This is a genomic window from Bacteroides sp. (assembly GCF_030151085.1).
Lineage (GTDB): Bacteria > Bacteroidota > Bacteroidia > Bacteroidales > Bacteroidaceae > Bacteroides.
On record NZ_JASLER010000040.1, the window covers coordinates 1 to 57,671 of the forward strand.

Here is a 57,671-nt window from a genome sequence, read left to right on the forward strand (position 1 = left end):
AACTTAATAATATCCTTAAATTTAATTTGTATCGGTAGTTTACATATTAAATAATTAATAATAACCTCAAAATAACTACCCGGGCGCCGATAACACACCGCCCCACTTCCCAATGATAGTCTTTATATTGTTAACTTTAAAACTATTCTTTATTTCAAGATATTCCGATAGTAGCTTTCTACATCGCTCCACCTATAAAAGGGGAATATGTCAGTCTGCACCGGAATATGCACTTCGTGTTCATTGTGCATAATCTTCACCAGAATATCGTCTGAACTGCCTTTCTCATTGCGGAAGAAAGCTATCTGTACATTGGCAGCCATAGGTACTATTTTGAAGTCGCTCCACACCTTATATACTTCGGCAGGGTCGCTGACGGCTACATTGCAATTTTCTATTTGCATCAAGGCAACCAAAGGTATTACATTGCCATCGTGTCCGAAACGGAGTGTGGCAGCAATTCCTCCTTTTTGAATAGCCTCATCGGCACTATCCAGTATATTCTGTAACAATGATTTAGCATTGTTTGCAACAATTCCCTTCCCATCAGCATGGTTGGCATTACCCACATAGAAACGGTAATTGATGCACTGCCACAAATCGAAGAGTTCCTGCGGCTCAAAGAGATCGTAGAAGGAGACTTTCGTCTCTACATCCTGCATATCGCTGGCTATCCAGTACATACCCCACATGACTTCCTTCGGATTTACGTTCTTCAAGATGAATTGCTTATCCTTGAATAAAGAAGTAATCATGCGATCGGGATTGGTATGGGCTTCTTCAAACTTACGATATTCCTCTGCCCACGGACCATCGTGAGAAGAAGTGAAACGATTGGATTCGTCCGTATGATAATTCAGATAATCCATATACTTCTGACTAGCTTCATAAGAGATGCGCAGGTTAGGGTTCAGTTCTTTCAACCGGTCGCCGAAGGCTACCATACTCATGGCACAGCGCAGCACTATGGTAGAACGGGCAGAGATAGTGGGATTTCCTTTGAAGGCTTCGGGATATGCAGCATACATTCTTTCGGCTATCCCCCGATGCTGACGCACACCCAGCGGAGTGAGATCTCCTCCATGCCCTTCGACTTCTTCCCATACCTTTAACAAGCGTTGGTAAGCATCTTCTCCCTGCTGTGTAAGCGCTCCCTGGCGAAGTGCATCTTCAAAGAGATCAATGAGCCATTTATAATCACGATCCCCAAGTAAGTAACGGGAACCGTGGCGTCCGTAGTGGCTTACATAAAACGGTTTATATCCTTTAGGAGCCTTGGTCTGAGGAACAAAGTCCAGTGGATATGCCCAATATACACCTCCGGTCTTCTCAATGGTAGCAAACATTTCTTCTTTAGATGTCTGTGCCCCAAGAGGTACACAGCACATCCACATTACACAAAACAATAGGATTGGTTTCAGTCTCATATATAGTTGATTTAGTTGTTCTTGAATCTCTTTCTTCCCAACGGGCGTCAAACGATCATTTATATCCATCATTCTGCTTCAATGCAGGATTGTTAGTCAATTCACTTTCCGGTATCGGGAAGAGCTTGTATTTATCATCCACATCACTTCCCAGACGGGCGCCATTCTTCCAGTCCCAGTTGTAGTCTTTGGTAAACTTGCCGAAACGGATAAGGTCGGTGCGTCTGACAAGTTCCGATGCCAGTTCCTTCTGACGTTCACTCAGGATAAAATCCAGTGAAAGGTCTTTGAGGCTGATATCGCCCGTAACATCGGAACGGACACCACTCTTGGCATATTTACCGGACATGTAGGCTCTTTCACGGATTTCGTTCACATATCCCAAAGCTTCTTCTTTGGTACCGGCTGCTCCGCGAAGAATAGCCTCGGCAGCCATCAGATAGGCATCGCCTGTGCGGAACAAAGGGAAGTCAATGGAAGTATAGGCATCACCCGAAGCACTAAGTTTATCATCCTTCGTTACATTTCTCCATTTGATGTAACCAAAACCGTAAGAGAATGTATTGGTCATATTCTGACTGGCATCCCAAGTTTCCTTTACCTGACCGGGAAGGGCTGACATAAACTGGGCACGCTTGTCTTTCTTGCCGTTACCCCAAGTGTCTTTCACGTCAAACAATACGTCATCCGCATCAAAAGCATCGACCAGTGAAACCTTGGCACGTACATTACCCCAACCTCTGGAACCAACACCCGTTTGGTAAAGTTCGTCCATCGGGCCATTAACAAAAGCTTTCACGTAGAAGTTTGTTCCTGCCGAACTTTGTGCTCGAAGCCCGTCTTGCACCAAAGGCCAGATGATTTCCTTACAAGTATTGTTGTCTGCCAGAAAGATTTCACGGTAATCGGTAGCAAGCGGATAATGCCCGTCGGTGATTACCTTCTTGGCATAGGTATAGGCACTCTGATATTTGTCTTCGCCAGTCCAAGACTGTGCATTCAGGTACATACGTGCCAGGAGGAACCAGTCGGCTACACGGTCTATACGTCCGTATTCGTTTTCGCCCGGAGCTTTCAGTTCGTTCTCAATAGCCAGCAATTCGCCCTCGGCAAATTCAAAGACTTGTTTGCGAGTGTATTGTACAGGGATTTCTTTCACACCTGTATGCTCGTCAACGTAGGGCACGCCACCAAACATATCACAAAGCATGGAGTAGCAATAAGCACGTATCAGACGGGCTTCAGCTCTGTAGTTTATGTAATCGTCTTTCATTTCGTTCCAAAGACCACGGTCTTGCAATTTGCCTTCGGTACATTCACGTAACAACTCATTACAGTAGGCAATACTCATATAGAGGCGTTGGTATGTCCAGGTTACGACAGAAGCATTGGAAGCATCCCACTGAAGGTTCAGGCACTTGCGCAGTCCGTTGGAAGAAGAAGGCATCAGAAAATTATCCGTAGGCATTTCTTGCAGATAGAACAATAGACGTACGTAACCCGAATACCCTTCGTTGGCACCTTCCAGGTCACCGTTACCACCATCGCCTCCTTGTTGACCGGTTAGGATGAGCGAGGCATAACACTTTGCCAACACGCCTGTGTAACCGTCCTTGGTCTTATATACTTGTTCGTTTACTAATTGGTTGTTGTCCAATGGCATGGTATCCAAGTCGCCCAGACAGGAGACAAGAAACGTGCCCAAAAAAAGCAGGATGAATGAATAGGTTATTATCTTTTTCATATCATTTGTATTTTTAATCCGTTAGAAATTCAAGTTAGCACTTATTGAAAATACGCGTGGGCGTGGATATACCTCCTTATCGATACCGCTGTAGAGTTCCGGGTCGATACCTGAATAGCTGGTAAAGGTAGCTACGTTCTGCACGCCGAAAGTCAGACGCAGGGAGCTTGATTTATCCCATAGCTTCGGGAAAGTATAACCCAAAGAGAGATTATCAAGACGGAAGAAGTTTCCTTTTTCCAGGAAGTAATCGGAATAGAGCTGCTGGTTCTGGAAACCTGCATCACGTGTCTTGCGCAGGATATTCGAGAAGTTGCCCTGATCGCTGTAGACAGATTGGATGTATTGGTCGGCAGCCACATAGTTATAAACGTAGTTTCCGAATGCTCCATGTCCGCTGATGGCGAAATCCCAGTTCTTGTAGCTCAACTGGGTGTTGAAGCCCAGATAAGATTTGGGAAGTGCACTCTTATGGGTGGCATACTTCGTTTCAGTAGCCGAGACAGAACCGTCGGGTTGTACGTATTTGCCTTCTATCGCTTTGCCATTGTCATCATAAGCCTGTTTTGCCAGGTAGAAAGTATAGGGACGCTGACCTACCATGAATACCTGCACCGTCTTTCCCGTACCCGAGATGGCTCCTGTCTGCACAAAGTTGGCATCGGAATCAATCACATTCAGCTTGGTAATCTTAGAATCGTTCCAAGTGTAGTTCATGCCTACTGTCCACTTCCAGTTCTGGGTATGCACAGGCACTGTATTGATAGAGAACTCAACACCTTTATTATCCATCTCGCCGATATTCGTAGTAAGAACAGAGGAGTAATTAGTTCCTGAAATAACTGGAATAGTATTCAGCAAATCTTTGGTATGACGCTGGTAATAATCAATAGAACCGTAGATGCGGTTGTTAAGGAAGCCATAATCCAAACCGATATTATAGGTTTCAGTCGTTTCCCACTTGATATCAGAGTCGTAGCCATTAGGACGGTAGGTATTGTACCATTTATCCCCAAACTGATAGCAAGCTTCGGGATAAGATACGGTAAAGGTCGTCATGTACGGATAGTCGTTCAAGATATCCTGCTGACCGGTTTGCCCGTAACTCAGTCTCAGTTTCAAATCAGACAGAACTTCAGAATCCCTGAGGAATGCTTCCTGACTAATCTTCCAGCCTAAAGCCACAGAAGGGAACAATCCCCAACGATTACCCTTCGCAAAACGGGAAGATGCATCCGAGCGGAGCGTGGCTGTTACCATGTAGCGATTGTCATAAGAGTAATTCAAACGGCCGTAGAATGAGAGCAGATAATATTCCGATTCATAATGATTGGGTGAGAACAGTTCTTTTCCTTCGGGAGAAAGTGTAGTAGCATCGAATTTCTTCCAGAAGTGCTGCCATCCATATCCCCCCATCGCACTGAAGTTGTGTTTTTCATTGAATACATGAGAATAATTAGCATACATATCCAACAGGTAATTCCGCTTGTTCTGCTTGGAATCATATACAAGTCCTGTACCATCTTTCATATTAGAGGTGTACATCATACCTGCCAGTTGGGGAACCTTCTTCGAATATTCGCTTTTCAAGACATCATAACCCAAATTTACATTCAGTTGCAAGTCTTCCAGATGATGCACCTTATAGTTGAAGGCGGCATTGCCGATGGAACGGGTTACTTTATTACTGTTGTCCTGTAAGTCGAGTTGTGCGACGGGATTATCTGTCTGGATAGCCATCGGTGAGTTGCCGTTCATCCAAATGAAGTAACCCAAACCGGGATCAGTAGCAGCAGTGGCACTTCCTGTCTTTACGGGACGTGTAGGGTCGTAACGCATAGCATTGCCCACAACGCTTCCATCTACTTTCCGGTTATTTTCGTAAGATACCTTCAGGTTCAAATCTACTGTAAGATGTTTATCGAAAAACTTCGGTGAAGCACCTCCGTTGAAGGTATATCTTTCATAGTTATTCGTACGGATAATACCGTTCTGGTTAGTATATCCTACAGAAAAGCGGTAAGGAGTATTCTGCTTGATTTTGCCTGAAACAGAGAAGTTATGTTCCTGTCCGAAAGCCGTGCGATAAATCTCGTCCTGCCAGTCGGTAGATGCATCACCTAATTTAATAGTACCCGGTATACCGGACACGGTAGGAACGAACTGGCGAAACTCATTAGCCGAAAGAATATCCAATGTTTCGGTAACAGTACTTACCGAGAGATTAGTAGAATAATTGAAACGCAACCTAGCATCGTCCCCCTTCTTGGTAGTAATTACAATCACACCATTCGAGGCACGCGAACCATAAATGGCCGTAGCCGAAGCATCCTTCAATACTGTAAATGTTTCTATATCATTAGGATTGATACCACCTATTACATTGCTGCCACCTTCGATAGTAGAGTTATCTACCGGCACGCCGTCAATAACAATCAACGGGTCATTAGATGCCGAAAGTGAAGCGCCGCTACGAATACGTATCGTAGAACCTGCACCCGGAGCACCGGAACTGGTCACTACATTCACTCCCGGTACTTTACCCACTAAAGCATCCTGGGCAGTAGTACGCAGTCCCTTATTGAAATCATCAGGCTTGATGGCAGTTACCGAACCGGTTGCATCGGATTTCTTCACACTACCGTAACCAATCACTACTACATCATCCAGCATTTCACTATCTTCTTCCATCACTATCTTCATGCCGGAAGTTACTGTCATCTCCACATCTTTATAACCTATATACTTAATAAGCAGAACAGCCTTAGGACTCGAAACTGTGATTGAGAAATTACCATCTACATCACTAATAGTACCGTTTGTTGTTCCTTTTTCGAGGATATTCGCACCGATAACAGGCAACTTCTCCCTATCCAGGATATTACCACGTATAATTGTCTTCTGTGCAGAAACACCTACACTGAGAATCAAAGCGAACAGCACTAGTACATACCGCCACTTACTTCCAAAAGTTTCCGGTTTTTTCTTGTTTTTCATAATGGTTTTAAATTAGTTAATATAAACGTAAAAGGATGTCATACGAGAGACATAGTACATCCAATAAATTCAAGGTCAACTGTTCCGTGTAGTACGAGAATCAGAATGAGAGCAAAATTAGTTTTAAGGGGTCCATAAGACAAGTATACTAAATGAAAAAGTAAGCAGATTAAGAGGAGAAAGGAAAGTAATCTATTATTTATCAAACCTTTACTTAAAAGTAAAAGAATGCAGAAAGTAAGAGCAAAGGAAGTAATTTATTGCCTTCACTGTTTAATTTTCAAGTTGCGAAGCAACGGATGAGTATTGATAGTTCAGGATTTAGAATTCATATTTATAATTAGAGACTCTGCACCTGCACCGCCAAGTCTTTGCCCGGAACAATCGCTTTGTTCCGCATCTTCATCCGGTAATTATATACGGTTTGGAGGGAATAATGGAGGAAGTTGGCAATCTTTGTATTATCGTTTATTCCTAAACGGATAAGGGCATAGATACGTAGTTCTGGAGTGAGCAACTCTCCTTCTTTTACTTGCACCTGCTCTTCTTCTCTGAGCAGTATATTAAATGACTCTACAAAGTCGGGAAAGATGGAGAGAAAGATAGTGTCGAACTTGCTGATAAATAGCTTGAAGTCATCTGAAGTAGAAGACTGGTTGCGAAGTTTTTTGGAAATATCGGCCATAGAACCTGTATTTGCAATCTTCAATAAAGCTTTCCGGTCGTTCTCCTGTTTATAGATGTACTCGGAACAGATATTGAATAATAGTCCGATATATTCTTCTTTGATATGGTTAGATACCTTAATCTCCTCATTCATTCGCGTCAGGTTTCCGGTCATGTCTTGCAGACGTTGATTCTGTTCTACCAACGACTGTTTTATCCTCAACAGTTTCATATTCTTTTTACGGATAAAGAAGAAAACGGCAATCAAAGTAATTACAAGTATGGATAAAACAAGGAGGAAAAAGAACACTTTGTTTTCATCTGCTTTAACACGTGCATCATTAGCGGCATTGATTATGGGCAGATATTCTGCAATATCAATAAAACGATACCGGGCTTTACCAAAGTTCACATCCTCAAGTGAACAAGAAATATAGTTATAAGCCCGTGCAATATCCCCTTCCTGAAAAAGTAGTATCGCCAAGCGTTGCAAAGACATATAAACCTTCTTGGCATTGGCTATATCGGTTATTGAAGCAAGAATAAGATAATGCTTCGCTTGCAGTGTGTCTTGTTTCCCCAAATACAATTCAGCCAAAAGATACTCCATCCGGGCTTTATCAGGATTATCTTCCGTACTTTGCTCGTAATAATTCTTTAGAAGACCGATAGCCTCATCCCACTTGCCGGACATGCTCAGCCTACCGCATTTATTTGTGATATAGCTGGAAGAATGTGGTTCACTGATAATAACCAGTGTATCTTTATAAGCTTTTATCTGTTGTTGGAAGTATTGTTTTCGGGAAGAATCTATTTCATTATTATAACAGGACAGATAAGTGGTATGATACAAATAGTAGAAGTAAGTATCTGACTTAATAGTCTCTGTACGCTTTATTGTGCCAAGTAAAATTAATGCATTCTCAGGTTTACCCATCTTATTCATGATATCAGCTATGTTCATGATTCCTTGGTTAACAAGCTCTTGATCATGCATATTCTCTGCTAACTGCAACCTTTCCTTTGATATTATCAAAGCCGTATCAATACGGAATGAACGATATTTGACAAATAAATCACCTAGAATATCAAACTTGTGTTTATCATCCTCAGCATAGCTCAATAACCGACGCAGCTCTAATATTTCTTTTTCTACTTTATGCTGATAAATTTCACGTTGCCCAATCATTTTATCCAATCTTTGAAGTAGGGCGGCATCGTTCATCTTGTCCACAGCCATCATACCGGAACAAATACGAAAAAGGAGGAGGATAAGGGCAAAGTATCTGAGCATTGATTCAAAAGTTATAAACTCGAAAGCAAAGATAATGCATACTAACTAGACTTAGAGGGCAATCTCATCAAATTTTCAATAATCTTTTGAAGTAATCTATATTCAATAGTGTCCGCTCCTTAACTTATAAAAGATTAAGTTCACTTTTTTGTGAATTCAAGTAGAAAGCTATATGTTTGCAACATAATACGATAATGATATGCTTGTTATAATTAAAGAAACATACTTGCAGGATGAGCCGATTATTACCGTATGTAATATTATTGATTTGTCAAACCATTATAAATAATAGCCGTTATGATTACAATAAAAGGTGTTGACCCCAAAATGATTGCTAATAATCTGACTCCATTCGAACCAACACATCCGGGCGAAATTATAAAGGATGAAATAGAATACCGTGGCATATCGCAAAAGAAATTGGCGGAACAAATGGGCATCTCCCCGACACTACTCAACGAAATACTTAATGCAAAGCGTGCAGTTTCTACACAATACGCCCTTCTATTTGAAGCTGCACTTGGTATTGATGCTGAGATTTGGATTCGTATGCAAGCTCGGTATGATATGCAAGTGGCCAAATCGGACAAGTCATTTCTTGAAAGACTTGCCAATATCAGAAAGATTGCGGCAGTATTATGAGAAAGGAATTACACGTTCATAACGGACAGGTTTTGAGTTAAATGACAATTTGCTTATCAGCTAATTGGCCGATAAGCAAGTTTAATTAATTGTTCGGCAGATTGATATAGATATCTTTCTACAATAACTCCCGGATAGTCTTATTAAATACCGGATGAACTACATCAGCAGCAATCTCTACTAACGGACGCATTACAAAATCGCGCTCTTGCATGAGTGGATGAGGTAGCTTGAGTTCGGGTGTATCCAGAATCAGATTGCCATAAAGGAGCAGGTCGATATCTATCACACGATCATTATATATACCGTTGACAGACTTATAAGTACGCCCCATTTCACGCTCAATTTCTTGCGTGATTCGTAATATTTCGAAAGGAGACTGAAATGCCTCTACACAAAGGGCTGCATTAAGGAATACATTATCCGAAGAAAAACCCCACGGGGCAGTAGTATAAAAAGCGGATAGGGAAATAACTTTCCCTATCCGCTCTTCTATTTTTTGTATAGCGGTATGGAGATTCTGCTCCTTATCGCCCAAGTTAGTCCCAAGTCCTAAGAAAAGAGAATTCATTTCTTACTTATCTGTAATCAACATCGCATCACCATACGTACCGAAGCGATAATCCTCTTTCAACGCAATGTCGTATGCATTCATTACCTGATCGTAACCACCGAAAGCGGCAACAATCATCAACAAGGTAGAAAGCGGCATGTGGAAGTTAGATATCATAGCATTGGCAACAGTAAAGTCATACGGTGGGAAGATAAACTTATTCGTCCAACCTTGGTATTCCTTCAGGTGACCGTCTGTACTGACTGTGCTCTCAATAGCACGCATTACAGTAGTACCTACCGCACAGACTTGTTTGTTGAAGTCTTTGGCACGGTTCACTACCTTTACAGCTTCTTCGCTTACGAGCATCTGCTCAGAGTCAGTTTTATGTTTGGTAAGGTCTTCTACATCAATATCACGGAAGTTACCTAAGCCGGCATGCAAAGTGATGTATGCAAAGTCAATTCCTTTGATCTCCATACGCTTCAGCAATTCTCGGCTGAAGTGCAGGCTGGCGGTAGGAGCAGTTACAGCACCTTCGTTACGAGCAAAGATAGACTGGAAACGTTCTGAATCCTCCGGTTCAACGGGACGGTTGATAATGCTATGTGGTAGCGGAGTTTCTCCTAATGCATAGAGTGCCTTCTTGAACTCATCATGCGGTCCGTCATAGAGGAAACGCAGGGTACGACCACGCGAAGTAGTGTTATCAATTACTTCGGCTACCATAGAATCGTCATCACCAAAATAGAGTTTATTGCCAATACGAATCTTACGGGCAGGATCTACCAATACATCCCAAAGGCGAAGTTCCTCATTCAACTCACGCAACAAGAATACTTCGATACGGGCACCGGTCTTTTCCTTGTTGCCATACAGGCGGGCAGGGAATACCTTAGTGTCATTGAAGATAAATACATCCTTATCATCGAAGTATTCCAAGACATCCTTAAACATCCGGTGTTCGATTTCGCCTGTCTTTCTGTGAAGCACCAGCAGGCGCGACTCATCTCTATACTTCGTGGGGTGCAAAGCTATCTTCTCTTCAGGAAGCTTGAATTTAAATTGCGACAGTTTCATAATTAGTTATGAGTTATAAGTTATACGTTATTTGTTTCTACCTCTTGCGCATCTATCCACTCTTTAAAATCAAGCGGATCGAGGCAATCTTCTATGCGGACATCACCCACACGAGTACGCTCCAAAGCTGTAAGGTGACCTCCACTATTCAAAGCCTCACCAATATCACGAGCCAAAGCGCGGATGTATGTACCTTTGCTGCATACTACACGGACTTTGATTTCGGGCAAATTGCATTCCAGCAACTCAATCTCGTCAATAACCAGCAGCTTCGGTTTCAATTCCACCTCTTCTCCCTTGCGGGCGAGGTCGTATGCACGCTTGCCATTTACCATGCAAGCTGAAAAAGCAGGCGGTATTTGTTGAATCTCGCCGATAAACTTTTTCAAAGTCTCTTCTACCAACTCACGAGTGATATGCTCTGTGGGATAGGTAGCGTCTATTTCATGTTCCAAATCGTATGACGGAGTGGTTGCACCCAACTGAATGGTAGCAATATACTCTTTCGTATGATACTGAAATTCTTCAATTCGTTTAGTAGCTTTGCCTGTACATACAATCATCACACCTGTAGCAAGCGGATCGAGTGTACCGGCATGACCTACCTTCAATTTTTTCTCATTTATCCGCCGGCAGATGTGGTAACGTGCATGTCCCACAACCTTAAACGATGTCCAGTGCAGCGGTTTATTGAAATATAAAACTTCTCCCTCTTTGAAATTCATCATCACATTACCTCCAGATTATGGCCTGTCAGTAATAAGATCAAAATCAGCCCGCCAACAATGATACGATACCAACCAAATGCTTTGAAACCATACTTCGTCACAAAACTGATAAAGAACTTGATAGCAAGCAGAGCTACTACAAAAGCAACCACATTACCAATAATCAAAGCAGGCATATTGTTCATGATAATCTCCGATCCACCATCCAAAAAGAGCTTCAGCATCTTATAAGCTGTAGCCGCAAACATGGTCGGAACAGCCAAAAAGAACGAAAACTCAGCTGCCGTCTTGCGAGTCAACTTCTGTGACATACCACCTACAATAGTTGCCATGGAACGTGATACTCCCGGTATCATAGCTATACATTGAAACAAGCCGATATTGAAAGCCTTCTTCTCTGTCAAGACTGTATCTTCACTTCCTTTCGAAAAGATTTTATCGCAAAACAGCATGAATATACCGCCAATGACAAGCATTACAGCAACTACCGTTACACTCTCCAACATTTCATCAATCTTATCGCTAAACAAGAAACCCAATATGGCCGCAGGGATAAATGCTACCAAGAGTTTCCAGTAGAAGTCGAACTTATGCAAAAAGCACTTCAAAGGAGAAGCCCCTTCCGGTGCCGGAGTATGATTCAATTTAAAGAAACGTTTCCAGTACAGGCAAACCACCGAAAGGATGGCGCCAAACTGAATAATCACCGTAAATGCCTTCACAAACTCCGTGCTCTCTACACCTAGTATATTTTGTGCTATAATCATGTGCCCGGTAGAAGAAACCGGTAAAAACTCCGTCAAACCTTCAACGATAGCAATAATAATCACTTCAAGAGTACTCAAATCTCCCATAATTACTCGTTAACCTCCTTTTTTGTTTTGGGTTTACGCAACACAGCGTATATCATAAACACAAAGCCCAAGAGACAAACTACAGGAGCTACTTTAATGCGTCTCACACTGAAGATATCCGGTTCAAAATGCGTTGCCGTAGACACCGGTCCGGTCATCAGAAGAAAACCGATAATTACCACTGCCATACCGATAGCAAGCAGGATAAAATTGGTTTTATCAAAAGCGAATTTCTGTTTATCCATTTCTATAGTTATGAATTACAAATTACTAATTACCTTAAATATAATACAACGTACCGGCTTTCATCCTCAAATATTTATTGATGGAAAGCAGGGCACACAACCAAGTTATAAGTACACCAAACACCAATACCGATGCAGATACCAACAGCATAACGTTAGGAGTAATAACCTTTATCAATTCCGGCTCATAGGAAACCAACCAATAAGCAGATCCCCACAGAATAGCATCCGCCACCACAGCAGACAATACACCAATCCAGAAGTTTCGCCGCAGGAACGGGCGACGGATAAATGCCCAACTCGCTCCTACCAGCTTCATTGTATGAATAAGGAAGCGTTTGGAATAAATCGTAAGTCGGATTGTATTGTTTATCAATGCAAAAGAGATAAATGTAAGTATCACTGCCAATCCCAAAAGCATCAGACTGATATTACGTATATTATCATTTACAGCATCTATCAGATCTTTCTGATAGAGCACCTCTTGAATATTAGTATTCTTTTTAATCAGCTTTTCTATCTTAGCAATACTATCAGAATTAGCATAGTCAGAATGTAGTTTTATCTCGATAGACGCCGTGAAAGGATTATAACCCAGAAACTCTTGCGGGTCTGTCCCCATCGCCTCGGTCTGTTCACGGAGCGCTTGTTTCTTGGAAATGTATTCAGTCTCTTTCACGAAAGCTTCTTTATCCAGCCTCTTTTGCAATTTCAAAATATCACTCTCCTTCATATCGTCACTGATAAGGACGGAGAAGCTGATATTCTCTTTCACATAAATAGAAAGATTGTGAGCAGCCAGTACAAAGAAAACGACAAGTCCCAGCAACAGTAAAACCAACGTCGTACTAATGCTGGACGTGATGAACTGCATATCGAAATAAGATACTGAGTTATTTTTACTTTTTGCTTTCACTTGTTTAATTGAGAGTTGAGAAATAATATTATCTACTTTATCTATTCACTATCTTATTGGTTTCTTCCTAAAAACATAAATCATGGAACTGCTACGTTCCTTTTTTACCAGAGAGCTAAGCCATGCCAAGGTTCCGGTAATCATTCCCCGAAGGAAAGTGCACGAATGCCGCATGTGTTTCTCTGTCAGCATCGATACATAGAATGCATCGAAAGGCATAGGATGACGCTCAGCCATAATAAATCCATGTTTGGAACCGAATTGCTGTATAGTACCCGGGGTGAAGTGCCACAAGTGACGGGGCACATCGTATGCAGCCCAGTATGCACCGTACTTCTTTGCATCGAAGGAAGAACTGTTGGGCACGGCTATAATCAGTACGCCTTTATCTGTTAACAGGGAATTCAAAGTCTGCCACATTTCATTGAGCGACTCCAGATGCTCCATAACATGCCACAGGGTAATAACATCAAAACTTCCGGGAGCAAAATCTTTTAAAGCAGTATCGGGCTTTACGTCCAGATTAAAATGTTCTTTGGCAAAAGCACGTGCTCCGGCATTCTTCTCCACTGCTTCCACTAGCCAGCCACGACGCTGCATAGTATCTGCAAAATATCCTGTTCCCGTACCGATGTCCAGCAAACGACCTTCTTTACGATGTGCTTCGTGTGCCACCAAACGAGCCTTACGCCCCAACATATAGTTGCGCACCCAATGATAAACGGAGTTCATCGCCCCTTTCTTCGTATCGGAATGGGAAATATAATCGGGAGTCTCGTAATAGCGTCCTATCTCCGCTTCTACAGGAAAATCTTGCGTGAAAAGAAATCCGCAATCCTGACAACGGCACAAATGGAACATTTCACCCGAGGCATAATGGTCTACGCAAGTCAGGGCACGCTCTATATGTGTCCCACCGCATAACGGACAAGCTTTTATAGTGAATTTATTCATCGAACGTTCTGCCAAAAAGGAAATGTAGCCTGAACCGACAGACCACAATACACCTAAATTTGGTGCAAAATAACAAATAAAAAGTGATTTACAAGGCTTTCGTTAAGGAGATTTAATAATAAACGAATGAAAAAGCTTGCACTTCAGATTAAATTTTTATATTTGTCATAATAAACCTCAAGTCATAACATGAAATACGCTCTATTACTGGTTACGCTCACATTAAGTTTCTTTTTGTCAGCCCAAGAAACGCCCTTTACTCCCAACTCCAAGTTCGGGAAACCTACTCAAGAAGAATTAACAATGACTACCTATGTCCCCGATTCAAGTGCAACAGCCGTCATCTTGTATAAGCAGACAAGTGCAAACTATATTTGGGGAATAGAAGACTTCAGACTGGTTTACAGATACAAAGTCAGAATAAAGATTCTTAAACCGGAAGGGACTTCCTATGCCAACATTACAATTCCTTATTATGAGCCCAAGAATAATAGTCAACGCAAAGAGAGCATCCTACAATTGGATGCTGACGCTTATAATCTGGAAAATGGAAAAGTTGTGCGTACAAAGATGAAAAAGGATTTGGTATTCAAGGAACGAATCAGCGACAACTACATGCAACTGAAGTTCTCTGTTCCACAAGTAAAAGAGGGAACAGTGATTGAATATGAATATCAACGCCAATCAGACCTTTACTACATCATCGATGATTGGAAAGCTCAAGATGAAATTCCTACATTATATACCGAATATGATATTACCATTCCCGAATATTTCAAATTCAGTGTTGATATGCATGGTTTCGAACCATTATCCAACAAAGAAACTCCATGCAACACTGACTTTAGTATCAAAGGACAAATACTTAAATGTTCTGCGTCCAATATACTATTCAAGGGATATAAGCTACCGGCTTTGAAGGATGACAGCTATGTGTGGTGTCTCGACGATTACTGCACACAGGTAGGTTTTGAGTTAAAAGGCTTTGAGTTCCCGGGAGCACTCTACCAATCTTTCACTAAAACCTGGGAAAACATAGACGAGATGCTACGTTCCGACTCGGATTTTGGTAGCCGTCTCAAAATGAATAATCCGCTAAAAGAAGAAATGGCTACACTGAAGCTCGACCAAATGAAAGGTTGTGTAGAGAAAACAGCCGCTATCTATTCGTTACTTAAGAATAAAGTGCGATGGAATGAGAAGTACACTTTGTATGGAAAGAGCGCCAAACAGATAATGAAAGAAGGTACCGGTAGCAATGCCGATATTAACTTTATCCTGATAAGTATGCTGAAGGATGCCGGTATCGAAGCCTATCCGGTTCTTTTGAGCCGCCGTAGCATAGGAAGATTGCCAGTGACACATCCCAGCATCCAAAAGCTGAATACCTTTGTAGTGGCTATTGTTGAAAACGATACTACCAATCACTACATAGACGGTTCCATAGAAGACGGATATATCAACACACTGCCTCCTACATTATTGGTAGACCGTGCCCGAATTCTGACTCCTACTGGTAGTGCATGGGTAAATTTACAAAATGCTGATAAGAACTATATCCGCTGTAATGTCACCGCAGCTCTCGCACCGGATGGTACTATTGCCGGAACACGCCAGACATTATATGTAGGTCAACATGCCGCCAACTTACGTAACAAATACCGGAATGCCAAAGATAGTACTGATTTTATCAACAAATTGGGTACGGAAGAGAACATAACCGTGAAAAGCTACCAGGCAAAAGATATTAAGAATTTCTCGCCGCAAGTACAAGAAGTTTTGCAGTTCGAAAAACAATCCACTACCAACGATCAGTTTATCTACGTCAATCCGCTTATCTTCCTGCAAGTTTCAGAGTCTCCATTTAAGCAGGTAGAACGTAAGTTGCCGGTAGAATATCCATACACAACTACATTATCTGTATTTGTCAATCTCACCTTGCCGGAAGGTTATACTATAGACGAATTACCCAAATCATTGCAAATCGTTATGGAAGACCAACAGATAAGATGCCGATATAACGTTACTCGAAGCGGAAATTTAATAAACATCAATTACCTGTTTAGACAAAATACATTGTTATTTGCTCCAAACGAATATCCCGAACTGAAAAAGCTATGGGAAACTATAGCTGAAAAGAATACGGAAATGTTGGTTCTAAAGAAAATTTGATACTTAGACAAAAGTTATATGATGAAAAAGTTAATCTTCTGCCTTCTCCTGCAAAGCATTGCCGGCTTAGGGTTATACGCCCAGATCGATCTACGCAGTAACGCTTACTCCATTATACAAGATGCAAGTACCGAAGTCATCTGTACATCTCCAACGAATGCGGTGCGCAAAGAGAGGAAAGTGATTCAAATTTTAGATGAGAAGGGTAAAGAAGAAGCTTCTTTCGCTTGCCTATGTGACCAGTCCACCACCTTAAGTAAATTCTCGGGAGAAGTACAAGACAGCCAAGGAAAATCTATCCGGAAAATAAAAAAGAGCGAACTACAAATCACCGAATATTCTTCTGAGCTGGCAACAGACAATTACTATTACTATTTTAATTATACCCCTCCGCAATATCCTATTACCATTACTTACGAATGGGAAATGAAATGCAATGACGGGCTCATTGTTTTTCCATTTTTCCTTCCGCAAGATAATTATAACCAGTCTGTAGTACAAGCTAGTTACCGTATTCAAACACCTGCCGATTCTCCTTGCCTCTATTACGCACTGAATATTGACGCTAAAGTAAATCAGCAGAAAACTCCCGAAGGAACCTGGCTGACGGAAGCCAATGTGAAATCATTGCCAGCTATCCGGAAAGAACCTTTCGGTCCCGATATATATGACCTTCTACCTCGTATCATGTTTGTACCCAAACACTTTACCTGGGCAGGAACACAAGGCAGTATGAAAGATTGGCAAGCATACGGTAAATGGCAATACCAATTACTGGAAGGCAGAAATGAACTTCCGCCGGCACTGAAAGAAGAATTGCACAAGTTGACCGCCTCCTGCAACAGTCCGTACGAAAAAGTAGCCGCCATTTATCAATACTTGGGTAAAACGACGCGCTACGTCAGTATTCAATTGGGTATAGGGGGACTGCAACCAATACCTGCCACCAATGTACACCGTACAGGATTCGGCGATTGCAAAGGATTGTCCAATTATATGCGAGCCATGTTGGCCGAGGTAGGAATTCCTTCCTATTATACAGTCATTAGTACTTACCATAGGAAGCTATTACCCGACTTCGCCAGTGTCAACCAAATGAACCACGTCATCTTGCAAGTTCCTCTATCCGGCGACACTCTTTGGTTAGAGTGCACCAATCCCGATATACCGTTAGGCTATATTCACCATTCTATTGCAGGGCATGATGCACTTAACATTAAGGAAGATGGCGGACATCTCTGCCGGTTACCTGCCTATCCCGATTCACTAAACAAACAACTAAATCGGGCATCTGTTACTCTATCTGTAGGAGGTGAGGCCCAGATTAAAGTAAAACAAAGTTCTTTTCTCCTCCAATACGAAAACAATGTCTCATTAAAGAATATGGAGTCCACAAAACAACTGGATGCCCTACGTTCGGACCTTCACTTGCAACAAGCGAATGTAAGTGATGTCCGGCTTGAAGAATTCAAAAACAAAGTACCACAACTGGATGTATCCTACACCATAAATACTACGCAATATGGCAACCGGACAGGTAAGCGTTTATTCATTCCGGCTAATATCTTTCACAAATCATTCCCGACGATTGATAATAAAGAAGAACGTACGCAAAACCTTCAAATCATCTATGGTTATCAGGACATCGATAGCATCTGCATTCATCTGCCCGAAGGATACGAGATAGAATCACTGCCGCGTACCAGCCAATTAAAGAAGCAATTTGGTGAGTTCCAATCCTCCATCAAAAGCCAAAACAAAGAGATTTTTATCACACACAGACTATTACTCCGCCAAGGAATTTACTCACCCGAAGTATATGCGGAATTTGCTGCATTCATGAAAGAAGTAGCCTCTCAGTATTATTCCAAAATCATCCTCAGGAAAACCGATGAACCTTGATTACAGGTCATATCAACTTACCGACATCAATAAAATAACCCAAAAACTATGCATAATAAAAAGTAAAGCAATAACTATCTCCATTGTTGTAAAAACGACTACCTTTGCAGGACATATTCCAAATAAATACTTTGCAATCATGGAAGAAGAAGAACCTAATATAACCGAAGTACCTCACAATTACCCTTTGTGTCTTAACCGCCAATGTCCCAAAGCATCTACCTGCCTCCGCCAACTAGTGGAACAAGAAATAGCGGACGACGTAAGATTCTGGATGGTTATCAGCCCCAAACACCAAGCCACGCTTAGCGGTGATTGCCCTTACTACCGCTCCAATGCCAAAGTTCGTTATGCGAAAGGATTCATGAACATACTGAACAATATGCCACATAAGCAAATGACAGAAGCCATTTACCTCCTAATCGACCACTTCAGCCAACGCACTTACTACCGCATCCGCAAAGGTGAACGCCTACTCAAGCCTGCCGAACAGAAAGAAGTAATGAATATCCTAAGAAATTGCGGAGTTACCGGAAACCCGGAGTTCGACTCCTATGTTGAAGGTATTGAGTGGTAAGTACGCCTAAACAAGTCCATATCCTGCAGTTCTTGCCACCTTGTTGGCAAAGCCTTGCCATCATGTTGGCAAAAGATTGCCATCGCCTTGGCAAGACTTTGCCATAACGGTGGCAAGAAACTAGGCTAACTACTGTGATTTCTCCACCTTACAAAGCAAAAGCGCTGAACCTGCAAACAAGAAGAAAAAAACACTTATTCTTTATATTCCTCAAAACATTGTCCGTTATCAAGCGGACAAGTGTCCGATAATGAACAGAAGGCAAAGAGATATTTCTTCTGAATATCAGCAACTTACATCTTTGGCACGCGAATTGACTATTATTAGGCGAAGGCGTTCGAAAAGAAAAAGTAAACGGAAACGCAACTTATTCAATCGAAGCATACGTCTAAAGATAAAACAAGAATAGTAACAATAAAAAAATAAAGATTATGAAAACTACAAGTTTATTCAAAGCAGTCGCATTCGTAGCAATGGTTATAGTAAGTGTTATGAATTCAGAAGTAAAGGCACAGGAAAATAACTTCATCACCAATGAAGAAGTAAAAAATGAATTGGTTGTTGCCAAGACTATCTTCAAAAAAGATGGCAATCAACTTTACCGCCACATCCGCTATGAGTTTACATACGACGATCAAAATCGTCTGACCGGCAAAGAAGCTTCCAAATGGGACGGAGCCCGCGAGGAATGGATGCCTTACTTCAAGATGTCCTATCAATATAGCAATAATGAAATCACCATGCTTTACGCTCGTTGGAACAATTCTCACAAAGCATTCGACTCAGACGTAAAAAAGAGTGTATACGAATTGAATGATGAAAACATGCCGGTAGCTTATAAGAACTTCAAACAAAACACCGATAAGTCCGACTGGACAATGGTAAGCTTTAACAAAGTAGACTATACATACAACCTGTTGGCAATGGTAAAGTAGTCTATCGCTTCAAACTCTCTTAAACTTTACATAACAAATTAACCTATCATTCTGCCAGCCAGTGCAAAATGATAGGTTAACTTATTTCAAAACAATCCCTGCTTATTTCTATTTCAGGAACTCTCTTAAATTATTTCAGATTTAATATTCCGAACTTATTGTTCTTATAGTCAATCACCACTGTTTGATTCAGGAAATAACGATTCCCGACAATCCCCCAAAAACCAGCGTCTTCCAGCATCTCATCACTAACTTGATCACCAGCAAACACCTGATGAGAAGACAAATCCATATTATCGAACTCTATCTTGACTTTAGGCTGATAGCTGTAAACATTACTAATCTCACCCCAAGACGAAATTGCTAGCGAATCAATACAATGCGAAGTATCTGCTATCTGCGCCACCTTCTTAGGAGAAGATAACAACGGAAAAAGACTGGAACCTGTATCAAACAACACTTTCTCTTCTTTTCCGTTTATCTTCAACGGAAGAAATATCCAGTTATATTCTTTCAGATACTCCATCGGCACATAATTTACCCGCCCTGCCCAAGCAGAAGGCAAAGTATCTAACACGCAAATCCGTTATCCCGGAAAATCTATTGCCAAGATTCCGCCTTTACATAAATCAGCAGCAAGGGTACCTATATGCTTTTCCGTCGAAGTATAGATAGAATCTACCGTCAGGGTATCACCATAGCCTTTAAACCAAGCCATATCAACGTTGGGATAGCTAACACCGCTCAAATTCAAATTCAACCCTTTGAAATAAGGGCATCGCACACCTTCGAGCTTGCAATAGTTCACTGTGTCTATCCGACTGAAGGTCTCTTTATATTTTACCAGATAAGGAGCTATCGAGTTACCATAAAGTATGGTAGACACTGCACCCAAATCAAACTGCGCATTGAATTTATGAGGCACTCCTTCGATTTCAAAAGGAACTATCATAGCCGACTTCTCAACTTTCTTGCCACCTAAAATAGCATCTTCCCATTGAAAGTTAAACCAGCCAATCGGTTCTTCCTATGCAGAGATTCCCAAAGAGCAAATCACCAATCCTAAGCTAAAGAACAACGTTTTCAACTTCATATGTTTAAAGTTATATTTGAATAATCCTATATCAAGACTGAAAGACCTCTTCCCCTTTCAACGTAGCGGAACTTGATTCGGTAACCTTTACCATTACAAAGTCGCCCACACGATGGGTACCACGATCAAAAACGACTACACGATTCTGCTCTGTACGTCCAAAGAGTTGGTCGCGTGAACGTTTCGAAACACCTTCTACCAGCACTTCATAAGTCTTACCTATACAACGGGCATTCGCTTCACCCGAAAGACGGTTTTGCAAAGCGATGATTTCATTCAGGCGCCGTATCTTTATTTCCTCAGATACATCATCCGGCAAATGTTTAGATGCGTACGTACCGGGACGTTCAGAATACTTAAACATAAAGCCGCCATCATAACCACATTCTTCCATCAGAGAAAGAGATAGTTGATGGTCTTCCTCTGTTTCAGAATGAAAACCGGAGAAGATATCTGTAGACAGTCCGCAATCGGGTATAATGCGACGAATGGCAGCTACACGTTCTAAATACCATTCGCGGGTATATTTACGATTCATTAACTTCAGGATGCGTGAACTTCCACTTTGCACAGGGAGATGAATATGCTTGCAGACATTAGGCATATCAGCAATGACTTGTAAAGTCTCATCACTCATATCCTTGGGGTGTGAAGTTGTAAAACGAACACGAATACCCGGTGCAGCCTCTGCCACAGCACGTAGCAACATAGGGAAAGTTACGACTTCTCCATCCGGTTTCTCAAAGCGATAAGAATTGACGTTTTGTCCCAGGAGGGTAACCTCTTTATAACCTTTTGCTACCAAGTCAGCCACTTCATTCAGGATGCTTTCTACATCACGACTGCGCTCACGACCACGGGTGTAGGGAACAATGCAGTAAGTACAGAAATTATTGCATCCACGCATAATAGAAACAAAACCTGAAATATGGTTACCACAGATGCGCGAAGGAATCACATCACGATAAGTCTCCGTAGTAGAAAGCTCTACATTCATCGCTTTCTCACCGGCTTCCACAGCAGCAATCAGTTCGGGCAGTGTAAGATAGGCATCAGGGCCTACTACCAAATCCACATGATGGTTATTAATCAGGTCATCTTTGACACGCTCTGCCATACAGCCCAAAACACCAACAATCAGATTTCTCTTCTTCTTTTTCATCGAATGAAAGAACTCCAAACGATTCAGAATCTTTTGCTCGGCATTGTCACGGATAGAGCAGGTATTCATAAATACCGCATCAGCCTCTTCCAGTGTTTCAGCCACTGAATATCCGGCCATTTGCATGACGGATGCGATTACTTCACTGTCAGCCACATTCATCTGGCAGCCATAAGTTTCGATGAACAACTTCTTGTTGTCCTCAGTAGTTGCAGATTTAAAGTCTGCTCCCATTTCTTTTTCCATAAATTTGTTTTTCTAATTGAGTTTATAAACAATAATTTACCAGCGCTACACTACCAAATTATTATTTAGCGTCTGCAAAGATACTCCTTCCGAAGCAATTCTAAGTGACGAAATAAAAGAAAAATACGGGTTTAAACTACTTATATATAGCTTCTGTACTAATTAATGTTAACAATACGAACATTTCCCGAGCATTAGTTTGGCGCACAAAGAATTAATTGCCAAATTTGTGGAATGAAAGAAACATTAGATTTTTTCATAGTTAAGGTTTAGGTTAAAAAAAATAAGGGGAGCTGTGAAGCTGCCCTTTTTTATTGCCAAAATCTTGGCTATAATTAGATTAAATGGTTACCTTTGGGCGGAAAATCAAAAAAGATATGGAAGACGTCTTAAAGTTTCTACTAATAGCGGCTGTAATTGTTATCGGAATTGTCAGGCAATTAAAAAAAGAAGCAAATAAAAATGCCGATAAGGCTCCTACTATGCCCATTCCTGAAACAGAAAACCCACTACCTGAGAATTGGGGTGGAGGAACTTACGGAGGCTATATCCCCGAAGGTCCCCAACAAGAGCCTCCTATTCAGGTAAAGAAAAAGAAGACAACTTCAGCACCCAAACCTTTCCTATCAAGCACTCCTTCTTCTACTACACAGTCAACTTCTCCTCCGGCATCCATCCTGCAGGAATCCGATGAATCCGCAGAATCCGAATTCACCATCCACTCGGCAGAAGAGGCACGCCGTGCTATTATCTGGTCGGAGATACTTCAACGGAAATACTAAATAGGTGAAAGTTAAAAGTTGAGAGTTCTTTCCGATGCATCTTTACACATAAAAATATCTATATATTATGGCATTCAATTACATTTCGGCAGCAGAAGCTGCAAGCCTGATCAAACATGGCTACAACATCGGCTTGAGCGGATTTACTCCCGCAGGAACAGCCAAAGCCGTAACGGCTGAATTAGCAAAAATTGCGGAAGAAGAACATGCAAAGGGAAATCCTTTCCAAGTAGGTATCTTCACTGGCGCTTCTACCGGAGATTCCTGTGATGGCATACTTTCACGTGCAAAAGCGATCCGTTACCGTGCTCCTTACACCACTAACGCCGACTTCCGTAAAGCAGTAAATAGCGGACAAATCGCTTACAACGACATTCACTTGTCACAGATGGCACAAGAAGTTCGCTACGGTTTTATGGGCAAAGTAAACGTTGCCATTATCGAGGCTTGTGAAGTAACTGAAGACGGAAAGATCTATCTGACTGCTGCCGGTGGTATCGCTCCTACCGTTTGTCGCTTGGCCGACCAGATTATCGTAGAGTTGAACAGCGCTCACAGCAAGCGTGCCATGGGATTGCACGACGTATATGAGCCTCTTGATCCTCCTTACCGTCGCGAAATTCCTATTTACAAACCCAGCGACCGCATCGGCAAGCCTTACATTCAGGTAGACCCGAAGAAAATTGTAGGTGTAGTAGAAACCAACTGGCCCGATGAAGCCCGCAGCTTCGCTGACTCAGATCCATTGACCGATCACATCGGTCAGAATGTAGCCGACTTCCTGGCTGCCGACATGAAGCGTGGTATCATTCCTCCTACCTTCTTGCCTCTGCAATCGGGTGTAGGAAATATTGCAAACGCTGTGCTTGGTGCTTTGGGCCGTGATAAATCCATCCCCGCATTCGAGATGTACACTGAAGTTATTCAGAATTCCGTTATCGATTTGATTCGTGCCGGTCGCGTGAAATTCGGTAGCGCATGTTCGCTGACTGTAACCAACGATTGCTTGGAAGGTATTTACGACGACATGGATTTCTTCCGCGACAAGTTGGTTCTCCGTCCGTCTGAAATTTCTAATAGTCCTGAAATTGTACGTCGCCTCGGCATTATCTCTATCAATACAGCTATCGAAGTAGACCTTTACGGAAACGTGAACTCTACCCACATCGGTGGTACAAAGATGATGAACGGTATCGGTGGCTCGGGAGACTTTACCCGCAATGCTTATATCTCTATCTTCACTTGTCCGTCTGTTGCCAAAGAAGGTAAGATCAGTTCTATCGTTCCGATGGTATCTCACCAGGATCATAGCGAACACTCCGTGAACATCGTCATCACCGAACAAGGTGTTGCCGACCTCCGTGGTAAAAGTCCGAAAGAACGTGCACAAGCCATCATTGAAAACTGTGCACATCCTGATTACAAGAACTTGTTATGGGATTACCTGAAGTTGACTGATGGTAAAGCTCAAACTCCTCACGCCATCCGTGCTGCTTTGGGTATGCATGCTGAACTGGCGAAGACCGGAGACATGAAGAATACGAACTGGGCTGAATATTAATAAGTCCTATTCCCCTCATAAAGAATAACCCGCATCAGATGCACTAAATAGTGCATGATGCGGGTTATTCTTTTTTCAGATGCAAGTGTTAAGTCAATACATTGACTAAGGGTACATTCTTACCGGTTCTACAATTTCATATTCCCCCTTACCGAAATGAGTATTGCCAAACATATCAGTAACACGTACTTCCACTGTATGTTTCCCCATTAGTAATGCAGAAGGTACACGTACCCTCCAGATATGAGAAGCAGGAACAGAAGCGGCAGGCCAGCGAGCATACTTCACAGCCTCATCACGATTCCAACATTGTACCAAATAGTCATGGTCAGGATCAGTCACCTCCTCTTTCTTCATGGTTTTCCATTCACCGGAATCAATACGATACTCTACTTTATCCTTTGCCGAACCCATGAAGAAATTCACCGTAATGAAAGCCGGTGTGTATCTATCCTTCACCACTTGGCGAGGTATATTAACAGACATTCTATAGTCAGCCGGTTTTCCGGATGCCTGATAATCGATACTGTATTTATTGCCATCTACCCGCAAGAAAGCATACCCTTTCGGAGTACCGTCTGCCATAAGTGACTGGGGGACACCCGCCTCGTCCAGATAGCCCGAATAGAAGTCACCACAGGTAGCACCGGCATTATACTCATGCAATGGAGCACTTCCTTGCCAACCATCCTCCTGCGTATGCAAGTACTGATTCTGTGTATGCAAGTGTGCCGAAAGCAACAATACATGAGGAAATTCTTTCAAACACTCAAACAAGAATGCTTTATCTTCCTTGCGTATAGCATTCTCGCCAAGTAAAGGGATATGAAAAGCAACCACAACCAGCTTATTCTTATCCACCAGCTTCAGATTGTTCTCTATAAAGCGTTTCTGGTCTGCACGAAAACCACCCCAATAACTTTTAGGACTGGCAGCTGAACGGGGATTAGGAAATAGCACATTATCCAAAATCAGGAAATGGGCATTGCCATAGTTGAAGGCATAATTAGCGGGACCAATAAAAGTCTCGAAGGCATCATCCGACTCTTCGTCTGTCTTTGCCTCAAAATCCATATCATGATTACCCATCACATTGTACCAAGGCACACCTATCTTGCTTATCTCCCGGCTATAGGGATCGAACAAATCGAAATTCTCATCATTGACGTCTCCCAGACTGATTCCGAAGCTAACTCCTTTAATTCCTTCCAATTCAGAGACTATAGCTTTCGAGAAATAGCTGATATGATCTTCAAAATGAGGTTGAGGATCTCCCATGAGCAGTGCGGTAAATGTTGCAGACTCCTCTTGAGGCACAAGGGCGAAGTCAATGGAAGAAGGCAACTTACCTGTAGGCGCTATTCCTTTATATCCTTCGCGTGAAGGGGTTCCTTCGGGCTTATAGTAATAGTAATTGCAAGGTTTATTGTATTTATCGAACGCCGTGCGATACTGCGCCGGCTTGATAACCGCAATGGTTGCTTCGCCGGAGATGGGCAATGTATATTGCCCTTTTTCATTGGTCAGCACCACATCACTGCCATTGGTTACCCCAACACCTGCAAGAAGTTTCTCACCGCGGTCGTACTTGCCATTTCCATTCAAGTCGCAATACACGCGGCCTTTTGCATACTGCTGTCCATAAACAAAAGTTGTGGACAATAGCAACAATACTAATAAATATTTCATATTCATCTGGTTTCTAATTTAGTATAAAAGAATTATTTATATCCCGGATTCTGTTTCAACTTCTTATTCATCTCCACCTCGTCAAAAGGTAGTGGGAACAACAAGCGGTTCTCGTCTACTTGATAAGAGCTTTCAATCAGATAGCTATATTCTTTCTTCAATTGCTTGCCATAAGCATTCATCACCGATACAGCTTTTCCACTACGTACCAGATCGTGCCAGCGTTTATTCTCAAAAGCCAGCTCCACGCGACGTTCTTTTAGAATAATGTCACGCAGTAATGCCTGATCGGTAGTTGTTACCGCTTTCAGACCGGCTCTCTTGCGTATGTCGTTCAAATAAGGCAATGCTTCTGACGCACGTCCCTGTTCATTGATAGCCTCGGCAAGGAACAGTAGAGCTTCGGCATAGCGATACACAGGCCAGTTGTCATCCGTATTATTGGGATCGGTGTGCGGATTCAAGTACTTCTTGATGTAAGGCACAGCCTCTTTACCCTCCTGAGGAATATAGTTGTCAATATCCGCATTACCCGTATAAGTAAACATGTAACTACTGTTATAAGTACCTTCGGCAATGCCAATGGAATTGTTTTTGCGTAAATCACCCGCTTCATAAACTTCAATCAGATCTTTGGTAGGTACATTCCATCCACCCAGTGAACTGTTATTGGTAGCAACACCCGTTACAATACGGGTATTGGTAGATCGAGGTAAGAACTTGTAGATAAAGTTACTTTCCTGTCCACCTTGCAAACCTTGTAAGTATTGTATGGAGAATAAGAATTCCTTGCTATTCTTATTGGCAGTTGCAAATACATCCTTATAGTTATCCAGCAGCCCATAACCCATAGCAGGCAGAGTCTTCAACAAAGATTCAGCTTCCTTGTAGTTCTTACGTGTCACATACACATCGGCAAGTAGCATAACTGCCGCCCCTTTGTTAGCTTCGCCACTTTGAGGAAATGCCTTCGGTGCCTCCAGATTATCCATAGCGTCTTTTGCATCATTTATAATCTGAGTATACACTTCGTCTACCGAAGAACGTTCTACAAACGACTCTTCAGCCGTCTTTACCTCATGCAGATAAAGAGGTACCCCACCATAATAACGCACCAACTTATAATAGAAGAATGCACGCAAAAACCGGGCTTGTCCCATCAGATTCTTTTTCACTCCGGCATCTATACTCGCCTTTTCCAAATAGTCGATGGCAATATTAGCTCTCGAAATGCCTTTATAACAATGATAATAGACTGCATTGGTATAGGTATTCTCGGCTCCGTCTACAAAATCATAGATGTTTTCGCGGAATACATAGGCCGATCCTCTGTTTGCCGGCGTGTAATCATAATGTGTATTATCCGAGCGACCTTCCCCGGTAAAGAAGTCATTATCGGCAAGGCTTCTCAAAGGTACATAAGCAGCCACAACGGCTTGTTTCAATTGTTCTTCTGTCTGATAGAACGAACCACCGGATTCTTTATCACCCGGTACAAGGTCCAGGAAGCCGTTGCAACTGCTCAACAAAGCCGTTCCTGCAATAAATAGCAATTTATATAGTTTCATATACATTTAAATAGATTGTTAATGGATTGGATTAAAAGGTGACATTCACTCCCAGAGAGTAGACACGTGGAATGGGGTATGAGTTTTCATCTACTCCAATACCGGTACCGCTCAGTCCGTTCAAGCTCACTTCCGGATTAGCACCACTATACTTGCTGATAAAGAATACATTCTGCACAGAAGCATACACCCGCAGATGCGAACAGTATCTGTTCTTAAGCATGGGTACTGTATAGCCCAACGTCAGGTTCTTCACAGCTAAGTGTGAGTTACTTTCAATCCAGCTAGTGTTCACCTTGCGATGTTCGGCAGTTGTACCTGTCATTGTTCTAGGGTAATCGCCCGAACCCGGACTTTCAGGAGAGCGCCAACGGTCTTTGGCTGCTGCCAGCAGGTTGAAGGCTCCATCCAGGTTACCTAAGTATTGATGTTTCAAACTACTTATCACTTTACCACCGTAGGAACCTGACATGGCAATGCTCAAATCGAAGTCGGCATACTTAAAGTTATTTGTGAAACCAAATACGAAATCAGGATTCGGATCGCCTATAAAGGTACGGTCTTTTACATTGATTACTCCATCCTTATTCACATCCTTGAATTTGATGGTTCCTACCTTCGACGTACTGCTTTTAGGAGAATCAGCCAAATCTTTCTCATCGGTATAGAGTCCCAGTTTGATGTATCCGTAGAACTGACTCAACGGGTATCCTTCCTGGTTGCGATAATAGTCAGAGTATTCGCTGGAGTTACGGGTAATATAGCCCGGTTCTACTAGCGAAACAATCTTATTGCGCTCAAAAGATATGTTGAAGTTAGACTGCCAGGATAGTTTACCAAACTGATTATTGTAGCCTAAGCTTATTTCATGTCCCCAGAAGTGCAGTTTACCCACATTGGAAGTAATGGAAGCGAAGCCCGAAGCTTGCGGAATAGGACGGTTCTGTATCATATCATCCGTCATCTTGTCATAATAGTCGTAGGCCAAAGAGACGCGGTTACCGAATAGAGACAAGTCGAAACCGATGTCAAACTGTTTGGTACGTTCCCAAGCCAATTCGGTATTGGCTATGTTGCTGCTCGATGCACCACCGACAAGCGTTCCATTGAACACATAATTATATTCGCCGATGTTGGCGATATGGGTATAGTTTCCAATATTGTCATTACCTGTTATACCATAGCTAGCTCTCACCTTCATCATATTCAGATGGGGTACGGACTTCATAAAGTTCTCTTCGCTTACTACCCATCCTCCGGAAATAGAAGGAAAGTAACCAAACTTCTTGTTGGCACCGAATCTCGAAGAACCATCGCGACGAATTGCCGCAGAGAGCATATACTTGCCTTTGTAGTTGTAATTGGCACGTCCCAAGAGCGAGAGCAAGGCATATTCGTTGACATTGCTAGTTCCGGCAGTGATGATGGTGGCATTACTCAGGTAAGGTATATCAGTACTACTGAAGTTGCTACCTGACACACTGTTGCTCTCTTTGTGATATTTCTGGGCAGAGAAGCCTAATAGGAGTTCCAACTTATGAGCCTCCCGAAAGGTATTGGCGTAAGTCAGGCTTGTTTCCGAAATCCATGTATAGTCATTGTAGTAGCTACTTGTACCATTTGCTATATTCTCAACTGTTATGCTTGCCGGCTTATAATATTTCCGTTTTTCCCAAGTCATATCAGTAGCCAGGTTACTTTTAAGGGTAAGACCTTTCAACGGAGTAATGCTGATATATCCATTGGCAAGGAGACGTGAAGTGACATAATCGTCTACCGTTTCCATAACGATTTTATAGGGATTGATGTTGTTCAACATCGGTGACGTATTAACGTAAAGCGGCATATTACCATTTTCATCTACCGGTGCAACCAGTGGACTGGCTTGCAGGGCTTTATTAAAAAGGCTGTTTACGCCGTCATACTGTACCAATGAGTTATGGTCCAGTTTGTATGTAGGCGCTACATTGATTCCTACTTCAATGAAATCCTTCAGTTTAAACGTCTGATTGATACGGGCAGAGAACATCTGAACACCGGTATTCACTACTACTCCGTCCTGCATGGAGTATCCTATCATAGCAGAGGTAGAATAATTATCTCCGCCTTTGAACAACGATAAGTTGTACTTCTGCATAGCCGCCTGACGGGTCATTACATCGAACCAGTCGGTACCTTCTCCATACTTTTCAGGGTTTTCATAAAGTGAATCTAATTTGCCGGTATATTTCTCGTATTTCACCCGGTCTTCGTAATATTCATTCTGAAACTCGGCAAACTCACGTGCCGTCATCATCTCCGGTCGCCCACGCTGAGGAATGACTTGCACACCATAGTTAGCCGAAAATTCCAAGCGTGCATCGCCCGCCTGAGCTTTACGGGTAGTAATAAGGATTACCCCATTGGCTGCCCTCGAACCATAAAGAGCACTGGCAGAAGCATCTTTCAACACACTAAAAGATTCTATCTCAGACGGATTAATATTATTGATGTCGCCTACCAACGGAATACCATCCACCACCACCAAGGGTGAATTGCCCGAAGATAACGAAGCAGCTCCACGGATGCGAAAAGCCATTCCCGAACCTACACGCCCACTATATTGGTTCACTTGTACACCAGCTATCTTTCCTTGCAATGATTGTGCAAACTGGTTAACGGGCATATCGGAGAGGCTCTTGGCACTGAGTTGAGACACCGATCCGGTTACTTCCCTCTTCAACTGGCTACCGTAACTTACCACCACCACTTCATCGAGCACACTCGAATTCTCGTCAAGTACCATCTGTAGTTCGGCAGTTGGCTGTTTTACCACTACCTCTTTCTCATTAAACCCGATGTACGAAACAAGCAGGCGTGAGCCTGTGGGAATTGTTATCACAAAGCGCCCGTCCGCATCGGTCGACACTCCGTTCAGCGTACCTTTTTCCAACACATTGGCTCCTACAAGAGGTTCGCCTTTACCATCTACTACAATACCTTTAATCTGCATTTTACCTACCTTGGTGTTCCCTTCCAGAGGAGTTACTCTAATACCTGTAGTTGTTGCCGTCGATAATGTATTCACTTTAGCTGCATACAAGCTTGTACTTAAAAGAAAGCTCGATACAACCGAATACAGTAATAATCTACCTTTTTGTCTTTTTACCTTTTTCATGTTTAATTGATTTTCAAGATAAGGCAATCCGATGGGTTGCCACTCTTAAAAGATAATCGAAAATCGGAAGTAGAATTACTGATGGAAAAGGATTAAGATTCGATGACAATTCTATAACAACGGGCTTTCATCTCTTCAACCAGAGATATACCCAAATTGTAATCAACTTGTCTCTATAAAGAAATACAAATGGAATAACACGATGCTACTTTTGCCCGCAATTCATTAAGCATCGACAAACCCAAAACAAACACAAAGATGGAAACACAAGTAACAGACGAGGAGCTGATCATAGAAATTATATCCAAAAATGCAGAAGCGTTTAATACCTTCTATAAAAGGTACTACAGACTTCTATACAAGTGGGCTACCAATTTGGTGAACAGTAGAGAAATAGCCAAGGATGCAACACAGATTTTCTGGGAACAAGTATGGACTACACCGAACATTATTAAAGCCGACAAAGCAGGATGTGCCAAAAACTTCCTACTTCGCATGTTTAGTTATCGACTCTATGACTATTTAAGGAAATGCAATTCAATGAATAAACTATTGAGTTTTGAACAAACCGACTATCAGAACTGTGTCGGTGAACAATACACTTACACTCATATTCATGAAGAGATAACTACACAAGAAATAAATCTCATGATAAAAAAACTCGTAGACCGGCAAACCACTCTTAACCAACGAATCTTCCTCATGAAATGGGAACAAGGCCTGTCGAATAGCGAAATAGCCCGAAAGCTTGCTCTCAACGAACGCTCGGTATCAAACAGATATCAATGGCTTATGTCATACATTCGCCAGCATATCGTTCAATACCAGTAATAAAGTCCGTCATTTAGAAACGATAATCTCTTCGCACACCGCATCCTGGAATGTCCGTGCCTCCCTGCCCGAAAGAGCATTCTGGTTCATGATGGCAAAAGCTATCTCATGCCCGTTATCAGCACGGAGATAACCCGCAAGACAGTTTATAGCAGTGAAAGAGCCCGTTTTAGCATGAACATTCTTATAAGAACGGGTGCCACGTTGCATACGACCTTTCAATGTACCATCTATGCCACCAATGGGCAGTGCTTTATACAGTTTCCGAAAAACATCGGTACGGGAATAAGCATGCCTGAGGAAAGCCACAAGCAAATCGGGAGAAATATAGTTATAATTGGAAAGACCGCAACCATCGGCCAAGTTAAAGCGGTCAGGATTATAACCTAACTTCTTTATCAGCATACGAACGGCAGAAAGACCATCTTCGGCAGTAATATGCTTCTTCCCGGTACTTTGAGCACCAAGGCGACAGAGGGTTGCTTCCGCATTCAAGTTATCACTTTCCTTCATAATCTCATTCACAACATCTTGCATGGAAGTTTCGTAACAGACCATTTGTACAGAAACACTATCCTTCTGAAACTCACCGAATGCATAATCAGAAGTGCAGCGGATGCCCCGTGCTTGCAAGCGGTCCATAAAGGTACGCATAAAGAAATTCTCCGACGAGAAAATATTGACTGTGCCTGCACGACGTCCGTCTACATTGCCCGTGACAATGATATTATTACCATTCGTCAACCAATCCCGTGATACTTTGAAGCGTCCGGCGGAAGGGGTACGTGTTTGGGTATTATTCGTCAGTGTATAATAAGTAGAGGCAGGAGTACATTTCAAATTCGCCGTTTCTCCACGTTCACCGGGGGAAGCGGTGACCGTTAAAACGCCTTTATTCAGCATCAACGGAGAAAGATAGGGTTGATAAGAAGCAGGGGTATCATCCCACAGCCAACCACTTCCCCAATAAAGGGAGTCCTTCATGGAAACATCTCCATACACTTTGCCTCGTATTACCGAGAAAGGGAAACGGCTCACTACATTCACCAATGAATCCAGCGCTTCATCGTTGAATTCAGGGTCATAACCACCGATAACGTATATATCTCCTTTCAGAGTATCGCCTTTAATCACTCCTTTATACCACACCTCCGTACGAAACGGCTCATCAACTTGTGGCTGAGACAATGCGGTAATAGTAGTCAGTAGCTTCATAGTAGAGGCAGGACGAGACAGCTTGTCTGATTGGTAACCATACAAAGGTTTTCCATCCGTCAAGTCGAAAACAGAGATAGCAACGTTGGAGCCTTGGGGAAGTTTATACTTTATCAGCGTATCGATACGCGAAGAAAGAGAGTCTGTTTGCTTAGTCACACCTTGTGCGCACAAGGGTAACAGGCAAACAGAACAAAGTAAATACAATATTATTCTTTTCATTATTTCTTATTCAAATAGTCCTTCATTTTCCCTAAAAGTGAGCCCTTGCCATAACCACCCCACATGGCCTGTACTTTTCCATCCGGAGCAATCAATACATAATGAGGATATCCCTTCACCTGATAGTTTGCAGCCAATCCTGTATTTGCTTTTTGAAGCTCGTTCCACTGATTACCGCCCATCTTTCTTTTATTGATAAATTCCTTCCAAGGCTTTTCAGGATCAATATTGATACTTATTACAGCTAAAGTATCCTTATACGTCTCTGTAATTTCTTCCAGTTCAGGAATCGATGCTATGCAAGGACCGCATCCGATACTCCAGAAATCAAGTAAAATGTATTTTCCTCTGAACTCGGAAAGGCGATGGACAGCGCCTTGTGGATCATATAACTCTCCATCAGCCATTTCATCACCGACACCAATTGCCATCGGAGGGTACAGATACTGATAAGCCAACTGAGCATCAGCGATCTGCTTCACAGCTTCCGGCATATTAGCATATAGTTCTTTCAGTTCATCCAGATAAGGCATAAAAAACTTAGAAGCTGACATCTGAGCATAGAGTACCAATCTATTTATCCAAACGGGTCCCATAGGAGCTGTTTTCATAAAATCAATCTCTTTCTTATATATACTGCGCTGCAAGGGGAATGAGATCTGTCGCACAGAGTCCACCTTTGCCCATATTTGCTTCACCAGACTGTCGTTGTCGGCAATTTCTTTACTGTTCATCTGCTTTAACCAGTCTGCCTCGACTACATTGTGTTTCACCCATTCTTTCCTTAGCTCCGATGCACATGCCTGAAAAGTATTTTCTTCCAATTGTTGGGGTATATCACTCTTCACCTGCCAGATGTATATCAACTTATCGTGCCCGACAACTGTAATTTGCTTGCCCGGTGCTACCCACACATCCTGCCAGATACTTGGAAATCCTTTATTGTCTGAAATAAGCAGGAACTTCTTCGTTTGAGAAATTGTATCACTGAACGCAAACGTACCATTGAAAATAGTGTCTTGAAACACCAATTCAAGGAGCTGCCCGTTTTCACGGAACAAACATATTCCTGTACTATCGGGTACGTTCATAAGTTGCCCAGTTATCAAGAACTTGTCAGAAGCAACACTACTGACTTGTGACTGACTGTAATGTATACTACATGTCACAGCAAGTAAAAAGAGTAAAACCTTCTTCATATTGTTATTCTTTATCTAAATCTTCCTCCGGCCGGGCAACTGGCTTCTCAAAATGAGCACCACACTTCTTGCAAACATATTCCCAATGCTCAGTGCCCGGAGGTGTAGCAGTCAACATAGAAAGTATGGTAGCCATGATAGCCCGTATCCGATGTTGTTTTCTTAATACGAATTTGATATCCGAAGCTCCACAGTAAGGACAATATTTCAATTGTTCGGGAATCATCTGATTGCATTCCAACAGATCGACGGCGCTATCGTAATCTTTTTCGTATACAAGAACGTCTACTCCTGTAATATCGCTGGAATATCCACGCATGACAGTGGACATATTTTCATTATGAAGCAAGGAGGCGATGCCTTCATTCTCTAATGCTCCTTGAATGATATGTGCCTGAGCAGCGTCAGGACAAGTAATCAACCTTACTGTTTTCATTCTTGGTTATCAAATAGTATTTGTTGTATTGTAATCCTGTTATAACACTTCTTTGAATATCTCCCCTACCGTAGGATGTGGAAATACGATCTTCTTCCACTCTTCCGCCGTCAGTTTCAGTTCAATGGCCATACCTGCCAGAGTGATGATTTCAGAAGCAGGATTACCCAAGACGTGAGCACCCAATACAGTATCATCTTCGGCCAACAATACTTTGCAGACACCGTTTACACCTTCGTTTTCGGCTACAAAGCGACCGGAATAGGCCATCGGAAGCTGAACGGCACGATAGGCTATGTTCTTCTTTTGAAGAGACTCTTCCGTCTCACCCACACCGGCTATTTCGGGATTGGTATATACAACACCGGGGATGGCACGATAACTCATAGCATCGTTCTTTCCAAGGATAGAACGCACCGCTACTTCGGCTTCACGAACGGCAGTATGTGCTAATAGAGAGAATCCGGTAAGGTCGCCACAAGCATATACTCCCTTCTCGGAAGTCTGCATTTGCTCGCCGACGATGATGTTTCCTCGCTCCGTCTTAGCCAAGTTGAGGTTTTCGAGGCCAAAGCCTTTCGATACAGGACGACGTCCTACACTCATCAGGAGTTTGTCGGCTACCACAGAACCGGAACCGTCAGCGTTTTCGTAATTCACTTGAATAAGAGAGTTATCAGCCTCAGCCAATGAAACGACTTTGGTACTCAGCATAAACTTAATTCCTCTCTTTGCGTACTCAGCACGAAGCATGGCGGAAAGTTCCTTGTCCATACCGCCAAGGATTTCATCGAGCATCTCGATTACCGTTACCTGCACACCGAGGCTATTGAAGAACGAAGCAAACTCCATGCCGATAACCCCACCACCAATGATGGCAAGCGAAGCGGGAAGTTCTTTATTATCTAACGCGTCGCGATGCGTCCAGTAAGGCACTGTATCTACTCCGGGAATAGGAGGAACAAAAGTTTCCGAACCCGTACAAAGTAGCAGGTTCTCGCATTCGTATGTTTCTTCACCACATTGCACATGATTCTTGTCGATTATAGTTGCCGCACCAGTTACGATATTTACGCCATGAGCAGTTAGTTTGCCTTTTACACCGAGCACCAGTTTGCGCACAACCTTCTGTTTACGGGCAATGATCTTAGGCAGATCGAACGAAACTTCGGGTACGTTCACCGCATATTTGGAGGCATGACGTGCTCCGTCGTAGGTCTTAGCCGAATACAATAAAGTCTTAGTAGGAATACAGCCTTCGTTCAGACATACTCCACCAAGACTTTGTTTCTCAAAAAGTACAACACTCAGACCGGCTTTCCCGGCAACTTCGGCAGCAGTATATCCCGCAGGACCTCCACCGATAATGGCAACTTGGTATTTCATGACAGATTTGTTATTAAGATTAATCTTGGGAATTTGTACAAATGTAAAGCTTTCCCGGGTGTTACCCAAAAAATCCATAAAAAGAATAGCATTGCTCAGCGAACAACTTAAGGATACTACCGGTTTCACTTATCAGCGCTATTTCAGTACCCTCTTCAAACAGACAACAGCAGTCAGTCCTACTGAATATAGAAAAGAGAAGAAATCACAGCCTCAATAGAACTTCTCACCTTTACTATATTTAAGAAAACAATGTGATAATGTTTAAATTTAATCAAACTCTCTCTTTTATGGTTCACCCACGTCAGAGTAGCTTCTGAGTAAGTAGTTTCTTCGGCACCGAGGAAGGAGGGGTTCGACACCGGGGAACCCCTTGCTCGACACCGAGGAACAAGACCTTCCTCGGTGCCGGAAAATCAAGGATGAGCATAGCTTATTAGAATGTAACGTATTCACACTATTTCTTAATATCGAATTCCGGATAAGTAAGTTGATAGCTTCATCATTCATTTAACAAGTTCATCAAAAGAACCCTCAAATTTATCCTCATAAACAAAGAAGAGTAAATCTTTAATAATTATCTTTGCCGTGCAGCATTTATGCAAGAAATGCATCCAATAGACAAGAACTAAACTATAACCAACATGAAAACAGCTAAGTATATCCGGCTATTTCTACTATTTACTCTCATTTTCTGCTGCTTGACGGCCTGTGAAAAAGATGATGAAACATTATCACCCCTCAAAGAAGTTACCCTCGAAGGAGAAGCTTCTTCAATAGACATCAATATAAGCCGTAGCAACTGGTACATTGCCTCAATAGCTACCATTGAAGGTTGGCCGGTATATGACGAGAATAATCACCCCCTGTACCTCGCCGACTTAGGAAGTCTGCGCTTTAATTGGGGAAGCATTATCCGCGACCGCAAAGACTTACTGACCGTGAAACTAAATGACAACTTTGATAAAGAGGATCGTGTGTTTATTATCAATCTCAAGACCCAATCAGGATTATATACCGAGTCCATCACCATCCGGCAGAAACAATGCCAAAGTTTTTATCAGATTGAATCCATAGCCTATACATTGGAAGAAGGCGACGGAATAAAAGAAGCCGCCATAAGACCTTGGGGAATCACTTGGATAAATAAAAATATCGCCCCGGGAGAAATTACTTCAATAACTTTCTATCCTATTCACTTTGCTAATGTGGAATACCGCTTCGAATACAATCCTGATGAATTCAGCAAGGACTGGATAAACTCCGAAGGAGATAACCGCTCTGTAGATATGCCCAAAGATATCAAAGATGGAAAAATTATCTTTGAACCTGAGAAGAAAAAGTTCACCGATAACAGCACGTATTTCTACGAAGAGATGGGCAAAGCCTACGAAAGAAAACTAGTAGGTTGGAAACGAAACAGATACTTTGCCGATCTTTATTATAAACAACTTCAAGTGACTTACACTCTCACTTTGTCGAGACCGGGTAAGGAAACCGTGAATATTATCAAAGGAAAACTGATAAAGGAATATCCCTACGACAGCTCGATTGTCTTTCACGAGATCAACGATTTGGAAGAAGGCGATTAACTTCTTCTTTGCTCAATGTAGGTGGTTCACCATCAAACAACTTTTTGCATACAAGTTTGCCTGTATTCAAGGCATCCTCTTTTGTGCTGAAAGGTTTTCGCCCCCTTACAGCAGGTATATAAGGCTGATATATCAACGTATCATTTCCGCAGAACACCAGATAGCCATAGCCACCTTCTACCTCCACCACCCGGCACTTCAACTCATCGCTGCCGGACGAGCAACCCGAACAGGAAAAAAGGCATGCCGCCAACATGGACGACACACCTATCATAATAAACAAATGCTTCAATTTAATCATTTCTCTTCAAGACACATTAGTCAACATCTTCTTCTTCATCGGGTAGAAGTTCGTATATATCATCAAAGAAACTGGAACTTGTACTTCCCGATGACCCCGTCAGTATAAAGCCACGCTGACCATTGCTGAACGAAACGGCACCTTCGCGCGAAGAAGTCCCGGCAGGATAATTATGCACGGTAGTAAGCGGAGTAAAGTCATCGTCAGAATCACCATACCACAAATCCTGGTCAGGATCATATTTCCAATAATCACTGGTCACTCCACTACGGGTTCCGGTAGCTATATAACCATATCCGTTAATGGAAAAAGATACAGCACTATAGCGGGTAATGGCATAGTCATCGTCATAATCATTGTCGGAGTCGGTATTGGCAATGTCCCTCAGCTGGGTCCAGGTGTTACCATCAAATTTCCAGAAATCCACCGGACTGCTACCTCCACCCTTGTTCTGCCCACAGCAAATGTAAGCTACATCATTGATGACAAAGGCTGTACCGTCACGACGCTTCTCACCTCCGAAACCATATACAATTTCCCACTGCTTCCCTTCGGCAGCATTAGGATTGAAACGATAGAAGTCTAGCATACTACCAATGGTATCTTCATTATATCCCGTACCCACATATCCATAACCGCCTATGCTGAATGCTAATGCACCATCACGTGCGCCTCCGCCGAAATCGTCTTTCCGTACCCAACTATTTGTAGCAGGAGTATACTCCCATGTATCAGCCATATAATCGGAGTATGTCCCGTCTTTCCTTGAACCCGTAGTGATGTAACCTTTCCCATTCAAAGCAAATGCAGTACCGTATTTGCGACCTTCAACAGGCATAGTTTCGCATTGTGTCCAAACGCCGGTATCCATATTATACTCCCAAAGATCATTCAGATAATCCTTGTTGCCTCCACGGAATCCACAACACAGATAACCTTTATTGTCAATGGTGAAACTACAAGCATAGGCACGTGCATAGCCGTTATAACTTGTTTTCTTTATCCACTGCCCCTGTGTGTATTCATCGTCTTCCGTACAACTGCCGGTCAGGCACAAAGTAGCCAGCAGCATCAATCCCAATAATAGTCGATTCATTTTTCTTTAAACTTATATTGATTACTATGTTTTGGTGGCGAAAGTAAGCCTCAGAAATCATACTCACAAAAATAACCGACTAATAGCCCTAAATACCCGTTAAACGCCTTTAACGATAAAACCTGCCTGATCGCCGATTTTAATAGGCTGATAGGAAAGTTTAGTTTTCCTTTGCCGCCATCATTTAAACGAAGAATTAAGAATGAGAAAATTACTGTATAGTTTAGTTACATTAATCATCGTCCTCTGCGCTTGTCAGGATGATAACTCCCAGCTTGGAAAAAGCCTGATGAGTAGTTCTTTCTATAATGTATTTGCAGACACCTGTTCGGTAGATATAAGCACCATCTTACTGGATTCCATCGAGACTCAAGGAGACAGTATCTGCCAGTTGGGGCATTACAAAGACGGTTCATGGGGCGAAGTTTCAGCTGCTTATTATGCCGAATATTCCAAAAACAGCTTCACTCCCAGTACGGATTGTAGCTATACGCTGGACTCGCTTGTATTACGGCTGATACCTTCGGGACACTTCTGGGGAGATACGTTGACGCAGCAACGCATCACAGTTTACCGCCTGAAATATCCTATTGTACTGGATAATGACGACAAACTCTACACCACCACTACCCTCCAAAGAGAAAACATACCGCTCTTCAGTTTCACTTTCACGCCACACCCCGGTCGGAAAAAGGAAATAGAAGTGCGCCTTCCCGACGAGATGGGTCAGAAATGGTTGGACGATCTCCTTGTACGCGACGATTACTTTGATACTCAGGAGAAATTCAAAAAGAAGTTCCCCGGATTGGTCTTCGTACCCGAAACCAGCGGACAGTGCATCACCGGATTCTTGGTGAACGATTCCGCCATGAGCCTCAATTTACACTATCACGAAGTGAGTAACCAGCGGGTGGAACAAACACTGACTTTCAGCGTAAATACCGAATATACCTATACCGGTTTACAGTACGACCGCACCGGTACGCCTCTCGCCTCATTGCAAAGCGGAATAGAGAATCTCATTCATTCGGGCGATATGGACCATCGTGCCTATATGCAGGGACTAACCGGTTTTTACAATCAACTTGAATTTCCTTTTCTGAACGATTTGCAGAATGCCGGAAAAATCGTCTCCATTGAAACTGCCACCCTTTACCTCTATCCCTTGGCTAAGAGTTACAACTCGGTGAGCCAGCTACCCGAAGATATCCGCCTTTACATCACTAACGAAAACAATGTCCTCGAAGACTATATATATGGTAGCGACGGAGTAACCGTACAGACCGGCAACCTCACCATAGACGAAATGTATGGCAAAGAGACCTACTACTCCTTCGACCTCACTGAATTCATCCGGAATAACTTCGGTACCTGGGGCATGAAACGGCAGAAACTACTCATGAGTTTGACCGACGAGGAGAGCGCAACCACCTTCAAGCAGGTAATATTCACCAATGACCCTAACCTGGACAGACAATGCAGACTAGACGTAAGATTTAAAATATACAACGAGCAATGAAACATTATAAGCGGATTCCCTTACTACTGTGCAGCCTCTGCACGGCAAGCCTTTCTATCACAGCCCAGAATACCACCAACCTGCCCACATCTATGTACGGATTGGGTGAACTTAGTACCAGTGACGGCGGACGCTATGCAGGCATGGGCAACATAGGTATCGCATTAAACCGTCCCGGATTCCAGAATACCCTGAACCCGGCAGCCATCACTCGAATGGATACTACTTGCTTCACATTCGATGTGGGTGTATCTGCCTCTTATGCCCGCTATTCTTTTTTGAGCGAACATAGTTCCAACTTCACAGGTAACCCCAACCGTATCAGCATGGGATTCCGGATACTTCCGCGTTGGTATGCTCTTGTGGGAGTAGCCCCCTACAGCAGCGTAGGCTATGTCATACAGACCGAAGAAGAGATAGAAGGTTCACCCGGCAGTTACACTTACTCTTTATTCGAAGGGACGGGCGGACTTTATCGTTGTTACATCACCAACGCTTTCGCACTGACCCGGCAGTTATCTTTAGGAGTGAACCTAGGCATAATAACAGGTACGGTAAAACAAAGCGAAACACAGGAAAAGGCCCTCGTAGAGTACGAATCCAGTAAACGGGCTTTCTATGCCGACTTCGGACTACATTATGAATTCAACACCGCCGGTAGACAACGGTGGGCGGCAGGAGTAGTGTTTGCCCCCTCAATCCAAATCAGCCATGACAATACGCTGACCTATACCAATTCCTCTACCAGCGAGGATCTCGACAAAAGTTATCACAGTCGTACGCAATACCTACCTATGCACATGGGTACCGGTCTCTCCATGACTACAGCACGTTGGGTACTCTCTGCCGATTATAATTACCTGGATTGGAGCCGCAACACGTCGTCCTATACTTCAATGAAGTATCAAAATCAGCATAAACTTAATTTAGGAGGTATATATACCACTAACACACGCCTCCCACGTTCTACAGAATTAATGGGAGGGGTAGGTTATAGTGATTCTTATATTATGTTGAAAGGTGGAAAGATGCAATATCTAGAAGCCAGTGCAGGTGTTAGTTTTCCCATCCGGTACTCTTACTTATCTTTGGGTGCTACCTGGCGGAAACAGTTAAATTCACGTAGTAATATGATGCAGGAAAGCCGGTGGAGCGTGAATTTGAACCTTACATTCGGAGAAAGACTTTCACGCTCCAAACTTCGATAATGTCAGAGAACTGCTAACCGGGAAATGAAGTGCTTCACTCTTTCCCGGTAAGCATCTCCAATAGGCACATCTTTCTTCTCAATCTCCAAGGTATTACGGCTAATTGCACTAATACAATCCTTACGGACAATAAACGAACGATGCACACGGATAAACTCATCCGAAGGGAGCTTCTCCTCCATATATTTCATACTGCACAAAGTGAGAATAGGCTTAGAAATTCCTTTATAGTAAATCTTGACATAATCTCCCAAACCTTCTATATAGTTGATCTGGTCTAAGTCCAACCGCATGATACGACTATCCGATTTCATAAAAATGACTCTCGAACTTTCCTCTGCAGCTTCCTGCTTCTTTAACTCAGAAATATTCATTTCCTGCAAAGCAAACCAGCGTGCAGCCTTATTCACTGATTGGAAAAAGGTAGAGAATCCAACATCACCCGTCAGATAATCCAAAGCATCCAAACGGAAACACTCAGCAGCATATTGATCGGTATCTGCTATAAAAATGACACGGGTAGGCAAGGATAGCAGCCTACTGAAATCCATTCCATTAATTCCACCTTCTTCTACCGGATAGATGCCCACAAAGTAGACTTCTACTTTCGATTCATAATAATCCTTCAATGCCACAAGGGGATTATTGTATTTTCCACATAAAGTGAGAAAAGGGACTTTGGCAATATATTCCGCCAACTTTTCGGTCATTTCCGGATCTGCATGTAAAATAGCACAATTCAAACTCATAGTCGTTCCTTTCTTTTGCAAAATGGACGCACCCATCTCCAAAAGACTGCAAAAGGACAATGCAAAATTAAGATTTCTTTATAGTGATGAGCTATTTGTTAACAGGTATCTTCTCTTCAAGCAACCTGATAAACTCTTCTTCCTTAACCGGAAGTAAACCTTTATACTTATCTTTGCCGTATTTTATCAATACATAATGCATGATTGCAAACTTACCTATCTTCATGGAACAAGCACGCTCAACCGAAGTAATGTCTTTCAAAAGTATCTCTTTACTTCGGGAGAATCGCCCAAAGAATAAAATCAATTTTCCATCAGGGGTTATAGTATAAGTAGTATGAATCAACCTTTCAATATTGACTACGAGCAAAAGCATAAAGATAACAGCCAATATTATTTGCTTCTCCCAAAGGTTATAAAAAGTAAGAGCTCCTGCCAGAACCAGGAACAAATACTGTCCCCCCGCTATGCGTGCATGAAAGATTCTATTCATTTCTTCAGATTTTGCCGCTAAGGTAGATGTTTTTGTGGAATGTATTGCCAAAATAGACTCTTCAATATGACAAATTCAAAAAAAAGTCCGGTATATATCATGAGAACATCAGTATACAATCCGATATACAACCGCCCTCAGGCCCTTGTAGCGGTGTTTCATGTCTACAAAAAACGATCTACTTATTACTTACATTATTTTTAGATGTCATATCTTTGCCTTAAAACAAACGAATCACAATCTATGGTTATAAAAGTCTTTCCAATTTTACTTTTATTTTTAGCAAGTGCTTGCACAACAAAGTCTACTTCTTCTAAAAATTCCGAAGCCATGCAGTGGGAACAGACTTTAGCACAACTCACCATTTTACAAAAAGAAGGAAAAACTCAGGAAGGCATTGCATTAACCCGTCAACAACTCCCCCTACTTTTGCAAGTTGCACAGAATACTAATCAAAACGATTCACTAATTCGACAGATAAATAATTTGCTTAGACTATGCCACTACTTTTATCAAAAACCAGAGTACGTCAAAGAAGGAGTTTTATATTTGGACAGCCTCAACCAAAACCCTTTTCTAAAAAAATATTGCCAACATGAATTGTTGTCGTGTAGAGCAAGCTTACACCAATTCATCGGAGAAAACCAAGAAGCTGTCCGTCTGGCAGATAAGTATCTCCGACTTCCACCCAATCCCGACGCTAGTTCATTTCTTCGCCAAGCTGAAGGTATCAGTGGGGTATATGTCTATTCAGGAAATGATCTTCCCAAGGCCATCAGCCTGCTAGAAAAGGCAGTAGATGCCTATCGGAAAGGAGCCAAATATTCCAATATGACTTTGCTTATGTCGCGCCTAGGTGTCTACTATCGACTTACTGGTGAATATGAGAAAGCAATAGCTATAAATCAGGAAGCCATTGCCAATTACAACGATAGTATACATCCTAGAAACGTAGTAATTGCCTATGGCGAACAAGCCAATCTGTATGCCGACTTAGGCATGTACGACCACGCACTTCAAATGAACCGGAAAGCACAATACTACTCCATGTTAAAGGATAGTTTCGGATTAGGTGACGTATATCGCTACCGCGCACTTATTTTCCGGGAGATCGGAAATAAAGATTCTACATGGTACTATCTTAATATAGCAGAAAAGATTTCTGCTCTGCAAATGAGCTATAAAGGTGTATTTATAAACAGAGTATTGAAAGCGGAAGTGTATCTGGATGATCCTGACTCCACACAAAAAGCCTTGCAAATAGCTTTAAGTGTATGTCCGGATAGTACTCGTGTGCCTCAATGGGCCAAATACCAACTCGACCTTCAATTAGGAAGTGCCCTACTGAAAACCGGACAGGAAGAAAAAGGAATACCTCTTATAGAAAAAGCCGCACAGAGGCTAACGGATATGGACATGCCCGAAGGTCATATCGGCGCCAAGACTCTTATGAACTATTACCTTAAGAAAGGAATGAACGATGCTTTCGTCCGCAGCTATATTCTTAACCATAAAATGGCGGACTCCTTGCAAGATGTAGAGAAAGTACGTGCAGTTGCTGCCGCTAATATCCGATTTGATACCCAACAAAAGGAAAAAGAAAACAAACTCCTTTCGGCACAAGTGAACCTACAACAACAGCAACTATTCTACAATATATGTATTTCTATTGTACTGTTACTATTGCTCATCACTTTCATAGCTTACTTTATAAATCGCAGAAAAGCCCACCGGCTACTGATAGAAAACAACAAACGGGAAATACAAAAGCTCATAACCCGACAGCAGGATTTGAATCGCCGCAACGAACAACTGACAGAGCAGATAGAGCAAGCTATGGCAAGTAATAATATCAATACCATCCGGCAATTAACCGGTCAAAACTTACTTAGTAAAGAGGACGAAAATGAATTCCGGCAATCATTTGCTACTATTTATCCTTCTTATCTGCCTAATCTACGCGAACATTACCCCCAACTGACGCGTAATGAAGAATTGCTGGCTATGCTTATCTGCATGAATCAAAGCACAGATGAGATAGCTCTGATTATGGGTATAAACCGTAATAGCGTCAATGTAGTTCGCTCGCGCATGCGCAAGAATATGGAACTGGCAAAAGAGGAGTCCTTAGATGAGGTAATAAAACAGTACTTACCCTAATAAAATAAGCGTGCTTATTTTGTGCTACGTTTGGTTTACACTATCTTTGCGGTGTTAAACATACAAATCTTATGGTAAGAAAGTTCGATTTCCTCGTTATCGGCTCCGGACTCGCCGGTATGAGCTTTGCGTTAAAAGTAGCGCAAAAGGGGACTGTAGCCCTTGTTTGTAAAGCCGGCTTGGAAGAGTCAAATACCTATTTTGCACAAGGAGGTATTGCCTCTGTCACCAACCTGACCGTAGACAATTTCGAGAAGCATATTGAAGACACCATGATAGCAGGCGACTGGATTAGTGACCGTGAAGCCGTGGAAAAAGTAGTATGCAATGCTCCTGAACAAATCAATGAACTCATTAAATGGGGAGTAAATTTCGATAAGAAAGAAAACGGAGAATTCGACCTCCATAAGGAAGGCGGACACTCTGAATTCCGTATCCTTCATCACAAAGACAATACGGGAGCTGAGATACAAACCAGTCTGATTGAGGCAGTAAAGCAGCATCCCAACATTACCGTATTCACCAACTTCTTTGCAGTAGAAATCATTACCCAGCATCATCTGGGCATCATTGTAACCCGATATACTCCCGGCATAAAATGTTACGGAGCATACGTGCTGAACGAAGCAACCGGTGAAGTAGATACATTCCTCTCCAAACTGACTATTATGGCAACAGGAGGTTGTGAAGCTGTATATCGTAACACTACAAACCCATTGGTTGCTACAGGCGATGGCATAGCTATGGTCTATCGCGCCAAAGGTGCTGTGAAAGATATGGAATTTATCCAGTTCCATCCTACCGCTCTCTACAATCCGGGTGACCGTCCTTGTTTCCTCATCACCGAAGCCATGCGTGGATATGGCGGAGTACTACGTACTATGGATGGCAAAGAGTTCATGCAAAAATACGATTCACGTCTCTCACTGGCTCCTCGCGATATCGTGGCACGTGCCATAGATAATGAAATGAAGCTACGTGGTGACGAACATGTTTACCTGGACGTTACGCACAAAGACCCGGAAGAAACTAAGAAACACTTCCCCAATATCTACAAGAAGTGTCTCAGCATAGGCATTGATATTACTAAAGATTATATTCCGGTAGCTCCTGCTGCACACTATCTGTGCGGAGGCATTAAGGTTGACCTAGACGGTCAGTCAAGCATACGCCGTTTGTACGCCATCGGCGAATGTTCATGCACAGGTCTGCATGGAGGCAACCGTTTAGCTTCCAATTCCCTGATTGAGGCCGTGGTTTATGCTGATTCTGCTGCCAAACATGCCCTGAGTGTATTGGAACGTTATGACTTCAATGAGGATATTCCCGAATGGAACGAAGAAGGTACCATCTCCAACGAAGAACGTGTATTGATAACACAAAGTATGAAAGAGGTGAATCAGATTATGGAAGCATACGTAGGAATTGTACGTAGCAATACTCGTCTCACCCGTGCCTGGAACCGCCTGGATATTATTTATGAAGAGACTGAAAAGTTATTCAAGAGTAGTAAAGCCACACGTGAACTCTGCGAATTACGTAATATGATTAACGTAGGTTATCTGATTACCCGCCAAGCAATGGAACGTAAAGAGAGCCGTGGATTGCATTACACCCTTGATTATCCTCACGCAAAAAAATAACCTCCCCATATAAAAGAAATATAAGGTGATAAGAAGCTTCATACACTTCTTATCACCTTATTCTTTTTTTCAAACATTATATTCCATAATTAGAATTCCGTTTGCTTATCTGTTTCGCTCATCATGATGATATATTAAACTTGAATACTAAAGACTATTAAGGCATAAAGCGATACTAAAAGGTATTTTATCACCTTTTTTCCTCCAATACCATCCATTTTTTAATTGTTCTATTGCAACCAATCATTATCCATTATTAGGAGAGACTCACTTTTTTACACAATTACAACCTGATAATAAGAAAGATACAATTCTATATATTAAATTGTATATTGCCTAATTTCAAGCATTACTAATATTTTATGCAATTTTGTAGCATCAAAAAACAAGTTTATTCCTTTCAATTGAGACGATTTACTCTTTAAATAAATGTAAAATTGGAAAGAACACTCTTAGTCATCATCTGGTGAAACATACATAAAAGATAACAAACAAATAACAAATTTATGATTAAAAGAAAAGGAATCATTGTCCTTATCGGACTATTATGTTCCTTCAGTGCGTATGGGCAAAAGGCAGCACTAAAAACCAATCTGGTTGCAGATGCCACCACTACAATTAACCTCGCCGCTGAATTCGGTCTGAAGCCTAAAACGACCTTAGACATTTACTTCAATTACAATCCTTGGTCTTTGGGAAACAACAAGTCCTTCAAGCATGTACTCATTCAACCCGAATACCGTTTTTGGCTCTGCGAGCGCTTTAGCGGTTCTTTTTTTGGTGTGCATGCACATGCAGGTATCTTCAATGCAGGAGGTGTACACATGCCCTTCGGAATGTGGAATAAACTGCAAGATTATCGTTATGAGGGTGAGTTTATCGGAGCAGGCATATCTTATGGTTATCAATGGGTCATCAACAAGCATTGGAACTTGGAAGGTAACATCGGAGTTGGCTATGCATACATAAATTATGATAAGTATAAATGCAAAACTTGTGGTAAACTACAAGAAAAGGATAAGCATAAGAATTACATTGGTCCTACGAAAGCAGCAATCAGTCTCGTCTATTTATTCTAAAATCACTTCGATATGAGAAAACTATTCATTATAAGTGCTTTGCTCTTTAGCTGTATGCTCAAGGCGCAGGACACTAACCCCAAAACAGTACGCACAGAAAATGTAAATGTACAAGTTACTCCCGACAATCTGTTGCAAGTTAACATGGACGTCGTACTCCCGGCAAAACTAAGAGTTAGTTCCAATCAAATGATGATTTTTACACCCGTAATCCAGAATTCAGGTAAAGAAACCACCTTGACTCCTATTTATATATATGGACGTAAACGCGAAATCATCAACCAACGAAAGAACCGCATCCCACTGGAAGGCAGTGTGGTAGTGCGCCGCAACAACCGAAAAGAACAAGTTATTGAATACAAGACTACCGTTCCTTACAGTGCGTGGATGAAGGGTGCCGACGTAGCTCTGGAAGAAGACCTTTGCGGATGCGGCAACCACACAGAAGAAAACAACAGCCACCAGTTAGCACAAGTTATCTTGCCCGAACCGCCGGCAATCATTGACCAACCGCTTGTAGTCGAGGCCACTCAACCCGCCAAAGAGAAACAATCACGCCGCCGGGTATACGAGGGAAAAGCATTTATTGACTTCCCGGTAAACAAAACAGTTATTTATCCCCGTTATCGCAAGAATCCGGAAGAATTGGCACGTATAGACAGTACGCTTACCTTGATAGGTATCGAAAACATCTCACGAATTACCCTTCATGGATATGCTTCGCCCGAAAGTCCTTACGCTCACAATAGTTCTCTGGCCAAAGGCCGTACACAGGCTTTGAAGCAGCATATCATGGATAAGTATCACTTGAACGATTCCATCTTCACTGTAGAATCTACACCGGAAGATTGGGACGGGTTAATTCGCCTGGCCGAGCAATGTGACTGGACTGAGAAAGACCGTATTCTCGGAATAGCCCGTAGCGATGCCCAACCCGATGAGAAAGAAAGACAGCTTAGACGACTTGTCGATGCTTACTTGCGTATGAGCTGGTACTGGTTCCCTGCATTGCGTCATACAGATTATCGCATAGAATTCAACGAAATTACCGAAGAATAATGAAACATATTTATAAACTCGTGTACCTTGCCCTCCCACTCCTGCTGATCTCATGTATCAAGGATGGGTTTGACAAAGAGAATTGTCCGGGCAGCCTCATCGTCATCCCCATCATTCCCGGCGAAGAAGGAGGCGGAACAGAATTAAAAGATACCTATACTACAATCATCGATGCCAACGGCAAAGAACATATCGTAGATGCCGGAAGTGGAAAACCGATTGACTTGGATGACGGTACCTATACCATCGTTTCAGCCAAAGGCTTGAAAGATGACCAAACAAACATCAAAGGTACCACTATTAGTGTAGTTACAAATCCCGATGGGACAGCAGGTGACCCGGGAAATCCTTCCGGAGGATACACCAATATCACCATAGGCGGTAACAACCCGGATGCTGGACAAGACGAAATAAAATTGGAAGTCCCTGTTGTGCCCCAAAGTCGCCCCTTAATCCTGAAAATCCATTTCGAAGGAGAGAATACCGCATTTATTCAATCATTAGCGGGAACAGTTAGCGGTATCGCCCTTTCTCGTGACTTGAACTACGGTTTCACCCCGGTTGACGGACAAGACCGTCATCCTGCCATCACCACCGGTTCCATAAACTATAATTTCAGCGCTGACACTGAAACAAAAGACACTTACCAAAGCACTCGTACTTTGCTGGGTATTTGCGGCAAAAGCACGCAAACTTTCAGCTTGACAGTGAACTATGAAGGAGACGTACAACAACCCTATACTTTCGACCTCACTTCCCAACTGGATGGTTTCCACACTAAGGATATCACTTCTCCCTGGATCATTGAAATCACCCTGCGACTTGGAGCCGACTTCCAAGCTACTATAGAGGACTGGAAAGCCGGACCGGAAAGTTGGATGGATGCCCATTAAACAAAACTTCTAACTACTAAAGATTAAAATCAGACATCAGATATGAAAGCAAGTATCAACAAATTCATTCTCGGCAGTGTACTGCTCACAGCCTCCGTTTCAGCTTGTGTCAACGAAGACATGACGTCTTCCGGCGACAAAGTAGCCGTACAAATCTCGGCAAGTACCGCCCTAACCCGTGCTGTAGGCAATACCTGGGGACAAAACGATGTAATCGGCATCAGCATGCTGAAAGCGGATAATTCGGACGTGATAGCTTCTTACAGCAATTACAATTACGTTACTACTGATGGAAATAGTAACTTTACTCCAGCCACTTCCTCACAAATCATGTATTTTCCTGTAGACGGAAGCAATGTTTCCTTTAAAGCTTATTATCCATATAGCAGCAAATTGCCTGCCGACATGATAGCTCCCCTTTCTGTTAAAGACCAAAGCGCACTAGCCGACCTCGACTTTATGACCGCTGAGCATTTGGCAGGAACTTCTAAAGACGATCCCAATGTAAAACTTCACTTCTACCATCGTCTTGCCAAAGTGATGATTGACCTCACCACTGAAGACAACAGTATCTCGTTGGAAGGCTGCAAACTCTCCGTAAAAGGCTTGAAAACCACCGGCTCCTACGATATCATGAATGAGAAGCTTACAGCAGATGCCAAAAGTGAAGCAGATATATCTATCCTCATTCGCAACGGCAAAGGTGAAGGCATCTTCCTTCCGCGGGAAGCCGGCTCAGGAGTGACCTTCCAAGTTACTTCCGCTAACGGAGGCGTATATACCGCCACTCTAAAAGACGATGTTCCCTTCAAAGGCGGCTACAAACATACACTCCACATCAAGCTGACAAAGACCCCTGTTGTGATAAGCGCCACTATTGAAGAATGGCTGGACGGACCCGAAACCAGTTCCAATGTAGTGCGTGTTGTAACCGGACTGAATGACAGCAAAAATGTGAAAGAAGGTGATACCCTGTGTCTCTTCTTAAAAGACCAAGCAGCATATAGCTCTGCCGCCAAGTTCACATACAATGCCGATGGCAAATGGACAACTTCCACTCCCATCTATTGGGATAACATCAAGGCAGATCCTGCCTACTTTATAGGCACTACCGTAATAGACGCCAAGCTGAATGACACACAGATGGACGATATTCTGCTATCCAAAGAAGCTACCGTAGCTCCATTTACCGGTGTCAACCTCGAACTTCAACACGCAGGTTCCAAAGCCGTTGTAGAAGTGAAATCAACAGATGGATCTTTCTCTGCCAACGAACTGGCCGGAGCCACCATAACCTTCCCCGGTTACAAATATACCGGCAAAGTAAATGCCCAAGGTGAATTCGTTATCAACGATGGAACCAAAGACATCATTGCCAAAGACGGTGTAGCCATCTTCCCTCCACAGACCATAAAGAAAGGTGATGTAATCGCCATAGCCACTATCAGTGGACGGAAGTACGAAATCAAAGCTACTGACGAAAACTTTGACTTCGGAAAAGGCATCGCCAAGAAGCTGATAGCCGATATTAGTAAGACCAAAGTGGAAATCAGCACCAAGATTATACCGTGGGGCGAAGAAATACACGAATTCAAAGATGTACGTATCGGCTCAGCTAACCTTACCGCCAACAGCGGTGATTTGGAGAATGGTGACAAGCTTATCCTCTACACCGGTACTGATGCCGACCGTATTCAACAAGGCGGACACTTCACTTACAACAGCGGTACAAACAAGTGGGAATACAGCGATCCCAACAATTTACTTCTTTGGGAAAAGATGCCAACTACCGGAAACATTTATGCCTCCATCACCCGCCCTGCTATCTCGGGAGATGTTGCCAACAATCAGTTGCCCGATTACATTACTGCTACTCCGGTAGTAAACGATGGTGGTGTAAGCAACACTGCCGTGAACTTCGAAATGAAACATCAGGTTGCTAAAGTGATTGTGATATTACAGTCCAATACATATAACCTCGATGATCTGAAAAGTGCTACCGTTACACTACCTTCTTATAAGACCGGAGCCAAGATTGAGAAAGGAGTGTTTGTTCCAGGCGATAAAATTGCGGACATCAAACTGCCTGCTTTGGCAAAGAATACGGAGAATACTTATGTATCGGATGCCGCGTATCTACAACCGCAAAATATTGAAGCTTCAACAACGATCGTTAAAGTAACAATAAAAGATAGAGTTTACGAAGCCAAAAAGGAAAGCGAAATATTAAAGTATGAGGCCGGTAAAGTGACTAAACTTATTATTACCCTCGAAAAAGCCAATGTGCAGATTAGCACAAGTGTACAGGGATGGACAGACAAACCAGAAGTAGACTTCAAAGGTATGTTCTTTAATATCGGTAATGGTAATGTGGCAGATTTCAAGGACAATGATGAAATAGGTTTCTATAAAATCAGCACTGAATCTAAGGTAAACGGTAGTAATGAGGGCAAAGTAGAAACAATAAATGGTTCGAAAGTAATCAGCCTCGACACCCCATGGTATCGTGATGATTTTAATACCAACGACAAGAAGGTATTGGCTGTATTCCCTTCTACCCCAATAGTCGATGGTGCAACAACATTTCCCTTCACCAGTACCGGAGCAAATGTGCCGGCAAATGACTTGCAAACAGCTGTAGCCACAGTTAGTGAAAACAATGCAAATATTACATTCAACTTTACCCATGTACTCAGCCAAGTAACGGTAAATATTATCAAGGGAACGGGATTTGCAGACGGCGAGCTGGATAGACACACCTTCGCTATGAACAACTTCAAACTGGGAGGAACAGTAAGCGTTACCACTGGAACTACTACTGCCACAGGTAATGCTGCTGCCTCTTTCCAGCCTTCGAAACCGAGTATAACAGAAGAGGAAAAGAAAAAAGGAATTGTAGCCAGATACGCAGCATTGGTAATGCCTCAAACTATTGAAGTAACATCTGGAGCTAAAGTAACAATTGCTACCATCACACTCAATGGATACAACTATTCAGCCGAGATTTCTTCTGATATCACTTTTGCTCCCGGCAAGAATCATATCTACAACATCACGCTAAATAAAACCGGCATCAACTTCAGTACTACTGTAGCAGATTGGGGAGAAGGTATCGGTGGAGACATCACCATTCAATAACCTGTAAAGCAGAATCAAATGAAAAGACAATCATTGTACTTTCTAGTCCTTTTATATATAGGTCTTTCTGCATCTGGTTGTGGCAATGAAATTGCCATGCCAGAAACGGAAGACAAGCTTGTGCCTATCACCTTCAGCTCTGAAATTAGTACTTCTGTTAATTCTGAAACTGCAACCCAAATGCAGACCAAGGCAGAAAGTGCTGACCCACTATTTCCAAATAATGGAAAGATCGCAGTTTTAGCTGCCAATGCCACCTCCACGACTATCAATGCCGGAGGATGGGCGGAAAATAATCTCCTACTTAACCATTCAGAAGCTACAGCCAATGCATGGAATGGAACTTCATTCCCCGTCACTATCAATGATGCTACTATCTACTACTGGCCGTTCAACCCGAATGAATATCTGACTTTCACCGCATACAGCCCCGCTACTGATGCTACCATGAAAAGGAAAAAAGATATAAACTCATTAAAAGATACAGAATTGCAGATTGAAGTAAATACAACTAATGCTAAATTCCCCGATTTACTTTATTCCAGCCCAACCAGCTGTTGGAACAAGACACATGGTAATGTATCTCTCACACAATTCAAGCATGCCATGGCAAGACTGGTTATCAAAGTGGTAGGCATAGATAAGAAGGGAAATGAAATAAAAGATTACGCTAATGCCGCCAATTTAAAGATAACAAAGCTGAATGTACTAACCAAAGCAACCAAAGTCATATTCGATTTCACAACTCCCGCTTGGACACTAACTTCTGCCTCAGCAGACTTCCACATTTTGCACAGCTTTAATGTTACACCAAATGACAAAGGAAAGTTGCCCTACGATAGTTCCAAAGAACAGGAAATCTATATTCTCCCTTCTACCGACGGAGTAAACACAGTTGAACTCAGTAAGGTTGACTTTGAGATTAAAGATGCGGTTCTGACTTACGGCAAAACTGAAGGTTATCAGATCAATGAGTTCAAAGATGATAAAAGCACTCCGGTCTCTCTCAAAATGGGAGAAACTACCGTACTAACATTCAAAATAAGGGTAATGGAAGTCTCTACCGGCGATACGGAAAACATTGTTCTGAAAGGTGATTTAGCCGATTGGGATTATAAAGGCGAAAGTTCCGTAACCATTAATTAAACAGCAGAAGATTATGAGAATACAAAAATACATATATCAATACGGAACAGCCCTCGGATTGTTTGCTTTGGTGGCTTGTTCCAGCGAACAATTTCAGGAGATTGACCTTACACCGGGCAACACTCCTATCCAATTATCAGGAGTAGCTACTAGAGCAACCGGTGCAAATTCTTCATTAGACGCTTATAAGAATTCGGCTCTGAAACTTACTTCAAGAATAAATAAAAATGTTAGCGGTAGCGGCAATGCCGAGTATGTAAACTATTTCACAAATGTAGGTTTGATTATCGAGACTACAGCTGGTTCCGATAAAAGTGATTTAAATGCCGAAAATGCCTATTATCCTTTATCTGATATACCTCTATATCTTTATGGACACACAGGAGATCTAGATATCAAGGACAATAAAATATCACTAAAATCGGGAAAAGCTACCACAGAAGCTCCTTTGGCGTATGATTATCTCGTTAGCAATGGAACCAACGGAATGGGAACAATAGGTAGTTCGGGAATAGGCGGATCTACAAATTCATACGCCACTCTCATGACTTTCCGCCATGTAATGACCAAACTGGAAGTAGCTATAGATGTTACTGATACAGACTTACAGGAGACCAAGCCCAAAGATATAAAGGTACAGTTTAAGAACAATTTTATCAATAAAGAGGGAAAATATTTGATTACCACAGCTACGGGAGATGCGGATCAAGCAACAGACTTATCTACGGAGAATGGCATAAATAATTATGAACTTTCTGTAGGTACACACTATTTGGTAGCCAACGGAAAGACTTTATCAGGAGATGGGAAAAATCTTCTTTCTTCTTTGAAGATTGACGATTACACCGCAACTGATGAAGATCTAGAAGCAATAACTATACCTAAAGCAACACCCGAAGGCAGCACTACTCCCACTAACGATCTCGTGCTGAAGCCAGGACTTGCCTACAAGCTAACATTCGTTATTGAACGATTGAGAGTAGTTGAGGTTAACCTAACAATGAAACCTTGGGATATCGAAACAGGTGATGGATCTTGGGGGTGCGATCCATATAAAGTTAAAATGGATTTCAGCCAAGGAAGTTACAACAACACCGGTTCAAACGCCATTTCCAAAATGGTATTTCACTACACGCCCCAACCAAGTTCAAACAGTTATCAGTACATAGCCAGCGTTAAGGATGGTATAGCCGAGTTCCTAACGTTACCTACTGATATGGACAAAGGTATATTGACCGCCGATTTATATACCGCCAATGGACTGCTAATACAAGATCATACCATTACCTACACTGCTGGAGCAGGAAGCGATCCTCAGAAGTTCAACCTCAGCTTGGGTTCCAATGGCATGGTGAAAGATAAGGATGGTTACTACGAAGTAGGTACCCCATTGCAGTTCTACAATATGATGGCCAATCCAGGGACAGATGCAGAAGCAGCAGCAAACAAACAGTACAAACTGATAAAGAACATCGACATCAGTCATCTGCCACTTTCCTTTACCCCTCCCACTTTCCCTACAGGTGCTATATTGGACGGTGACGGACATTCCATCCTTCACCTGGAACTGAAAGGAAACGGATTGTTTGCTGAGAATAAAGGAACATTGAGAAACCTGCAATTGTCTTTCAGTTCCATCGAAGCAACAACAGGTACTTATGCAGGTAGCATTTGTGCTGTAAACAACGGAAAAATAGAAGGTTGCATCAACGAAGCCGATGTAATTACAACCGATAGCCAAATAGCCGGAGGTATCTGCGGACAAAACAAAGGAACTATCCTTGCCTGCCTCAACACAGGCAATGTACCCAATGGAGTTGAGATTGGTGGTATTTGCGGAGAAAACAAGAACACTAGTGCCGACGCTATCAAAGCATGTATCAATGCTGGTATGTTGCACGGCAGCAGTAATCATGGCATAACATCCAATATTGGCGGTATCTGTGGTTATCAGTCGGAAACAAGCAGCAACGCTGTTATCAACACATGCTACTGGCTGACAGGAACAGCACGACCGGTACAAGGCAACAGCCAAGAGATGGCAATAGGTCGTTTTGCCAATGGAACCGCAGATGGATCAAAAGCTGCCTATTGCAACAATACTACCAATATGATAGAAAACAAGTTGCGTACTGAGGGTAAAGACAATCTGAATAACGGACTTGGTACAAGTTCTAATTGGGAATTTAAATGGGAAACAAACAGTAACGGTACCTACAAAACCGTATGGCCTACTCCCATAAAGAAAGTGAACCCTTAACATTAAACCAAACAATATGATGAACGAATTCATAAAATATATCATCGGAATCAGTGTCCTATTATCAGTGCTCTGCTTGGGTGGATGTGCGGACGAAACACTGGTAGATAATCCGAAAGGAGAAGGTAGACAGCTCATTATGTACGCCAGTGTAAACACAGTAAATACCCGCCTTGCCGAACTTGGAAATAAAGATAATATGTTCACCGAAGCAGGTAAAAAGGGATATAAGAACATTGGTCTTTATATCTATTACGAAGACGATTACAGCGGAAAGAACAGTTCCGACGGAAAGACACCCGATCTTAGCAAGCCTTACATCCGCAACCTGGAGTGTACATACGAGGGTGGCAAGATAGTTCCCATCAGCAAAGAGAACATTTACATCTACGACCGCATGACCATTGTAGCCTTCTATCCTTACAATGCCACCATGAGCGAGGAAGCCAACTACTTCACCGTAAAGGATGATGAAAAAGCTTATCCTATCTCAGAAAGCGATTATTCGCAGCAACTTTACATCCCTTATCGTGCTCAAACCAACGTGAATCCTACCAACGCCTACATGATAAACCTCGGCTTTGGTCCTCAACAAACGTGTAAAGTGGAGGTAGTACTAGTAGCTGATAAAATAGAAGACTTCCCCCAATCGAAAAACCTTACCGACGGAAAGATAAAGCTATTGCCAACCGTAGATCGGTATGAAGGTATTTACAATAGTACCACAGGTGACCTCCGCGAGAACTGGGTAGATGGCATCAAAGACTTTCCTGCCGATGATGAATATAAGCAGAGTGCTCCCACAGGTGGAAAGTATGCGCGCCGCTACACTGCCTATGTGTGGAAGAGTGGAGTAAGTGACAAGCACCACGACCCTGACCATAAGCATAATAACAACCTCCTGCTCAAAGGAGAAGTTCTTTTCGAGAGCGACAAACTGATACTCAGAGTTCCTGCACAGGTCAATCTGAATGAGGAAACTGTATACCGCTACGGATATAACATGAATACAGGCGAAATCTTTATCCCTACATCGGATAAATTGGTATATGATGCTATAAGCCTGCAAGGTGCGAAGTTCGACGAATACCGGGCTTATCAA

General features: G+C 42.4%; 46 protein-coding genes (1 of these 46 running past the window's edge). 21 read left to right on the forward strand and 25 right to left on the reverse strand.

Annotated features, from left to right (window positions below):
• Window positions 1-149: 149 nt before the first annotated feature.
• The 4 genes from Q1W14_RS07295 to Q1W14_RS07310 form a co-directional block, all read right to left on the reverse strand.
• Window positions 150-1,427, reverse strand: a complete 1,278-nt coding sequence (locus Q1W14_RS07295; protein WP_300700282.1) for a histidine-type phosphatase — start codon at window positions 1,425-1,427, stop codon at window positions 150-152.
• Window positions 1,428-1,482: 55 nt separating this feature from the next.
• The gene (locus tag Q1W14_RS07300) at window positions 1,483-3,171 is read right to left on the reverse strand and encodes a RagB/SusD family nutrient uptake outer membrane protein (protein ID WP_300700283.1); all 1,689 of its coding nucleotides are present in this window, start codon (window positions 3,169-3,171) and stop codon (window positions 1,483-1,485) included.
• Between the two features lie 21 nt (window positions 3,172-3,192).
• Window positions 3,193-6,168, reverse strand: coding sequence for a TonB-dependent receptor (locus Q1W14_RS07305; protein WP_300700284.1), 2,976 nt, complete (start codon window positions 6,166-6,168; stop codon window positions 3,193-3,195).
• Between the two features lie 340 nt (window positions 6,169-6,508).
• The gene (locus Q1W14_RS07310; RefSeq protein ID WP_300700285.1) at window positions 6,509-8,128 is read right to left on the reverse strand and encodes a DUF6377 domain-containing protein; all 1,620 of its coding nucleotides are present in this window, start codon (window positions 8,126-8,128) and stop codon (window positions 6,509-6,511) included.
• Between the two features lie 297 nt (window positions 8,129-8,425).
• Here Q1W14_RS07310 and Q1W14_RS07315 point away from each other — a divergent pair, with 297 nt between their 5' ends.
• Window positions 8,426-8,770 carry a HigA family addiction module antitoxin gene (locus Q1W14_RS07315; protein ID WP_300700286.1) on the forward strand — a complete coding sequence of 115 codons (345 nt, stop codon included), beginning with the start codon at window positions 8,426-8,428 and terminating at the stop codon, window positions 8,768-8,770.
• A gap of 118 nt (window positions 8,771-8,888) precedes the next feature.
• Here the strand turns inward: Q1W14_RS07315 and folK are convergent, their stop codons facing one another.
• Genes folK through Q1W14_RS07350 form a run of 7 tightly spaced genes read right to left on the reverse strand, consistent with a single transcriptional unit; the run spans window position 8,889 to window position 14,100 of the window.
• Window positions 8,889-9,341, reverse strand: coding sequence for a 2-amino-4-hydroxy-6-hydroxymethyldihydropteridine diphosphokinase (folK, locus tag Q1W14_RS07320; protein ID WP_300700288.1), 453 nt, complete (start codon window positions 9,339-9,341; stop codon window positions 8,889-8,891).
• 3 nt (window positions 9,342-9,344) lie between these two features.
• On the reverse strand, window positions 9,345-10,403 hold the full coding sequence (gene queA / locus Q1W14_RS07325) for a tRNA preQ1(34) S-adenosylmethionine ribosyltransferase-isomerase QueA (protein ID WP_300700290.1): 1,059 nt from the start codon (window positions 10,401-10,403) through the stop codon (window positions 9,345-9,347).
• A 20-nt stretch (window positions 10,404-10,423) separates the two neighbouring features.
• Window positions 10,424-11,131 carry a tRNA pseudouridine(55) synthase TruB gene (truB, locus tag Q1W14_RS07330; protein ID WP_300700400.1) on the reverse strand — a complete coding sequence of 236 codons (708 nt, stop codon included), beginning with the start codon at window positions 11,129-11,131 and terminating at the stop codon, window positions 10,424-10,426.
• Entirely contained in the window at window positions 11,131-11,985 is an 855-nt protein-coding gene (locus tag Q1W14_RS07335) for an undecaprenyl-diphosphate phosphatase (protein WP_300700291.1), read from the reverse strand. Before Q1W14_RS07335 ends, truB begins: the two co-directional genes overlap by 1 nt.
• A gap of 2 nt (window positions 11,986-11,987) precedes the next feature.
• Window positions 11,988-12,230 (reverse strand): DUF3098 domain-containing protein, encoded by a 243-nt coding sequence (locus Q1W14_RS07340; RefSeq protein WP_294586853.1) that lies wholly within the window; start codon window positions 12,228-12,230, stop codon window positions 11,988-11,990.
• Window positions 12,231-12,264: 34 nt separating this feature from the next.
• A complete protein-coding gene (locus tag Q1W14_RS07345; RefSeq protein ID WP_300700293.1) occupies window positions 12,265-13,146 on the reverse strand; it encodes a permease-like cell division protein FtsX in 882 nt (293 codons plus the stop codon).
• A 48-nt stretch (window positions 13,147-13,194) separates the two neighbouring features.
• Complete coding sequence (locus Q1W14_RS07350) at window positions 13,195-14,100, reverse strand: class I SAM-dependent methyltransferase (protein WP_300700295.1); 906 nt, start codon at window positions 14,098-14,100, stop codon at window positions 13,195-13,197.
• 189 nt (window positions 14,101-14,289) lie between these two features.
• Here Q1W14_RS07350 and Q1W14_RS07355 point away from each other — a divergent pair, with 189 nt between their 5' ends.
• The 4 genes from Q1W14_RS07355 (at window position 14,290) to Q1W14_RS07370 (ending at window position 19,686) form a co-directional block, all read left to right on the forward strand.
• Window positions 14,290-16,272: a DUF3857 domain-containing protein gene (locus Q1W14_RS07355; RefSeq protein ID WP_300700297.1), complete on the forward strand. Its 1,983-nt coding sequence runs from the start codon at window positions 14,290-14,292 to the stop codon at window positions 16,270-16,272.
• Between the two features lie 18 nt (window positions 16,273-16,290).
• Entirely contained in the window at window positions 16,291-18,174 is a 1,884-nt protein-coding gene (locus Q1W14_RS07360; RefSeq protein WP_366945736.1) for a DUF3858 domain-containing protein, read from the forward strand.
• A 139-nt stretch (window positions 18,175-18,313) separates the two neighbouring features.
• Window positions 18,314-18,751: a DUF6078 family protein gene (locus tag Q1W14_RS07365; protein WP_300700298.1), complete on the forward strand. Its 438-nt coding sequence runs from the start codon at window positions 18,314-18,316 to the stop codon at window positions 18,749-18,751.
• A gap of 431 nt (window positions 18,752-19,182) precedes the next feature.
• Window positions 19,183-19,686, forward strand: coding sequence for a DUF3836 domain-containing protein (locus tag Q1W14_RS07370; RefSeq protein ID WP_300700299.1), 504 nt, complete (start codon window positions 19,183-19,185; stop codon window positions 19,684-19,686).
• Window positions 19,687-19,816: 130 nt separating this feature from the next.
• On the opposite strand, the gene Q1W14_RS07375 is transcribed toward Q1W14_RS07370, so the two are convergent.
• From Q1W14_RS07375 to miaB, 3 genes are all read right to left on the reverse strand, one after another.
• Window positions 19,817-20,263: a hypothetical protein gene (locus Q1W14_RS07375; protein ID WP_300700300.1), complete on the reverse strand. Its 447-nt coding sequence runs from the start codon at window positions 20,261-20,263 to the stop codon at window positions 19,817-19,819.
• 9 nt (window positions 20,264-20,272) lie between these two features.
• On the reverse strand, window positions 20,273-20,638 hold the full coding sequence (locus Q1W14_RS07380; protein WP_300700302.1) for a hypothetical protein: 366 nt from the start codon (window positions 20,636-20,638) through the stop codon (window positions 20,273-20,275).
• Window positions 20,639-20,810: 172 nt separating this feature from the next.
• On the reverse strand, window positions 20,811-22,187 hold the full coding sequence (gene miaB, locus Q1W14_RS07385) for a tRNA (N6-isopentenyl adenosine(37)-C2)-methylthiotransferase MiaB (RefSeq protein WP_300700304.1): 1,377 nt from the start codon (window positions 22,185-22,187) through the stop codon (window positions 20,811-20,813).
• A 377-nt stretch (window positions 22,188-22,564) separates the two neighbouring features.
• Here miaB and Q1W14_RS07390 point away from each other — a divergent pair, with 377 nt between their 5' ends.
• On the forward strand, window positions 22,565-22,969 hold the full coding sequence (locus Q1W14_RS07390; protein WP_300700306.1) for a hypothetical protein: 405 nt from the start codon (window positions 22,565-22,567) through the stop codon (window positions 22,967-22,969).
• Between the two features lie 67 nt (window positions 22,970-23,036).
• Window positions 23,037-24,530 (forward strand): acetyl-CoA hydrolase/transferase family protein, encoded by a 1,494-nt coding sequence (locus Q1W14_RS07395; protein ID WP_300700307.1) that lies wholly within the window; start codon window positions 23,037-23,039, stop codon window positions 24,528-24,530.
• Between the two features lie 105 nt (window positions 24,531-24,635).
• Here the strand turns inward: Q1W14_RS07395 and Q1W14_RS07400 are convergent, their stop codons facing one another.
• Genes Q1W14_RS07400 through Q1W14_RS07410 form a run of 3 tightly spaced genes read right to left on the reverse strand, consistent with a single transcriptional unit; the run spans window position 24,636 to window position 30,944 of the window.
• Window positions 24,636-26,219 (reverse strand): calcineurin-like phosphoesterase family protein, encoded by a 1,584-nt coding sequence (locus tag Q1W14_RS07400; RefSeq protein ID WP_300700309.1) that lies wholly within the window; start codon window positions 26,217-26,219, stop codon window positions 24,636-24,638.
• Window positions 26,220-26,251: 32 nt separating this feature from the next.
• Complete coding sequence (locus tag Q1W14_RS07405; RefSeq protein ID WP_300700311.1) at window positions 26,252-27,787, reverse strand: RagB/SusD family nutrient uptake outer membrane protein; 1,536 nt, start codon at window positions 27,785-27,787, stop codon at window positions 26,252-26,254.
• Window positions 27,788-27,818: 31 nt separating this feature from the next.
• Window positions 27,819-30,944 carry a TonB-dependent receptor gene (locus Q1W14_RS07410; protein WP_300700313.1) on the reverse strand — a complete coding sequence of 1,042 codons (3,126 nt, stop codon included), beginning with the start codon at window positions 30,942-30,944 and terminating at the stop codon, window positions 27,819-27,821.
• A 258-nt stretch (window positions 30,945-31,202) separates the two neighbouring features.
• On the opposite strand from Q1W14_RS07410, the gene Q1W14_RS07415 reads away from it, so the two are divergent.
• Window positions 31,203-31,775 (forward strand): sigma-70 family RNA polymerase sigma factor, encoded by a 573-nt coding sequence (locus Q1W14_RS07415; RefSeq protein WP_300700315.1) that lies wholly within the window; start codon window positions 31,203-31,205, stop codon window positions 31,773-31,775.
• Window positions 31,776-31,784: 9 nt separating this feature from the next.
• Here the strand turns inward: Q1W14_RS07415 and dacB are convergent, their stop codons facing one another.
• From dacB to lpdA, 4 genes are read right to left on the reverse strand one after another with little or no spacing between them, the layout of a single operon-like run.
• Complete coding sequence (dacB, locus tag Q1W14_RS07420; protein ID WP_300700317.1) at window positions 31,785-33,212, reverse strand: D-alanyl-D-alanine carboxypeptidase/D-alanyl-D-alanine-endopeptidase; 1,428 nt, start codon at window positions 33,210-33,212, stop codon at window positions 31,785-31,787.
• Window positions 33,212-34,411, reverse strand: coding sequence for a TlpA disulfide reductase family protein (locus Q1W14_RS07425; protein WP_300700319.1), 1,200 nt, complete (start codon window positions 34,409-34,411; stop codon window positions 33,212-33,214). Before Q1W14_RS07425 ends, dacB begins: the two co-directional genes overlap by 1 nt.
• A 4-nt stretch (window positions 34,412-34,415) precedes the next feature.
• Window positions 34,416-34,847 carry a DUF2007 domain-containing protein gene (locus Q1W14_RS07430; protein WP_300700321.1) on the reverse strand — a complete coding sequence of 144 codons (432 nt, stop codon included), beginning with the start codon at window positions 34,845-34,847 and terminating at the stop codon, window positions 34,416-34,418.
• 39 nt (window positions 34,848-34,886) lie between these two features.
• Window positions 34,887-36,233, reverse strand: a complete 1,347-nt coding sequence (gene lpdA, locus Q1W14_RS07435; RefSeq protein ID WP_300700323.1) for a dihydrolipoyl dehydrogenase — start codon at window positions 36,231-36,233, stop codon at window positions 34,887-34,889.
• Between the two features lie 58 nt (window positions 36,234-36,291).
• On the opposite strand from lpdA, the gene Q1W14_RS07440 reads away from it, so the two are divergent.
• On the forward strand, window positions 36,292-36,453 hold the full coding sequence (locus Q1W14_RS07440) for a hypothetical protein (RefSeq protein ID WP_300700325.1): 162 nt from the start codon (window positions 36,292-36,294) through the stop codon (window positions 36,451-36,453).
• Between the two features lie 424 nt (window positions 36,454-36,877).
• Complete coding sequence (locus Q1W14_RS07445) at window positions 36,878-37,825, forward strand: hypothetical protein (RefSeq protein WP_300700327.1); 948 nt, start codon at window positions 36,878-36,880, stop codon at window positions 37,823-37,825.
• Here the strand turns inward: Q1W14_RS07445 and Q1W14_RS07450 are convergent.
• Window positions 37,800-38,126: a DUF4907 domain-containing protein gene (locus Q1W14_RS07450; RefSeq protein WP_300700329.1), complete on the reverse strand. Its 327-nt coding sequence runs from the start codon at window positions 38,124-38,126 to the stop codon at window positions 37,800-37,802. The genes Q1W14_RS07445 and Q1W14_RS07450 overlap by 26 nt on opposite strands.
• A 16-nt stretch (window positions 38,127-38,142) precedes the next feature.
• The gene (locus Q1W14_RS07455; RefSeq protein ID WP_300700331.1) at window positions 38,143-39,222 is read right to left on the reverse strand and encodes a kelch repeat-containing protein; all 1,080 of its coding nucleotides are present in this window, start codon (window positions 39,220-39,222) and stop codon (window positions 38,143-38,145) included.
• 202 nt (window positions 39,223-39,424) lie between these two features.
• Here Q1W14_RS07455 and Q1W14_RS07460 point away from each other — a divergent pair, with 202 nt between their 5' ends.
• Together Q1W14_RS07460 and Q1W14_RS07465 are read left to right on the forward strand one after the other, a co-directional pair.
• Window positions 39,425-40,741 (forward strand): DUF4270 family protein, encoded by a 1,317-nt coding sequence (locus tag Q1W14_RS07460; RefSeq protein WP_300700333.1) that lies wholly within the window; start codon window positions 39,425-39,427, stop codon window positions 40,739-40,741.
• Window positions 40,738-41,949, forward strand: a complete 1,212-nt coding sequence (locus Q1W14_RS07465; RefSeq protein ID WP_300700335.1) for a hypothetical protein — start codon at window positions 40,738-40,740, stop codon at window positions 41,947-41,949. Before Q1W14_RS07460 ends, Q1W14_RS07465 begins: the two co-directional genes overlap by 4 nt.
• A gap of 2 nt (window positions 41,950-41,951) precedes the next feature.
• Here Q1W14_RS07465 and Q1W14_RS07470 read toward each other — a convergent pair whose 3' ends face one another.
• Together Q1W14_RS07470 and Q1W14_RS07475 are read right to left on the reverse strand one after the other, a co-directional pair.
• A complete protein-coding gene (locus Q1W14_RS07470) occupies window positions 41,952-42,698 on the reverse strand; it encodes a LytTR family DNA-binding domain-containing protein (protein WP_300700337.1) in 747 nt (248 codons plus the stop codon).
• Between the two features lie 91 nt (window positions 42,699-42,789).
• Window positions 42,790-43,191 (reverse strand): PH domain-containing protein, encoded by a 402-nt coding sequence (locus Q1W14_RS07475; RefSeq protein ID WP_300700339.1) that lies wholly within the window; start codon window positions 43,189-43,191, stop codon window positions 42,790-42,792.
• A 330-nt stretch (window positions 43,192-43,521) separates the two neighbouring features.
• Between Q1W14_RS07475 and Q1W14_RS07480 the strand changes: the two genes are divergently transcribed.
• The 9 genes from Q1W14_RS07480 to Q1W14_RS07520 form a co-directional block, all read left to right on the forward strand.
• A complete protein-coding gene (locus Q1W14_RS07480) occupies window positions 43,522-45,351 on the forward strand; it encodes a tetratricopeptide repeat protein (RefSeq protein WP_300700341.1) in 1,830 nt (609 codons plus the stop codon).
• A 71-nt stretch (window positions 45,352-45,422) separates the two neighbouring features.
• Window positions 45,423-46,994, forward strand: coding sequence for an L-aspartate oxidase (nadB, locus tag Q1W14_RS07485; protein ID WP_300700342.1), 1,572 nt, complete (start codon window positions 45,423-45,425; stop codon window positions 46,992-46,994).
• 506 nt (window positions 46,995-47,500) lie between these two features.
• On the forward strand, window positions 47,501-48,073 hold the full coding sequence (locus tag Q1W14_RS07490) for a DUF3575 domain-containing protein (RefSeq protein ID WP_300700344.1): 573 nt from the start codon (window positions 47,501-47,503) through the stop codon (window positions 48,071-48,073).
• 12 nt (window positions 48,074-48,085) lie between these two features.
• Complete coding sequence (locus Q1W14_RS07495) at window positions 48,086-49,132, forward strand: DUF3868 domain-containing protein (protein ID WP_300700345.1); 1,047 nt, start codon at window positions 48,086-48,088, stop codon at window positions 49,130-49,132.
• Window positions 49,132-50,025 (forward strand): hypothetical protein, encoded by an 894-nt coding sequence (locus Q1W14_RS07500; RefSeq protein ID WP_300700347.1) that lies wholly within the window; start codon window positions 49,132-49,134, stop codon window positions 50,023-50,025. Before Q1W14_RS07495 ends, Q1W14_RS07500 begins: the two co-directional genes overlap by 1 nt.
• A 42-nt stretch (window positions 50,026-50,067) precedes the next feature.
• The gene (locus Q1W14_RS07505) at window positions 50,068-53,163 is read left to right on the forward strand and encodes a fimbrillin family protein (RefSeq protein ID WP_300700348.1); all 3,096 of its coding nucleotides are present in this window, start codon (window positions 50,068-50,070) and stop codon (window positions 53,161-53,163) included.
• Between the two features lie 18 nt (window positions 53,164-53,181).
• On the forward strand, window positions 53,182-54,309 hold the full coding sequence (locus Q1W14_RS07510; protein WP_300700349.1) for a hypothetical protein: 1,128 nt from the start codon (window positions 53,182-53,184) through the stop codon (window positions 54,307-54,309).
• Window positions 54,310-54,322: 13 nt separating this feature from the next.
• A complete protein-coding gene (locus tag Q1W14_RS07515) occupies window positions 54,323-56,569 on the forward strand; it encodes a hypothetical protein (RefSeq protein WP_300700351.1) in 2,247 nt (748 codons plus the stop codon).
• A 16-nt stretch (window positions 56,570-56,585) separates the two neighbouring features.
• On the forward strand, window positions 56,586-57,671 hold the 5' portion of the coding sequence (locus Q1W14_RS07520; RefSeq protein WP_300700353.1) for a fimbrillin family protein. It continues 1,056 nt past the right edge of the window; only the first 1,086 of its 2,142 coding nucleotides appear in the window; the start codon lies at window positions 56,586-56,588; its stop codon lies off the right edge, out of view.

What these genes read in the sequence shown, in the direction of transcription:
- Q1W14_RS07295 (WP_300700282.1), bottom strand. Translation starts at nt 1,427, where the DNA reads ATGAGACTGAAACCAATCCTATTGTTTTGTGTAATGTGGATGTGCTGT.
- Q1W14_RS07300 (WP_300700283.1), bottom strand. Translation starts at nt 3,171, where the DNA reads ATGAAAAAGATAATAACCTATTCATTCATCCTGCTTTTTTTGGGCACG.
- Q1W14_RS07305 (WP_300700284.1), bottom strand. Translation starts at nt 6,168, where the DNA reads ATGAAAAACAAGAAAAAACCGGAAACTTTTGGAAGTAAGTGGCGGTAT.
- Q1W14_RS07310 (WP_300700285.1), bottom strand. Translation starts at nt 8,128, where the DNA reads ATGCTCAGATACTTTGCCCTTATCCTCCTCCTTTTTCGTATTTGTTCC.
- Q1W14_RS07315 (WP_300700286.1), top strand. Translation starts at nt 8,426, where the DNA reads ATGATTACAATAAAAGGTGTTGACCCCAAAATGATTGCTAATAATCTG.
- folK (WP_300700288.1), bottom strand. Translation starts at nt 9,341, where the DNA reads ATGAATTCTCTTTTCTTAGGACTTGGGACTAACTTGGGCGATAAGGAG.
- queA (WP_300700290.1), bottom strand. Translation starts at nt 10,403, where the DNA reads ATGAAACTGTCGCAATTTAAATTCAAGCTTCCTGAAGAGAAGATAGCT.
- truB (WP_300700400.1), bottom strand. Translation starts at nt 11,131, where the DNA reads ATGATGAATTTCAAAGAGGGAGAAGTTTTATATTTCAATAAACCGCTG.
- Q1W14_RS07335 (WP_300700291.1), bottom strand. Translation starts at nt 11,985, where the DNA reads ATGGGAGATTTGAGTACTCTTGAAGTGATTATTATTGCTATCGTTGAA.
- Q1W14_RS07340 (WP_294586853.1), bottom strand. Translation starts at nt 12,230, where the DNA reads ATGGATAAACAGAAATTCGCTTTTGATAAAACCAATTTTATCCTGCTT.
- Q1W14_RS07350 (WP_300700295.1), bottom strand. Translation starts at nt 14,100, where the DNA reads ATGAATAAATTCACTATAAAAGCTTGTCCGTTATGCGGTGGGACACAT.
- Q1W14_RS07355 (WP_300700297.1), top strand. Translation starts at nt 14,290, where the DNA reads ATGAAATACGCTCTATTACTGGTTACGCTCACATTAAGTTTCTTTTTG.
- Q1W14_RS07360 (WP_366945736.1), top strand. Translation starts at nt 16,291, where the DNA reads ATGATGAAAAAGTTAATCTTCTGCCTTCTCCTGCAAAGCATTGCCGGC.
- Q1W14_RS07365 (WP_300700298.1), top strand. Translation starts at nt 18,314, where the DNA reads ATGGAAGAAGAAGAACCTAATATAACCGAAGTACCTCACAATTACCCT.
- Q1W14_RS07370 (WP_300700299.1), top strand. Translation starts at nt 19,183, where the DNA reads ATGAAAACTACAAGTTTATTCAAAGCAGTCGCATTCGTAGCAATGGTT.
- Q1W14_RS07380 (WP_300700302.1), bottom strand. Translation starts at nt 20,638, where the DNA reads ATGATAGTTCCTTTTGAAATCGAAGGAGTGCCTCATAAATTCAATGCG.
- miaB (WP_300700304.1), bottom strand. Translation starts at nt 22,187, where the DNA reads ATGGAAAAAGAAATGGGAGCAGACTTTAAATCTGCAACTACTGAGGAC.
- Q1W14_RS07390 (WP_300700306.1), top strand. Translation starts at nt 22,565, where the DNA reads ATGGAAGACGTCTTAAAGTTTCTACTAATAGCGGCTGTAATTGTTATC.
- Q1W14_RS07395 (WP_300700307.1), top strand. Translation starts at nt 23,037, where the DNA reads ATGGCATTCAATTACATTTCGGCAGCAGAAGCTGCAAGCCTGATCAAA.
- Q1W14_RS07400 (WP_300700309.1), bottom strand. Translation starts at nt 26,219, where the DNA reads ATGAAATATTTATTAGTATTGTTGCTATTGTCCACAACTTTTGTTTAT.
- Q1W14_RS07405 (WP_300700311.1), bottom strand. Translation starts at nt 27,787, where the DNA reads ATGAAACTATATAAATTGCTATTTATTGCAGGAACGGCTTTGTTGAGC.
- Q1W14_RS07410 (WP_300700313.1), bottom strand. Translation starts at nt 30,944, where the DNA reads ATGAAAAAGGTAAAAAGACAAAAAGGTAGATTATTACTGTATTCGGTT.
- Q1W14_RS07415 (WP_300700315.1), top strand. Translation starts at nt 31,203, where the DNA reads ATGGAAACACAAGTAACAGACGAGGAGCTGATCATAGAAATTATATCC.
- dacB (WP_300700317.1), bottom strand. Translation starts at nt 33,212, where the DNA reads ATGAAAAGAATAATATTGTATTTACTTTGTTCTGTTTGCCTGTTACCC.
- Q1W14_RS07425 (WP_300700319.1), bottom strand. Translation starts at nt 34,411, where the DNA reads ATGAAGAAGGTTTTACTCTTTTTACTTGCTGTGACATGTAGTATACAT.
- Q1W14_RS07430 (WP_300700321.1), bottom strand. Translation starts at nt 34,847, where the DNA reads ATGAAAACAGTAAGGTTGATTACTTGTCCTGACGCTGCTCAGGCACAT.
- lpdA (WP_300700323.1), bottom strand. Translation starts at nt 36,233, where the DNA reads ATGAAATACCAAGTTGCCATTATCGGTGGAGGTCCTGCGGGATATACT.
- Q1W14_RS07445 (WP_300700327.1), top strand. Translation starts at nt 36,878, where the DNA reads ATGAAAACAGCTAAGTATATCCGGCTATTTCTACTATTTACTCTCATT.
- Q1W14_RS07450 (WP_300700329.1), bottom strand. Translation starts at nt 38,126, where the DNA reads ATGATTAAATTGAAGCATTTGTTTATTATGATAGGTGTGTCGTCCATG.
- Q1W14_RS07455 (WP_300700331.1), bottom strand. Translation starts at nt 39,222, where the DNA reads ATGAATCGACTATTATTGGGATTGATGCTGCTGGCTACTTTGTGCCTG.
- Q1W14_RS07460 (WP_300700333.1), top strand. Translation starts at nt 39,425, where the DNA reads ATGAGAAAATTACTGTATAGTTTAGTTACATTAATCATCGTCCTCTGC.
- Q1W14_RS07465 (WP_300700335.1), top strand. Translation starts at nt 40,738, where the DNA reads ATGAAACATTATAAGCGGATTCCCTTACTACTGTGCAGCCTCTGCACG.
- Q1W14_RS07470 (WP_300700337.1), bottom strand. Translation starts at nt 42,698, where the DNA reads ATGAGTTTGAATTGTGCTATTTTACATGCAGATCCGGAAATGACCGAA.
- Q1W14_RS07475 (WP_300700339.1), bottom strand. Translation starts at nt 43,191, where the DNA reads ATGAATAGAATCTTTCATGCACGCATAGCGGGGGGACAGTATTTGTTC.
- Q1W14_RS07480 (WP_300700341.1), top strand. Translation starts at nt 43,522, where the DNA reads ATGCAGTGGGAACAGACTTTAGCACAACTCACCATTTTACAAAAAGAA.
- nadB (WP_300700342.1), top strand. Translation starts at nt 45,423, where the DNA reads ATGGTAAGAAAGTTCGATTTCCTCGTTATCGGCTCCGGACTCGCCGGT.
- Q1W14_RS07490 (WP_300700344.1), top strand. Translation starts at nt 47,501, where the DNA reads ATGATTAAAAGAAAAGGAATCATTGTCCTTATCGGACTATTATGTTCC.
- Q1W14_RS07495 (WP_300700345.1), top strand. Translation starts at nt 48,086, where the DNA reads ATGAGAAAACTATTCATTATAAGTGCTTTGCTCTTTAGCTGTATGCTC.
- Q1W14_RS07500 (WP_300700347.1), top strand. Translation starts at nt 49,132, where the DNA reads ATGAAACATATTTATAAACTCGTGTACCTTGCCCTCCCACTCCTGCTG.
- Q1W14_RS07505 (WP_300700348.1), top strand. Translation starts at nt 50,068, where the DNA reads ATGAAAGCAAGTATCAACAAATTCATTCTCGGCAGTGTACTGCTCACA.
- Q1W14_RS07510 (WP_300700349.1), top strand. Translation starts at nt 53,182, where the DNA reads ATGAAAAGACAATCATTGTACTTTCTAGTCCTTTTATATATAGGTCTT.
- Q1W14_RS07515 (WP_300700351.1), top strand. Translation starts at nt 54,323, where the DNA reads ATGAGAATACAAAAATACATATATCAATACGGAACAGCCCTCGGATTG.